At 64.6% G+C, this 57,671-nt stretch carries 42 protein-coding genes, 1 rRNA gene and 1 pseudogene (1 of these 44 running past the window's edge); 31 read left to right on the top strand and 13 right to left on the bottom strand.

Annotated features, from left to right (window positions below; translation table 11 throughout):
* From GNK13_RS17200 to GNK13_RS17160, 9 genes are all read left to right on the top strand, one after another.
* A protein-coding gene (locus GNK13_RS17200) for an LON peptidase substrate-binding domain-containing protein (protein ID WP_164103788.1) crosses the window boundary here: on the top strand, positions 1 to 327 show its 3' portion. Its footprint begins 402 nt before the window's first position; 327 of the gene's 729 nt are visible here — the last part of the coding sequence; the start codon falls outside the window, past its left edge; it ends in the stop codon at positions 325 to 327.
* A 106-nt stretch (positions 328 to 433) separates the two neighbouring features.
* Positions 434 to 1,072: a GTP cyclohydrolase I FolE gene (gene folE / locus GNK13_RS17195; protein WP_164103787.1), complete on the top strand. Its 639-nt coding sequence runs from the start codon at positions 434 to 436 to the stop codon at positions 1,070 to 1,072.
* 314 nt (positions 1,073 to 1,386) lie between these two features.
* Positions 1,387 to 4,872, top strand: a complete 3,486-nt coding sequence (locus tag GNK13_RS17190; protein WP_164103786.1) for an anaerobic glycerol-3-phosphate dehydrogenase subunit C — start codon at positions 1,387 to 1,389, stop codon at positions 4,870 to 4,872.
* 5 nt (positions 4,873 to 4,877) lie between these two features.
* Positions 4,878 to 5,123: a MoaD/ThiS family protein gene (locus GNK13_RS17185; protein WP_164103785.1), complete on the top strand. Its 246-nt coding sequence runs from the start codon at positions 4,878 to 4,880 to the stop codon at positions 5,121 to 5,123.
* 429 nt (positions 5,124 to 5,552) lie between these two features.
* Complete coding sequence (locus tag GNK13_RS17180) at positions 5,553 to 5,987, top strand: molybdenum cofactor biosynthesis protein MoaE (protein WP_164103784.1); 435 nt, start codon at positions 5,553 to 5,555, stop codon at positions 5,985 to 5,987.
* Complete coding sequence (locus tag GNK13_RS17175; RefSeq protein WP_235935297.1) at positions 5,972 to 7,171, top strand: aminotransferase class V-fold PLP-dependent enzyme; 1,200 nt, start codon at positions 5,972 to 5,974, stop codon at positions 7,169 to 7,171. The genes GNK13_RS17180 and GNK13_RS17175 overlap by 16 nt, the downstream gene beginning before the upstream one ends.
* Positions 7,172 to 7,347: 176 nt before the next feature.
* Positions 7,348 to 7,776, top strand: a complete 429-nt coding sequence (locus tag GNK13_RS17170; RefSeq protein ID WP_164103783.1) for a YkgJ family cysteine cluster protein — start codon at positions 7,348 to 7,350, stop codon at positions 7,774 to 7,776.
* A gap of 197 nt (positions 7,777 to 7,973) precedes the next feature.
* Complete coding sequence (locus GNK13_RS17165) at positions 7,974 to 8,351, top strand: HU family DNA-binding protein (protein ID WP_164103782.1); 378 nt, start codon at positions 7,974 to 7,976, stop codon at positions 8,349 to 8,351.
* Between the two features lie 102 nt (positions 8,352 to 8,453).
* Positions 8,454 to 8,672: a hypothetical protein gene (locus GNK13_RS17160; protein ID WP_164103781.1), complete on the top strand. Its 219-nt coding sequence runs from the start codon at positions 8,454 to 8,456 to the stop codon at positions 8,670 to 8,672.
* A gap of 8 nt (positions 8,673 to 8,680) precedes the next feature.
* Here the strand turns inward: GNK13_RS17160 and GNK13_RS17155 are convergent, their stop codons facing one another.
* Positions 8,681 to 10,036: a M20 metallopeptidase family protein gene (locus GNK13_RS17155; RefSeq protein ID WP_164103780.1), complete on the bottom strand. Its 1,356-nt coding sequence runs from the start codon at positions 10,034 to 10,036 to the stop codon at positions 8,681 to 8,683.
* Positions 10,037 to 10,345: 309 nt separating this feature from the next.
* Between GNK13_RS17155 and GNK13_RS17150 the strand changes: the two genes are divergently transcribed.
* Positions 10,346 to 11,545: a DUF6268 family outer membrane beta-barrel protein gene (locus GNK13_RS17150; RefSeq protein WP_164103779.1), complete on the top strand. Its 1,200-nt coding sequence runs from the start codon at positions 10,346 to 10,348 to the stop codon at positions 11,543 to 11,545.
* A 233-nt stretch (positions 11,546 to 11,778) separates the two neighbouring features.
* Here the strand turns inward: GNK13_RS17150 and ligA are convergent, their stop codons facing one another.
* Positions 11,779 to 13,806 carry an NAD-dependent DNA ligase LigA gene (gene ligA, locus GNK13_RS17145; RefSeq protein WP_235935296.1) on the bottom strand — a complete coding sequence of 676 codons (2,028 nt, stop codon included), beginning with the start codon at positions 13,804 to 13,806 and terminating at the stop codon, positions 11,779 to 11,781.
* A gap of 163 nt (positions 13,807 to 13,969) precedes the next feature.
* On the opposite strand from ligA, the gene uvrA reads away from it, so the two are divergent.
* Positions 13,970 to 16,831 (top strand): excinuclease ABC subunit UvrA, encoded by a 2,862-nt coding sequence (gene uvrA, locus GNK13_RS17140; RefSeq protein WP_235935294.1) that lies wholly within the window; start codon positions 13,970 to 13,972, stop codon positions 16,829 to 16,831.
* A 133-nt stretch (positions 16,832 to 16,964) separates the two neighbouring features.
* Here uvrA and GNK13_RS17135 read toward each other — a convergent pair whose 3' ends face one another.
* Together GNK13_RS17135 and GNK13_RS17130 are read right to left on the bottom strand one after the other, a co-directional pair.
* On the bottom strand, positions 16,965 to 18,164 hold the full coding sequence (locus GNK13_RS17135; protein WP_164103777.1) for a S1C family serine protease: 1,200 nt from the start codon (positions 18,162 to 18,164) through the stop codon (positions 16,965 to 16,967).
* Positions 18,165 to 18,297: 133 nt separating this feature from the next.
* Entirely contained in the window at positions 18,298 to 18,903 is a 606-nt protein-coding gene (locus tag GNK13_RS17130; RefSeq protein ID WP_164103776.1) for a hypothetical protein, read from the bottom strand.
* A 173-nt stretch (positions 18,904 to 19,076) separates the two neighbouring features.
* On the opposite strand from GNK13_RS17130, the gene GNK13_RS17125 reads away from it, so the two are divergent.
* From GNK13_RS17125 to GNK13_RS17075, 10 genes are all read left to right on the top strand, one after another.
* Complete coding sequence (locus GNK13_RS17125; RefSeq protein WP_203329114.1) at positions 19,077 to 21,083, top strand: 30S ribosomal protein S1; 2,007 nt, start codon at positions 19,077 to 19,079, stop codon at positions 21,081 to 21,083.
* Positions 21,084 to 21,143: 60 nt separating this feature from the next.
* A complete protein-coding gene (locus tag GNK13_RS17120; RefSeq protein WP_164103775.1) occupies positions 21,144 to 22,148 on the top strand; it encodes an alpha/beta hydrolase in 1,005 nt (334 codons plus the stop codon).
* Between the two features lie 253 nt (positions 22,149 to 22,401).
* Positions 22,402 to 23,376 (top strand): TIGR03009 domain-containing protein, encoded by a 975-nt coding sequence (locus GNK13_RS17115; protein ID WP_164103774.1) that lies wholly within the window; start codon positions 22,402 to 22,404, stop codon positions 23,374 to 23,376.
* A 368-nt stretch (positions 23,377 to 23,744) separates the two neighbouring features.
* Positions 23,745 to 24,071 (top strand): hypothetical protein, encoded by a 327-nt coding sequence (locus GNK13_RS17110; protein ID WP_164103773.1) that lies wholly within the window; start codon positions 23,745 to 23,747, stop codon positions 24,069 to 24,071.
* The gene (locus GNK13_RS17105; RefSeq protein WP_203329113.1) at positions 24,068 to 26,689 is read left to right on the top strand and encodes a hypothetical protein; all 2,622 of its coding nucleotides are present in this window, start codon (positions 24,068 to 24,070) and stop codon (positions 26,687 to 26,689) included. Before GNK13_RS17110 ends, GNK13_RS17105 begins: the two co-directional genes overlap by 4 nt.
* The gene (locus tag GNK13_RS17100; RefSeq protein WP_164103771.1) at positions 26,686 to 27,642 is read left to right on the top strand and encodes an ABC transporter ATP-binding protein; all 957 of its coding nucleotides are present in this window, start codon (positions 26,686 to 26,688) and stop codon (positions 27,640 to 27,642) included. The genes GNK13_RS17105 and GNK13_RS17100 overlap by 4 nt, the downstream gene beginning before the upstream one ends.
* The gene (locus GNK13_RS17095) at positions 27,639 to 29,240 is read left to right on the top strand and encodes an ABC transporter permease (protein ID WP_164103770.1); all 1,602 of its coding nucleotides are present in this window, start codon (positions 27,639 to 27,641) and stop codon (positions 29,238 to 29,240) included. Before GNK13_RS17100 ends, GNK13_RS17095 begins: the two co-directional genes overlap by 4 nt.
* A gap of 86 nt (positions 29,241 to 29,326) precedes the next feature.
* On the top strand, positions 29,327 to 30,169 hold the full coding sequence (locus GNK13_RS21785) for a DUF3467 domain-containing protein (RefSeq protein ID WP_235935292.1): 843 nt from the start codon (positions 29,327 to 29,329) through the stop codon (positions 30,167 to 30,169).
* On the top strand, positions 30,169 to 30,813 hold the full coding sequence (locus tag GNK13_RS17080; protein ID WP_164103769.1) for a Maf family protein: 645 nt from the start codon (positions 30,169 to 30,171) through the stop codon (positions 30,811 to 30,813). Before GNK13_RS21785 ends, GNK13_RS17080 begins: the two co-directional genes overlap by 1 nt.
* Positions 30,814 to 31,195: 382 nt before the next feature.
* Positions 31,196 to 32,176, top strand: a complete 981-nt coding sequence (locus GNK13_RS17075; RefSeq protein WP_164103768.1) for a DUF1573 domain-containing protein — start codon at positions 31,196 to 31,198, stop codon at positions 32,174 to 32,176.
* Positions 32,177 to 32,404: 228 nt separating this feature from the next.
* On the opposite strand, the gene GNK13_RS17070 is transcribed toward GNK13_RS17075, so the two are convergent.
* The 4 genes from GNK13_RS17070 to GNK13_RS17055 form a co-directional block, all read right to left on the bottom strand.
* On the bottom strand, positions 32,405 to 33,451 hold the full coding sequence (locus GNK13_RS17070; RefSeq protein ID WP_164103767.1) for a hypothetical protein: 1,047 nt from the start codon (positions 33,449 to 33,451) through the stop codon (positions 32,405 to 32,407).
* Between the two features lie 3 nt (positions 33,452 to 33,454).
* Positions 33,455 to 34,804 carry a hypothetical protein gene (locus tag GNK13_RS17065; RefSeq protein ID WP_164103766.1) on the bottom strand — a complete coding sequence of 450 codons (1,350 nt, stop codon included), beginning with the start codon at positions 34,802 to 34,804 and terminating at the stop codon, positions 33,455 to 33,457.
* Between the two features lie 70 nt (positions 34,805 to 34,874).
* Positions 34,875 to 36,395 (bottom strand): carboxypeptidase M32, encoded by a 1,521-nt coding sequence (locus tag GNK13_RS17060; RefSeq protein ID WP_164103765.1) that lies wholly within the window; start codon positions 36,393 to 36,395, stop codon positions 34,875 to 34,877.
* A gap of 222 nt (positions 36,396 to 36,617) precedes the next feature.
* A complete protein-coding gene (locus GNK13_RS17055; RefSeq protein ID WP_164103764.1) occupies positions 36,618 to 38,399 on the bottom strand; it encodes an AI-2E family transporter in 1,782 nt (593 codons plus the stop codon).
* Between GNK13_RS17055 and GNK13_RS17050 the strand changes: the two genes are divergently transcribed.
* The 9 genes from GNK13_RS17050 to xseA all read left to right on the top strand — a co-directional run bounded on the left by GNK13_RS17050 (position 38,383) and on the right by xseA (position 50,950).
* Positions 38,383 to 39,573 carry a lysylphosphatidylglycerol synthase transmembrane domain-containing protein gene (locus GNK13_RS17050; RefSeq protein ID WP_164103763.1) on the top strand — a complete coding sequence of 397 codons (1,191 nt, stop codon included), beginning with the start codon at positions 38,383 to 38,385 and terminating at the stop codon, positions 39,571 to 39,573. The genes GNK13_RS17055 and GNK13_RS17050 overlap by 17 nt on opposite strands.
* Before the next feature lie 37 nt (positions 39,574 to 39,610).
* The gene (locus tag GNK13_RS17045) at positions 39,611 to 40,606 is read left to right on the top strand and encodes a glycosyltransferase family 2 protein (RefSeq protein ID WP_164103762.1); all 996 of its coding nucleotides are present in this window, start codon (positions 39,611 to 39,613) and stop codon (positions 40,604 to 40,606) included.
* Entirely contained in the window at positions 40,593 to 42,560 is a 1,968-nt protein-coding gene (locus GNK13_RS17040; RefSeq protein WP_164103761.1) for a hypothetical protein, read from the top strand. Before GNK13_RS17045 ends, GNK13_RS17040 begins: the two co-directional genes overlap by 14 nt.
* A 78-nt stretch (positions 42,561 to 42,638) precedes the next feature.
* The gene (locus GNK13_RS17035) at positions 42,639 to 43,970 is read left to right on the top strand and encodes a hypothetical protein (RefSeq protein WP_164103760.1); all 1,332 of its coding nucleotides are present in this window, start codon (positions 42,639 to 42,641) and stop codon (positions 43,968 to 43,970) included.
* Between the two features lie 218 nt (positions 43,971 to 44,188).
* Positions 44,189 to 47,488: an AsmA-like C-terminal region-containing protein gene (locus tag GNK13_RS17030; RefSeq protein WP_164103759.1), complete on the top strand. Its 3,300-nt coding sequence runs from the start codon at positions 44,189 to 44,191 to the stop codon at positions 47,486 to 47,488.
* Positions 47,489 to 47,499: 11 nt separating this feature from the next.
* Positions 47,500 to 47,826 carry a hypothetical protein gene (locus GNK13_RS17025; RefSeq protein WP_164103758.1) on the top strand — a complete coding sequence of 109 codons (327 nt, stop codon included), beginning with the start codon at positions 47,500 to 47,502 and terminating at the stop codon, positions 47,824 to 47,826.
* 72 nt (positions 47,827 to 47,898) lie between these two features.
* Complete coding sequence (gene dapF, locus GNK13_RS17020; protein WP_235935290.1) at positions 47,899 to 48,759, top strand: diaminopimelate epimerase; 861 nt, start codon at positions 47,899 to 47,901, stop codon at positions 48,757 to 48,759.
* Between the two features lie 60 nt (positions 48,760 to 48,819).
* On the top strand, positions 48,820 to 49,662 hold the full coding sequence (locus tag GNK13_RS17015) for a lysophospholipid acyltransferase family protein (protein WP_164103757.1): 843 nt from the start codon (positions 48,820 to 48,822) through the stop codon (positions 49,660 to 49,662).
* 28 nt (positions 49,663 to 49,690) lie between these two features.
* Positions 49,691 to 50,950, top strand: coding sequence for an exodeoxyribonuclease VII large subunit (gene xseA, locus GNK13_RS17010; RefSeq protein WP_164103756.1), 1,260 nt, complete (start codon positions 49,691 to 49,693; stop codon positions 50,948 to 50,950).
* Between the two features lie 6 nt (positions 50,951 to 50,956).
* Here the strand turns inward: xseA and GNK13_RS17005 are convergent, their stop codons facing one another.
* Entirely contained in the window at positions 50,957 to 51,955 is a 999-nt protein-coding gene (locus GNK13_RS17005) for an NAD-dependent epimerase/dehydratase family protein (RefSeq protein WP_164103755.1), read from the bottom strand.
* 74 nt (positions 51,956 to 52,029) lie between these two features.
* Here GNK13_RS17005 and GNK13_RS17000 point away from each other — a divergent pair.
* Positions 52,030 to 52,941: pseudogene (locus GNK13_RS17000) on the top strand (glycosyltransferase); the annotation flags it as partial.
* Positions 52,942 to 52,992: 51 nt separating this feature from the next.
* Here the strand turns inward: GNK13_RS17000 and GNK13_RS21985 are convergent.
* The 4 genes from GNK13_RS21985 to rrf all read right to left on the bottom strand — a co-directional run bounded on the left by GNK13_RS21985 (position 52,993) and on the right by rrf (position 57,498).
* Positions 52,993 to 54,069: a methyltransferase domain-containing protein gene (locus GNK13_RS21985; RefSeq protein WP_164103753.1), complete on the bottom strand. Its 1,077-nt coding sequence runs from the start codon at positions 54,067 to 54,069 to the stop codon at positions 52,993 to 52,995.
* Positions 54,066 to 55,616 (bottom strand): murein biosynthesis integral membrane protein MurJ, encoded by a 1,551-nt coding sequence (gene murJ, locus GNK13_RS16990; RefSeq protein WP_203545377.1) that lies wholly within the window; start codon positions 55,614 to 55,616, stop codon positions 54,066 to 54,068. Before murJ ends, GNK13_RS21985 begins: the two co-directional genes overlap by 4 nt.
* Before the next feature lie 64 nt (positions 55,617 to 55,680).
* The gene (queG, locus tag GNK13_RS16985) at positions 55,681 to 56,877 is read right to left on the bottom strand and encodes a tRNA epoxyqueuosine(34) reductase QueG (RefSeq protein ID WP_164103751.1); all 1,197 of its coding nucleotides are present in this window, start codon (positions 56,875 to 56,877) and stop codon (positions 55,681 to 55,683) included.
* Between the two features lie 512 nt (positions 56,878 to 57,389).
* Positions 57,390 to 57,498 (bottom strand): 5S ribosomal RNA (rrf, locus tag GNK13_RS16980).
* Positions 57,499 to 57,671: the final 173 nt, after the last annotated feature.

The raw sequence follows: 57,671 nt of genomic DNA, 5'->3' as shown, positions 1-57,671 counted from the left end.
TATCCAGCCGATGGGACTTTGCAGCGGGCTCAACTCAAGCGACAGTTGCTCGACGCCTTTCGCGAGTTGATCCCCAACGTGGCCGAGGTCCAGAAGAATCTGCACGAGTTGATGGCCAGCCAGATGAAGCTCGGTGCGATCACCGACATCATCGGCTTCACCATGCATTTTGAAGTCGCTCAGAAGATTGCCTTGTTGGCCGAGAGCGACGTCGACGGCCGGGCGCGGATGCTGATCAAGCTCCTCGGCGAACGTGTTGTCGAGGGGCAGGAATCGCCGGGTAAGGGCGAAGATGGGGGCTTTCCCCCCGCTTTTAGCCTGAACTGACCCATTTCGCCCGAATTCACTCGGGGGATGGAGAGGGCAGCCCGCTCCGCCCCACGCCCTTTGCTACTTTCTACTGCGCATCGAGAATTTCGAATTGGATTCAGACATGAGTTTTGAGACGGTCGCCACCAGCTCTCGACCGAGCGCCCTGCACGTCGATCCCAACGAGCCGCGGTCGGACGAAGTCGATCTGCCGCGGATCGAAGCCGCGGTGCGGGAGATTCTCGATGCGGTCGGCGAAGACCCGAACCGCGAGGGGCTGCTGGAGACGCCCGCGCGGGTGGCGCGAATGTACGCCGAGATGTTCGCCGGGCTGAAGCACGACGCCGGCCGACACCTCTCCAAAGTGTTCACCGAGAAGTACGACGAGATCGTGCTGGTCCGGGACATCAGCTTCTGCAGCATGTGCGAGCACCATCTGCTCCCGTTCACCGGCACCGCACACATCGGCTACCTGCCGAGCGGCAAAGTCGTCGGGCTGAGCAAACTGGCTCGCGTCGTCGAGGAAATCGCCCGCCGGCCGCAGGTCCAGGAGCGAATGACCGAACAGATCGCCGATTTGATCGAAGAGCGGCTCGAGGCGCGGGGCGTGGCGGTCGTGTGCCAAGCGACCCACAGCTGCATGACGATGCGGGGGGTTCGCAAACCGGGCAGCCTGTGCGTGACCAGCGCGATGCGAGGCGTCTTCCGCGACGATGCTTCCTCCCGCGCCGAGGTGCTGAATTTGATCAATCGCCAAGCGTAGCAATTGTCAGAACACCTGAGCCGTAAGCCGTTAGCCGCGGGTTCAAGCCCGTCGGCAGCGCAACGGAACCCGCGGCTAGCCCGGATTATTCATGCATTTGGATAGTTGTGTTGTAAGTTCTTGTGGTGTTTGAAGTTGCGACAGACCCTCGCGAGACAGTGCGCTAAATCAGCCGCCACGCGCTAGCGTCCGGTTATCACGGCGTTATCGGGAACCGGGGGCTAGCGCCCGGCGGCTGATGAATAATCCGGGCTAGCGCCTTGCGGCTCAGGGAGAAATGAGTGTTGAAGACGTTCTCTGACAGAGCCTGACGTATGGATCTGGACCAAACCCGAGTGCAGGACGACCTGCGCGGCGCCCTCGAGGGCGACGTGCTGTTTGGCGACCTGTACACCCAGATGTACGCGACGGATGCCAGCATCTACCAGATGCGTCCGTTCGGGGTGGTCCGGCCGCGGAGCGTCGAAGACGTCGCGGTGGTTGTCCGCTATGCGGTCGAAAACCAGCTCTCGCTGCACGCCCGCGGGGCTGGCAGCAGTTTGGCTGGCGAAGCGCTCGGCCGGGGGATCGTGCTCGATTTCACCCGCTACATGCGGCGGGTGCGCGTCACCGGCGACCAGAGCGTGCGGGTCCAGCCCGGGGTGGTCCTCGCCGCACTCAATCGCGAGCTGGCAGGCTACGGGCGGATCTACGGACCCGACCCGGCCACGCGGAGCGTCACGTCGATGGGGAGCGTTATCGCTCAGGACGCTTCGGGGAGCCATTTTCTCCGCTACGGTTCGGCTCGAGGGACGGTCGAATCGCTGCAAGTGGTCACCGGGACCGGCGAGATCGTCGAGCTCTCGCGGCACGAGCCCGATGCGCCTGGGATCGGTGGACGTTTGGCGGCCGACGTCCGCCGCGTTGCCGAGCGGTACCGCGAGCACCTGGGGCTGCTCGGCGGTAACGGAGCGATCGGCCGCGGCGGCTACCGGATCGATCTGGCGACGAGCCTGCCGCCGCTGGGGGCTGCAGGTCAGGCGAGCGGGGGACAGGCGAATGGGGGACAGGCGAATGGGGGACAGGCGAATGGGAGGCAGGCGAATGGGGGGGAGTTTGACGGATCGGTCGATTTGGCGCGACTGATCGCCGGCTCCGAGGGGACGCTCGCGCTGGTCACCGAAGCGGCGCTCCGCACCGAGCCGCTTCCCAAGCACCGGGGCGTCGCCCTGCTCTTCTTTCGGCGGCTCGAATCGGCGGCACGCGGGGCGCTGCTGGCGGTCGCTCAAGGGGCCGTGGCGTGCGATCTGATGGACCGCCGCCTGCTGGAGATCGCCCGCGAGACCGATCGCCGCTACGACGACCTGATCCCCCGTGAAACCGAAGCGATGATCCTGGTCGAGATGCAGGGGGAAGGGCTTGCGGAGTTGCGGAGCCGGTTGCGGGCCGTGGTCGCCGAAGCCTGTGAGACGCAGGGGATGGCTTTTGCCGCTCGCACCACGACCGAGCAGGCCGAACGCGATTTCTACTGGAGGCTCTGCCGCCGAGTCATCCCGCGGCTCTATCGCCTCAAGGGCAATTCGCGGCCGCTTCCATTCGTGGAGGATCTTGCGGTCCCCCCGCAGCGGCTGCCCGAATTCTTGGTTGAAGTCCAAGAGGTTCTCAAACGCCAGCATGTCACCTCGACCGTGTTCGCCCACGCCGGTCACGGCCAATTGCACCTCCGCCCGTTCCTGGATCTCGGCGACCCGGAGGATCAAAAGCGGATCGCTCCGCTGGTCGACCAGTTGTTCGAGGTGACGACCAAGTTCGGCGGCTCGGTCTGCGGCGAGCACGGAGCGGGCCTTAGCCGCACTGCCCTGCTCCGCCGACAACTCGGTCCGCTATGGCCAGCCATGGGCGAGATCAAACGAGCTTTCGATCCCTTCGGCGTGCTCAACCCGGGCAAAGTCGTCGCTAGCCGGCTTCCCCGCCCCGACGAGAATCTGCGTTCGGTGCGGGCCACGATCGCCCTCCGCCCCTTTGGCAATTCGCCCCCCCGCGGCAAACCCGCTGCAGCCAAACCCGCTGCGGGTCCCGAATCAGCGAGCCCAAAGCAGACCCCGCCTCCAGCGGCAGCGAGCGAACTTGCTGGCCGAGCCGCGCCACTGCCCCCGGGGGCCCGCCAATCGACCAGTTCCCGCCAGCCGGCCAGTTCCCGCGAATCGGCTGGGGCGGCCGTTCCGGGGCGCCCCGGAACGAGGCATCGCGAGGACCCAAGGGGCGGCGAGGGAGATGGCGGCGGACCGGGCGAAGCGGCTGCGTGGGGCCGGAGCGGCGCGGCGGTGGCGATGGCCGAAGCGGTCGAGGAGGAACAGCGGAGCGAGCGAGCGGCCGCGGTGACCGATTCGCTCGTTCCTGAGGCGGAGTCGAAGTCGACGGCAGCGGTGGGCTCCCGGGAAGCGGTGGGCGCCGAGGAGGTCGTTGGGACATCGGTCGCTGCTGCCGAGCCGGCTGAAGTGGTGCTCCCGTTGCTGCAGGTTTGGGAGTCCGAGGGTGGGCTGGAGCGGGTAACGCGGGAGTGCAACGGCTGTGGACGCTGTCGCTCGACCGCACCCCACGAGCGGATGTGTCCGGTATTCCGGGCGATTCCCGCGGAAGAAGCCTCGCCGCGAGCGAAGGCGAACGTGATGCGGGGGATTTTGACGGGCGAGTTGCCTCCGGAAACGCTCGTCAGCGATGAGATGAAGAAAGTGGCCGACCTGTGTTTTAACTGTCACCAGTGTCGGCTCGAGTGTCCCGCTTCGGTCGACATCCCCAAGATCGTCAGCGAGATCAAAGGCCAGTACGTCGCGACGAACGGGCTGCCGCTGTCGGACCTATGGCTGTGCCGGCTGGACACCGTCGCCTCGATCGCCTCGCACATGCCGAGTCTCGCGAACTGGATCATCCGCAGTCCGGTGATGCGGTTTTTGTTGGAGCGGACCGTGGGGCTTACCCGGGCGCGGCGATTGCCCGAGTTCACGCATCGCAGCTTCATGCGGTATGCGACGCGAAATCGCTTGACTCGCCAGAGCCGCAAGAGTGGCGAGAAGATCGTCTACTTTGTCGACCACTACGCCAATTGGCACGATCCCGAGCTGGGGCGGGCGTTGGTCGAAGTCATGCATCACAACCGGATCGAGGTCTTCGTTCCTCCCCGGCAAGCACCGTCGGGGATGACGCGGATCGCCGCGGGAGATTTGCGCGGCGCTCGGCGGCGGGCTCGCCACAACGTCCGTTTGCTGGCTGACGCGGTGCGAGCCGGTTACACGATCGTCGCGACCGAACCGACCGCCGCCCTGTGCTTGCGGCACGAGTATCTCCATTTGCTCGACAACGAAGACGCGCGACTGGTTGCCGAGAATACCTACGAAGCGTGTCGCTACTTGTGGGACCTCCACTGTCGCAACGGTTTGGCGCTCGACTTCCAGCCCGTGCCGACGGAAATCGCCTACCACCAGCCGTGTCACGTGCGGGCGATCGATCCCGGGCAGCCCGGTCCGCAACTGATGCGGCTGCTGCCGCGGGTCAGCGTTGAAGATGTCGACGAGGGCTGTTCGGGGATGGCCGGCACCTGGGGTTTGCAAAAAAAGAATTATCGCAACAGTCTCCGCATCGGCTGGCCGTTGCTGTCGCGGCTGAGGAAATCCGACGTGATGACCGCGGCTACCGAGTGCAGCACCTGTCAGATGCAGATCGAGCACGGCAGTGGAGTGACCACGATCCATCCGGTGAAGCTGCTCGCCTACGCCTACGGAAAGATGCCCGAGTTGGGGAAACAGTTGGGACTGTCGAGGTAGGATCGATGCAGGTGGTGGTTCAATTGTTCGCTGGGGCTCGGCAAGCGGCTGGCTGCGAAAGTGTCGCGGTCGAAGTCTCCCCGCCGGTCACCGCCCGCCGGGTGCTCGATTCGATTCGTCGTGAGCTGCCCGAGCTGGCTCCCCTGGCCGCTTCCAGCCGACTGGCCGTCGGAGGACGCTACGCAGCCGACGATGCGGCGATCGGGGAGGACAGCGAGATCGTGCTGATCCCGCCGGTCAGTGGGGGGTAGGAGGTGGCAGGTGGGAGCAAGAGGGGCCACGGAAGGACACGGAAAAGCAGGGAAAAGCACGGAAAAGCACGGAAAAGCAGGGAAAAGCAGGGAAAAGCAGGGAAAAGCAGGGTAGGGGAGAACCACGGATATCGCAGTTAGCGCTGATAATCCGTCTTCAACTCCCGAACAGGAGGCAACTGAGTAAACAGAGCCCCCCTCCGTTACCTCTGCTTCCTCCTGTTCCTTCCACCCCCGCAGCTTTCATCCGCGTTCTCCGTGCTATCCGCGGTCTCTCTCCTTTCCGTGCTTTTTCGTGTCATTCCGCGGGCCCCGTTCGCGTTGTTCAAGTTATTCGTGGTTGTTTCCCCGGCCGGGTGCGCACTTCGATATCGCTAGAGTCAGGAAGTTTGAGATTTAAGATTTGCGTGGAGGCGGGGTGGGTTGGGTATGAATGATGGTGTTCGTTGCCGGATTGAGGTGGCTTTGGTCGAGTCGGCGATCGACTGCCAAGCGATGCTCGATCGGATCGGCGATGACGAGTGTGGGGCGCGGATGGTGTTCGTCGGCTGCACGCGGCGGACGACTGGCCAGCGCGTCACCGAGCGGTTGGCCTACGAGGCGTATCGGGCGATGGCCGAGACGGAGCTGCGGGGGCTGGCTGCCGAGGCCGCCGAGCGGTGGCCGCTGCGAGCCGTGGCGATCGAGCACCGCTTGGGCGTGGTCGAGGTAGGGCAAGCGAGCGTGGCGGTGGGTGTCGCGAGCAGCCATCGCGGCCCGGTCATGGAGGCGATCCCGTGGCTGATGGACCGCTTGAAGGAGCGGATCCCGATTTGGAAACAAGAGACTTACGCGGACGGTACGACCGAGTGGATTCATCCCTGAACAAGCCTGCCCGGATTTACCTCGACCATGCCGCCACCGGCTGGCCCAAGAGCGAAGCGGTCTATCGGGCAGTCGAAACCGAGTTGCGGGAGCACGGCGCGGCGGCCGGCCGCGGGGCCTACGGTGAAGCGCTGCACAGCAACGCGGTCGTCGAAGAGGTACGCCGGTTGGCAGCACGGCTGGTCTCCAGTTCCGCGACTGCCGCCCACGCCGCGGTGGCGGGTGAGTCGGTGGTGCTGACGGCCAACGGGACGGCGTCGCTGAACCTGGCGATCCACGGCCTGCTGCGTCCGGGCGACCACGTGGTGACGACTGCGGCCGAGCACAACAGCGTGCTGCGTCCACTGGAGTGGTGGCGGAGCCGGCAGGGAGTCGTCGTCGAGACAGTTCCCTGCGACGCTTCGGGGCGGGTGCGGAGCGAGGATGTGTTGGCGAGGGTCAACGGTCGCACGCGGTTGGTCGCGGTCGTGCATGCTTCGAATGTGACCGGAGCGGTGCAGCCGGTGGAAGAAATCGCCGCGGGGCTGCGGCGAGGTCCGGCGGCCGAAGCGATGTTGCTATGCGACGCGGCTCAAACCGCTGGCTCGCTTCCGATCGGCCTCTCGGAATTGGGAGTCGATCTGTTGGCAATGCCGGGGCACAAGGGGCTCGGCGGACCGCTCGGCACTGGGCTGCTGTGCTTGGGACCACGCGCCGCCGAGCAGATTGAACCGCTGATGCAAGGGGGAACCGGTTCTCAGTCGGATCGGTTGGAGATGCCCACGAAGCTTCCCGAGCGGCTGGAAAGCGGTAATTTGAACGTGCCCGCTTTGGCGGGATTGGCCGCCGGTCTGCGAGAGACGCTCGAGCGGGACCTGGAGGCGACCGCTCGCCAGCAGCGGGACCGAACGGTGGAGTTGGCCAGCCGCTTGGCGGAGTTGCCGGGAATTCGCGTGATCAGCGGAGGCGAGCTGCCGATTCTGAGCTTGGTGCTTTCAGAGTTCGACTGCCGCGAGGCGGCGGCGGTGCTCGACACTGCGTTCGGAATCGAAGTCCGCGCGGGCTTGCATTGTGCTCCGCTGATCCATCGCTATTTGGACACGGCTCCGAGCGGGACGCTTCGGATCAGCTTTGCCCCCACGACCCCCCAAAGCGAACTGGATCAACTGGCCGAAGCGCTCGAAGAAGTCGCCGCGCAGTGCTGAGCCGGGAGTTGGGAGCCGGGAGCCGGGAGCCGGGAGCCGGGAGCCGGGAGATTGGAGCTGGGGGAACCACGAAGGACACGAAGAGCACGAAGAAATTTCAGATCACCGGCCACCGGCCACCGGACACCGGCCACCGGACACCGGACACCTAAACCCTGAACCCTGAAACCTGAGCGATGTTGGAGAAGCAGACGGACGAGCCTTGGTACCGCGATGGGCTGCGGTTTGAGTGCACGCAGTGCGGTGATTGCTGTACTGGGGAGCCGGGCTACGTGTGGGTCGACGAGCAGGAGATTGCGGCCTTGGCGGCGCGGCTGGAGATGGACGTCGATGCGTTTGAGCATCGCTTTGTCCGTGCGGTCGGGCTGCGGAAGACGCTGGTCGAGTATCCCGACGGGGACTGCATCTTCCTCGACCCGGAGACGCGTGGCTGCACGGTGTATGACCTGCGGCCGGTGCAGTGTCGGACGTGGCCGTTTTGGGACAGCACGCTCGAGAATCGCCGGGCGTGGAAGGAGACGTGTGCGGTGTGTCCGGGGAGCGGACGCGGCAAGTTGTACACGTTCGAGGAGATCGAAATTCGCCGCAAGGAACGCGAGGTTTAGCAGGTTGATTGAAGAGTCGGGGCTGGTGGGACGATACCGGTTAGGTCAGCTCCGCGGATCTTTCACGGGCGAACCTCCATCGGAAACGAGCGGATTGGCTTGACGCAACCCCTGGGCCGCCATAGACTTGCCACGCAACTAAGTTGCTTGGCGTAAAGGGTTTAGAGCGTCCGTCAGGCGTCGCGAGGGAGCCGGGAGTGACGAAAAAAGACATCGTTCGCACGATTTCTGAAGAGGTCGGTCTGACTCAACAGCAGACCAAGCGGATCGTTCAGAAGACGTTCGACGCGATCATTGACTCCCTGGTGAACGAGCGTCGGATCGAGCTGCGCAACTTCGGCGTGTTCGAAGTCAAGCAGCGTGCGGCCCGCAAGGCTCGCAATCCACGGACCGGTCACCAGGTGGACGTCCCGGAAAAGTACGTCGTGACGTTCAAGCCTGGCAAGGAGATGGAGGCGCGGGTCAAGAAATTGAGCGACGAAGCTCATGCGGCTCGCGTGGCTCAGCAAGAAGCGGCCGAACGGCTCCGACGGCTGGCCGCTCGCGAAGCGGTTGCCGAGGATGAATCGGCATAGGTCATAAAGTCGTCCTATCTGGACCGCTTTTGCTGGCGAAACCGCCGTCGATGAGCCGAATAACCCGTACAGTCAACTGAGTCGTTCACGGAGGAACGAGCGATGCGTCGCTTTTTGCAACTTGCTGCCCTAGCTGTCTGTCTGAGCTCGACCGTGGGCTGCTTCCTGCCGATCTATTCCGCTCGTCCGGAACGACGTGTCCAGCAATTGCTGTACACGTCCGAAGATTTGCGAGCTTTGGTCGCTGAGTGGGAGCGGTTCTGGTTTCTCGACCAGCCGAGTCACATGACGCCGCTGCGGACGCACGGCGGGATCATTTAGCGGCGGGATCATCTAGAGCCTTGCGGCTGCAGAAGGTCGATCGCGGCGGCGGACATGGTCAAGAACCCGGTCCGCAGCGTGGGATCCAGATCCGGATAGAACAGCGGGGAGTGCAGCGATGGTGCTGGCACGCCGAGTTGCTCGAACCGCTCCAGCCGCTCGGCCGAGACCGAGCCGAGCCGGTACATCAGGATCGGAACTCCAGCCCGGCCGTAACGGCTGAAGTCCTCGCCACCCATCACCGGTTCGGCCACCAGCACGTTCTCCGGTCCGACCGCTCGTCCAAAGACTTCTTTCATCCGCGCCGCCAACGCGGCGTCGTTGTTGAGTGCCGGAGTCCCCTCGCTGATGCGGACTTCTGGCTCCGGAGCGTCATAGGCGACCGCGATGCCTTTGGCTCGCCGCTCGATGGCCGAGAGCACCTGGGCCCGCACTTCGTCGCTGTAGCTGCGGACGGTCAGCTGCAGATGGCAGCTGTCGCCGATCACGTTGTGTTTGGTGCCCCCCTGGATCGCTCCGACGGTGACCACGGCTGGCTGTAGCGGTTTCACTTCACGACTCACGATCGTCTGCAGCGAGAGCACGAGTTCCGCCGCCTGGACGATCGGGTCGATCGTCGTGTGCGGGGCTGCCCCGTGGCCGCCGCGGCCTTTGACGACGATGTCGACGCTATCGACGTTCGCCATCACGAAGTCGGGGGCGAGCGAAACGGTTCCAGCCGGGGTGTTGCTGTTGACGTGCAGGGCGATCGCGTAGTCGGGTTTGGGAAACCGCTCAAAGAGACCCTCCTCGAGCATCGCGCGGGCCCCTGCCCCGCGTTCCTCGGCCGGCTGGCCGATGACCATCAACGTTCCGCTCCAAGTGTCGCGGCTGTGCGCCAAATAGCGAGCGACGGCGACGAGGTTCGTCATGTGCACGTCGTGGCCGCAGGCGTGCATCACACCGGTCGTCCCGCCACTCTCCAACTCGACTCGCTTTTGCGACGCATAGGGAAGCTGCGTTTGTTCGCTGACCGGTAGGGCATCGAGGTCGGTCCGCAGCATCACGGTCGGCCCTTCACCGTTCTTCAGCAGCCCCACCACCCCGTGGCCCCCGACCTTCTCGGTCACCTCGAAGCCCGCTTCCCGCAGCGCCGCGGCCAACCTCGCGGCCGTTTCCTCTTCGGCGAACGACAGCTCCGGGTGGGTGTGGAACCAGCGATACAGTTCGACCAGTTCCGTTTCGTGCTCGGCGAACCAGGCGGCAGGTCCAGCTTTGGCAGTCCCATCGTCGGCCGGTTCCGCCGCTTGCAATTGACGAGGTGACTCGACGAGCGAGAAGGGGAGGGAGACCAGGGCGAGCACCAAAAGGGGGCGAGTCCACATCGGAGTAGCTTTCCACCTGCAGGAGAATCAAACAGAAATCCAGGCCGCGTCAAACTTCGCTCATCTTAACCATACCTGGCACGCCAAAGCGGCCTCATGCGGTCCGGCCTGAGATCCGATCTAAAACAGGAATGTCGCCGGGCGTAAGTGATCAGCAGTGATCAGCCGCCGGGCGCTAGCCCCCGGTTCACGAAAACGCCGTGATAACCGGACGCTAGCGCGTGGCGGCTGATGCGTCCGAAGAGAAACCGGATGCTAGCGCGGTGGCGGTGTCGTCGAGATGCATCCCAGTAGGAAAGAGCAAACCGAATGAAACGACAGCTCACCATCGCGGTCGTTGTGGGATGGGTGGCGACGTGTCTCGGGCAAGCACCGTCGCAGGCGCAAGCACCGTCGCAGGCGCAAGCACCGCGTGCGGCCGCCGACGCTTACTGGGCTTCCGCACCGGACGACGCCCACGGGATCGACGCCCACGGGATCGAGGCTTACGGGATCGAGGCTTACGGAATCGAGGCTTACGGGGCCGACGCTTACGCTTACGAGTCTTCTCCCTCGGATGCGTTCTACGCTGGCACCGGCGGGGGCGAGCCGGAGAGCATGCCTGAGCCGCGAGCGTTTTACGGCGCGGCGGCTGGAGCTCACCTTCACTCGGGCGACCACCCACCGCATGCCCACCACGCTCATCACTGCGGCGGCGGATGCTGCGTGGATGAGACTCCGCTGCAGCGGTTTCGCCAATCGGCTTACCAGGGCGTGTCGCTTTCCGGCGGCGTGATCAGCGATGGAGGGAGCGATGCGCTGACGATCAGCCACTACGACGTGGCGGCGCGGTTCGCGGTGCCGATCGACGGAATGGACAACGTGCTGCTGATCACTCCCGGATTTCGCCAGGAGATGGTCGACGCACCGCCCGGAGTCGATATCCCCGACTCGCTGTACGTGACGGGCGTCAATCTGATGTGGATGAAACGGTTCTCCGAGCGTTGGAAGTCGACCGCCATGGTCGCCCCGACCGTCCGCAGCGATTTTCAAACCAGCGAGGAAGCGGTCCGCATCTTCGGGTTGGGAATGCTGACTTATACCTATGTTCCGGAAGTGTTGGACGTTTCCTTCGGTGCGGTCTATCTCGACCGCGACGACATTCCGTTGCTGCCGGTCTTGGGTTTCACATGGACACCATCGCCGGTATGGAAATTCGACATTAATTTTCCTCGCCCACGAATCTCGCGACGGATCACCAAGTGCGGAGGAGTCAGCGAATCGTGGGTCTACACCGGCGTTGGCCTCGGCGGAAACACTTGGGCGGTCGAGCGGGCTGACGGCAGCGACGATGTGTTGACGCTGCGGGATTACCAATGGATTTTCGGCTGGGAGCATCTCCGCACTGGCGGCCGGGGGATGTTCGTCGAAGGGGGAGCCTCGTTTGGACGCACCCTCGAGTATGAGAATACCAACGAAGAAGTCGATTTCGACGACGCGCTATTCATCCGCGCCGGAGTGACGTTGTAAGAGGGAGGCCCAGTCGAAGTCAGTCGCGTAGTGACGACATAGAATAGCCAGGGTCGTGAGACCCTGGTTGCGGGGCCACCTCCACCATAAAGCGGCTATTTCGCCCCTCCGGGGCTGATGGGGATTGTTATTGCACAAAACCCAGGGCTTGCGCCCTGGGCTATTGTATGTCGTCCCTCCGGGACTGGGGCTGACGCCCCCTTTCGTCAGTGATTGAGACGTTCTGGTGAGCTCTACCCCCCAATCAACTCCTCGAACTCCACTTCGCTGAGCACCTTCACTCCCAACTGCTTGGCTTTTTCGAGTTTGCTGCCGGCTTTTTCTCCGGCGACCAGGTAGTCGGTGCTCTTGGAGATGCTGCTTGAGACGCGGCCGCCGTGTTGTTCGATCAGCTCTTTGATTTCTTCACGCTTATATTTTTCTAGCGTGCCTGTCACCACGAAGGTTTTTCCTTCGAGCGGTTTTGCTTTCGAGCCCGCGGCTGGTGCGGGTTGATCGGTGGTCAGTTTAACGCCGACGTGGCGAAGCCCGTCGATCGTGGCTTGGCCATGTTCGCTATGCATGAATTCATAGACGCTGTTGGCGATGATCGGACCGATCTCATCGACCGCTGCGAGTTCTTCGGGCGTGGCGGCGGCAAGCGCCTCGATCGTGGGGAATTGACGCGTAAGCACACGAGCGACTCGCGGTCCCACGTGGCGAATGGCGATCGCCGTCAAAACGTGCGCCAGCCCGCGGTCTTTGGAATCTCGGATCGCCTCGATGAGTTTGTTGGCTTTCTTTTCTTTGACCAAGTCGATTCGCTCGACCAACTCCTCTGCCTTCAGACGGTAGAGGTCGTCATAGTTGCGGACCATCCCAAGGTCGACCAATTGGTCAATGATCTTTTCGCCGAGCGTGTCGATATCCATTCCCGCGCGGCTGGCGTAGTACTGCAGACGTTGCCGAAGCTGAGCGGGACAGGCGGGGTTGGTGCAGCGGATATAGACGCCCCCTTCATCGCGAACCAGTTGGGAGTCGCACTGGGGACAGCGGGTGGGAAACTCGAATTTCGGCAGCTCCGATTCTCGTCGGTGCTTTTCCACTCGCATGACTTTCGGGATGATCTTTCCCGCTTTTTCGACGACCACCCAATCGCCAATGCGAACATCGAGGCGCTCGATCTCATCGGCGTTGTGCAAGCTGGCGCGGCTGACGGTGGTGTCGGCGATATTCACCGGCTGGAGGTAGGCGACCGGGGTGATCGTGCCCGTCTTACCGACTTGGACATCGATATTTTCTAGCCGCGTGACCGCTTCGTATTTTTCAACCTTATAAGCGATCATCCAGCGAGGGCTTTTGGACCGCGTGCCCAACTGGTCGCGAAGCTCGAACTGGTTAACCTTGAACACCAATCCGTCGACTTCGAAATCCAACTCCGTCATCTCCTCTTCGCTGGCGTCGACCGCTGCCAGGGCTGCGGCGGAGCTGTGGAACAGGCAGACGCCGGGAGTGGCGGGGATCCCAAGGTGGCTGATCTGCGACAAGAATTGCATGTGCGTCTTTGCCGCGAAGCCTTCGGTGTAACCCACGCCATGGCAAAAGAACCGAAGATTTCGCTCGGCGGCAATTCGGGCATCGAGGGTCCGCATCGTCCCGGCGGTGACGTTCCGTGTATTTTTGAAGGGTTCGAGCCCTGCTTCGGCCTGACGGAGATTGAGATCCGCCAGGTCGCTGTTGGTCATGTAGACTTCGCCGCGAACTTCCAAATACCGGGGCGGTTTGCGGGTCAGCAGTCGCAGCGGCACGTCGCGGATTGTGCGGAGGGTGTGCGTGACGTCGTCGCCGACCATCCCATTGCCTCGGGTCAATCCGCGAACCAGTTGGCCGTCCTCGTAAATGAGTGATGCGGCGACACCGTCGATCTTGAACTCCCGAACCCACTCGATTGGCTGGTCTTCGAGCAGCTTGTCGGTCCGCTGGAAATAGGCGGCCAGTTCTTCGCGGCTGTAGGTGTTGTCGATTGACAGCATGGGGATGCGGTGAGCCACCTGCACGAGGTGCGGTACCGGGGCATCGCCGATCCGTTTGGTGGGGCTGTCGGGTGTGATCAGCTCCGGATGTTGAGCCTCGAGCGCTTTGAGCTCGTCGATCAGCCGGTCGTATTCGCGGTCGCTGATCTCGGGAGCCGCTTCCACGTAGTACTTCTGGTCGTGGTGGCGGATCAGGTCGCGAAGTTGCTGGAGTCGTTCGGCAATGGCTTGGGGGGCGGAACTCGGCATCGCGGGGCAAATCAGCGAGGGGGGGAAGAGGATGGCGACGGACGAACCAAACAGTTTGGATAACGGTTCGAGCGGTAACGGGGTCCTACTGTACCGGCGGTCGGTAGGGATATAGTGAACCGTTTGCCAATGGCCCATCCTTCCAATTTGTAGAGCAGCATTCGTGCAGGAGCGACAGAGCCGTGCCATTCGGCTGCGCGGCGTCCGCGTCCATAACCTGAAGGACGTGGACGTCGATATCCCTCGTCATCAGTTGGTGGCTGTGTGCGGAGTTTCGGGGAGCGGCAAGACGAGCCTTGCGCTCGATACGTTGTACGCCGAGGGGCAGCGCCGCTACATCGAGAGCTTTTCGGCCTACACCCGGCAATTCCTGCAGCGGTTGGACAAGCCCGATTGCGACTCGATCGAGGGACTTCCGCCGGCGATCGCGGTCACCCGTAGCGGCGGCCATCGGGGCAATCGGAGCACGGTGGCGACGGCGACCGAGACAGCCGATTACCTGCGGCTTTTGTACGCCAAGACGGCCCAGCTCGTCTGCTACTCGTGCGGTCTTGCGGTTCGCAGTTTCGATCCCCAGTCGACCGCTGTGGGGATCGCGGAGTTACCCCCTGCGTGCCGGCTGATGATCGCCTTTCCGGTCCCCCTGCCGTCGCGGGTCGAGGCCTCAGAAATCCTGCAGTCGCTGCAGCAGCAGGGTTATCTGCGGTTGATCGTGGGGGACGCGACGTTCCACCTTTCGGATGAGGATCGTGGGCGGTTGGCCGAGTCGATCGGGTCGCAGGGAAGCCAGGCCCTGGTCGTGGTCGATCGCGTCACGGCTGGCGACGATCCCGCGCGGATCACCGAGTCGCTCGAGACGGCGTTTGAAGAGGGGGAAGGACGTGCGACGCTGCTCATCGAACCCTTTGATGAGCGGGAGGCACCGCCGAGCGGGTTGCCGATCGCAGTGGACGGAAAAGCGCAGCTGCGGACGATCGACCGACGGGAGTGGATTGAGTGCGGCCTGAGCCGGGCTCGCCGCTGTGAACGGTGTGACATCGAGTACCCCGATCCCGAGCCGCGGTTGTTCAGCTTCAACAATCCGCTCGGCGCATGTCCGGAGTGCGAGGGTTTTGGCGACATCATGGAGATCGACATGGATCTGGTCGTGCCCGACCCCTCTAAGTCGCTCCGCGAGGGCGCGATCGCGCCGTGGAACACGCCGTCGTACAAGCACGAGTTGAACGAGCTGGTGGCGCTGGCTCGCCGCCGCAAGATCCCGCTCGACGTCCCCTACTCGGCGCTCGATGCCGAGTCGCTGCGGATCATCGCCGAAGGTTCGCCGGCGGATAACTTTGGCGGGCTGCGCGGTTTCTTCGCTTGGCTGGAGCGGAAGAAATACAAGATGCACGTCCGCGTCTTTCTCTCGCGGTGGCGAAGCTACCGGCAGTGCCCGACCTGCCAGGGCAAGCGGCTCCGCCCGGAGGCACTGGCCTACCGCGTCGGCGGGAGGACGATCGCGGAGGTCTCGGATCTGCAAGTCGACCACGCGGCGGATGCTTTTGGCAAGCTCCAGCTTCCGGCCCGTGAACAGCAGATCGCCGCGGATCTGTTGACGCAGATCCGCAGCCGACTGTCGTACCTGCAATCGGTCGGGCTCGGCTACCTGCAGCTCAACCGAACGTTGCGGACGCTCTCCGGCGGCGAGAGCCAGCGGGTGGCGCTGACCGGGGCGCTTGGTTCGAACCTGGTCAACATGCTGTACGTGCTCGACGAGCCGACCACCGGGCTGCATCCCTACGACGTGGGGCGGCTGAGCGAATCGATCCTGGCCCTCCGCGATCGGGGCAACACGGTCGTCGCCGTCGAGCACGACGAGGCGATCATGCGCGCATCGGATTCAATCATCGAAGTCGGGCCGGGGGCGGGAACCACCGGCGGCCGAATCGTGTTTCAAGGGACCGTCGCCGAGATGATGGAGTGTTCCGAGAGTTTGACGGGCGACTTTCTCGCCGGTCGCCGCGGCACGCTCTCCTCGAGCGGACACCGCCGCGAGCCGCGGGGTCGGTTGCAGCTGAGCGGGGCCTCGGGAAACAACTTGGCCAACATCGATGTCCAGTTTCCGCTCGGCGTGCTCTGTCTGGTCACCGGCGTCTCGGGGAGCGGCAAAAGTTCGCTCGTCCAACAAACGCTCTACGGGGCGATCTGTCGACGCAAACGGAAACCGGCTGTCAAAACGCTCCCCTACCGCGATGTCATCGGGGACGGCCAAATCGACGACTGCGTGCTGATCGATCAATCGCCGATCAGCCGCAGCCCCCGCAGCAATCCGGTCACCTACATCAAAGCTTTTGACGCGATCCGCAGCGTGTTCGCTGAGACGATCGAAGCCAAGACGCGGGGCATGACCTCCAGCTACTTCAGCTTCAACAACGAGCTGGGCCGCTGCGAGGCTTGCCAAGGCGACGGCGTGCTGTCGATCGACATGCAGTTCTTGGCGGATGTCACGATGCAGTGCCCGGAGTGCAAAGGAACCCGTTACCGCCAGGAGATCCTGCAGATTCGCTATCGCGATCTGACGATCGCCGAGGTGCTGAATCTGACCGTCCGCCAAGCGGCCAGCTTCTTCCGCGGCAACGCTAAATTGCAAGCCAAGCTGCAGCGATTGATCGATGTCGGACTGGGCTACGTCGGGCTGGGACAAAGCGCGACAACGCTCTCCTCCGGGGAAGCCCAGCGGTTGAAGCTGGGCGGTTTCCTCGCCTCGGCGACGCGCCGCCGCACGCTGTTCATCCTCGACGAACCGACCACCGGTTTGCACTTCGCCGACATCGTCCAGCTGATCGATTGCTTCGATGCCTTGATCGCCGATGGCCACTCGTTGATCGTCGTCGAGCACAATCGCCAGCTGATGCAAGCCGCCGACTACATCATCGATCTCGGCCCTGGGGCAGCGGCCGAAGGGGGACGAATCGTGGCCGAAGGAACCCCCGAGCAAGTCGCCCAGGTCGCCGAGTCGCGAACCGGCCAGTGCTTGAGGGCTTAGACGCTACTTTCGCGGAGCGAAAGGCGACTGTAGGGAACGCTACTTTCGCGGAGCGAAAGGCGACTGTAGGGAACGCTACTTTCGCGGAGCGAAAGGCGACTATGTCAGGCTGGAAAGCCTGATGTACGGTTGGCTATTCGACCGGCCGGAGGGTGACTTGGAGCTCGAGCGTTTCACCGTCGCGGATGACTCGTAGCGGCTGAGTCGAGCCAATCGCCTTCCGCTCGATCAACCGCCGCAGCTCGGCCGGTCGGCGGACGCGGGAGCCAGCGAATTCGGTGATCACATCCAGCGGCTCGATTCCCGCTTCGTCGGCCGCCGAGTCGCGGGTGACCTGGTAAGCGACCACGCCTTCGAAGGGCGGAACGTCCAACCGCTGGGAAAAGGCCTGGGTCAGCTCCACCAGGCTGATCCCCATCTTGGCGCGGCGGACTTTGCCATGAGCGAGCAGCTCGTCGGCGATCCACCTCGCTTGGTCGACGGGGATGGCGAAACCAATTCCCTGAAACGATCCGTTGCGGGTGGCGATCGCAGTGCTGATCCCGATCACTTGGCCGTCGATGTTGATCAGCGGTCCGCCGGAGTTGCCCGGGTTGATGACCGCATCGGTCTGCAGCAATTCGGCCCGGCGAATCCCGGGAATCGTGCGGCCTTTGGCGCTGATGATTCCCGCGCTGACGGTTGCTTCGAGCTGAAACGGGCTGCCGATGGCCAGCACCCAGTCGCCGATTTCCATCGCTTCGGAATCCCCGAGCGTCGCGGCGACTAGCGGCGAAGGGCTGTCGATTTTAAGCGTCGCGATATCGCTGTCACTGTCGCCGACGATCTCCCGAGCGACCAACTCGCTGCCGTCGTGCAATTTGACGACGATCCGGCTGGCATTGCGAACGACGTGGTGATTCGTCAGGACGATGCCCGCCGAATCGATGATCACTCCCGAGCCGAGCCCCGTGGCCGGGAGCTGCGCGTCCGCATTCTCCGGCGCCGAGTCCTTTCTCGGAAACAACGGTGAGAGTCCGCCCGGTTCGGCGGCGGATTCATCTGGGTCCGCTTGGCCAAAAGCCACAATCGTCACCACCGCGGGCGTCGCCGCGCGGGCAGCGCTGCGAAAGGCGCGGGCGAGCACCCGGGCGCCCGCGGTCACGTCCTCCGCGGCGAAGCCCCCGGCCGCAGCAGGACTCGCTTCGGCGGCTGTGCTGGTTTCGGCGGCTGCGTCGGCTTCCGCAGCCTTTCCGTCTTCCGCAGCATGAAGTGGCGACGCGACGAGGACCGCGAACAGCGTCGCCACCCGCAAGGTGGCGGCGGGAACTGAGCAGCGAAGCGATCGGAACATCAGTGACTCGGTGGAGAGAAATGTGCGGCCGGGAGTTTCGGAGCCGTTCAACCAATATAGGCCAGCCAAGCCCCAGATTACGACTGCGGCTCTAAGGCTGCGGCTCTACGAGTGGGGCTCTACGACTGCGGCTCTACGAGTGGGGCCACGCGCGGTTCAGGCAGTCCTCGCACACGACTTGCCATTCGAGCCACTGAGCCTGCCTGCACGCCTCGCGTGCGTCGCCGCCGCGACGGACCGCCGCGGCACAAGCATCGACGAACGCCAGCGCATCCCAGGCGGCATCGTCGCTCGCCGCACGGGCCAGCGGATCGGCCGCGACGGCGGCGGCGAGCCGCGGGTAGGCGGGATGATGGCCGGTGCGGCGGAACCAGTACTTGGCGTTGCCAAAGTCCCCTTCGCGGCGATGCATCACGCCATGCCAGAAGCTGCCGTCGGAGGAGTCGAGCGATTGGCTGAGGTGGTGCGAGCGATCGAGGTCGCCGGCCAATAGCCACAGGGCCGCTTCGCAGGCCTTGGCCGCGTCCGCATCGCTCGGCGGCTGGCTGGGCAACCCGCAGCCGGGCTGCTGCAGCTGCTCCAGCAGCGCGGCTGAGTCCCTCCCGGCAGCTGAGTCCCTCCCGGCAGCTGAGTCCCTCCCGGCAGCTGAGGAATCGAGTGGCGGCAGGGCGGCCCCGCGAATCGCCTCGCGGAGCTCCCGAGGCAGGCGATCGAGCGAGGCGGAAGTGGTTTCGGGCATCGGAAGGTTCTCCAAGGAGGGCGTCACGGCGCGGTCGCGGTTGTGCGGCGGGAGAGTGCTGCGGCGGCCGAGGCGAGACTATCTTCGCCGAGTAGGGGTTGATAAACTGCCAGACTGCTGAAAGGCGGCAGCTGGGCCGCCCGTTTCGTTACGCGACCGTTTATAAGAGATTGATGAGTTCCGGCGACCCCCAAGCCTCCGAACCCGCTTCCGACTCCCCCTCCCCCGAAACCGCTCAGCCCGAAACCACCCCGGCTGAGACTCCTCAGGCGGAGGCGGCTCAAGCGGAAACCGCTCAGCCGGGAACTCCACCGCCAGCCGAACAGGCGGCCGAACCGGTCGCCGAACAGGCGGGTGAGTCGCAGCCGGGCGAATCGCAGCCCCAAAGCTCCCAGCCCGAGAGCTCACAGCCCGAGAGCTCACAGCCCCAAAGCTCACAGCCCCAAAGCTCACAGCCCCAAAGCTCCCAGTCCAGCTCGCCCCGCACGCCAGTCGCGCGGGGGGCCGGGCCGCTGGCCGCCCGTGGCCTGGGGATCGCCAAGCCGAGCTCTCCGGCGGTGACCGCCCCAAAGCAGGCGGCGAAGCAGGCCGCGAATTCGGGAGCCAAGGGCAAAGGGGCCAAAGCGGCTGGGAAATCCGACGTCTCGGCCAAGCCGGCTTCGCCCGCTGCGGAAAAACCCGCTGCGGAAAAACCGGCTGCGGAAAAACCGGCTGCGGAAAAACCGGCTGCTGATAAAACCGGCTGCCCCAAACCGGCTGCGGCGAAACCGGCCTCCGCTCGACCCTCTGGTCCGGCTCTCGGGCCGCTCAAGTCCCAACCGCTCAAGTCCCAGCCGAAGACGAAACCATCGGGCGTCGACAAACCGCAGCGGGGCGAAGCGGCCGAAGAAGGTGGCGAAGCGGCCCCGCGGCCTTCGGCTCCGTCGCAGCGGGTCAGCCTACCGAACCTGCGGCAACCGCTCGCCGACGATCTGCAGAGCCTGCTCGAAGCCGAGCTGGCGGCGGCCGACGTCGATGCGATGCTCGGCGGTTCGGCCGGGATGGAACGTCGCGAACAGCTCGAAGAAGGAGAACGGGTCCGCGGCAAAGTCCTCAAAATGGACGAGGACAGCGTCTACGTGGCTCTTGGCGGACCCGATGAAGGGGCGGTCTCGCGGCTGCAATTCGAGGAAGACCCGGAAATCGGCAGCACGATCGAGACGATCGTCCGCGGGTTCAATCGCGAAGACGGGCTGTACAACCTGGTCCTCCCGGGCCAAGCGATGGACGTGAGCGACTGGGAGGATTTGGAAGAGGGGACGATCGTCGAGGCGCACGTGGCGGCGGCGAACACCGGCGGACTCGAAGCGACGGTGGGCAACATCCGCGGCTTCATCCCGATTAGCCAGATCGCCCAGTACCGCGTTGAGGACGCTTCGGAGTTCGTCGGCCAGCGGCTGATGTGCGTCGTGACCGAGTGCAATCCGCGGCGGAAGAATCTGGTGCTTAGCCGCCGTGCGGTGCTCGAGCGTGAGCGGGAAGAGCAGCGCAAGGAACAGCTCGAGAAGATGGAGCCGGGCGATACGCTCGAGGGGACGGTCCGCAGCGTCAAAGATTTTGGCGCGTTCGTCGATCTTGGCGGCGTCGATGGCTTGATCCACGTGACCAAGCTGAGCTGGGATCACATCAAGCACCCGAGCGACGTGCTGGAAGTGGGCCAGAAGGTCAAAGTGAAGGTCGAGAAGGTCGACAAGCAGACCGGCAAAATCGCCCTCTCCTACCGCGATCTGCTGGAAAACCCGTGGGACTCGCTCGAAGCGACGCTCGCGGTCGGCTCGGTCGTCAAAGGCACCGTCTCGCGGATCGCCAACTTCGGCGCGTTCGTGCGGCTCGGGGCGGGGATCGAAGGGCTCGTGCACATCTCGGAGCTGGCCGGCCACCGCGTCTCGAACGTCAGTTCAGTGCTCAAAGAGGGGGAAGAGGTCACGGTCAAAGTGCTCTCAATCGAGCGCGACAGCCAGCGGATCGCGCTGTCGATCAAGCAGGCCCAGTCGAAGGCCGCCGAGGTGGGGGCAAAGTCGCTCGAAGAAGAGGAAGAAGAACCGCCCCGCGAATTGGCGGTCAAACGGCAACACCAAGGTCCGCTCAAGGGTGGCGTCGGCAAAGACTCCGGCGGTGCCCAGTTCGGATTAAAATGGTGATTCCGCTGCCCCCCGCGGGGCCCCTCGGTTTCCAACCTGCCCACGATTAGGAAACGCGAAATGACTTTGTCGCTCTCGTTCCCTGGGTGGTCGCTCGCGACCGCCCTGCTGCTGGTCGCAAGTCTGGGCCATCCCTTGGCGGCTCAGGACCGCGGGGTGAAGCCGAGCGGCGCTGCAAACGCGAACGGCGCTGCGAACGCGAACGGCGCTGCGAAGCCTGCCGGCAGGTCGCAGGCGAAAGCCAAGGGCGAGGAGCTGAAGTTCCGGCTCGAGACGATCACGACCAAAGACGGCGTCCCGCTGATGTGCGGGTTTTTCCCGTCGGATCAGGGCAAGGAAGCGGTGCCGGTGATTCTGCTGCACGAGTGGCAGGGCGCGGCTCCGCAATACGTGCCGCTCGCCCAAGCGCTCAACCAAGCGGGGTGTGCGGTGATCACGGTCGATCTGCGGGGGCACGGGGGAAGCCGGACTTACACCGACCCGCGTGGTCAGAAGCGGCCATTCGGCGACGTCTCGCGAATGGGGCGTCGCGACGTGCAAGCGATGCTCAGCCGCGACCTGGAAGCCGTCAAAGGTTTTCTCAAAGACCTCAACGACCAAGAAAAACTGAACCTGAACGCGCTGACGCTGGTCGGATTCGGCGAAGGAGGCGTGTTGGCCGCCAATTTCGCCGTGATCGACTGGAACTTTCCCGATGTCGGCGTTCACAAGCAGAGCAAGGACGTCAAGGCTCTGGTGCTGGTCTCGCCGGTCCGCGTCCTGCACGGCTTTACGCCCGATTTGGCCACCCGCCACCCGGCCGTTTCTCGTCTCCCGTGGTTGATCGTCGCGGGTGAGCAGAGTTCGCAAGCGGACGAGGCCGAGCGACTGTATCGTCAGCTCGAGCGGATTCGCCGCAGCAATCCGTCGGTCGGTGTGGCCGAAATGAAGTTGCTCGCCACACCGTTCTCCAACGCTCGGCTGGTCCGCGAACAGGGTGAAACAATTCCGCTCGTCGTCGATTTCGTCAAGCAGAACGTGATCGACAAACAAGAGCTGTTCCCCTGGGAACACCGCAGCGAGTGAGGGGGGGCGTTAGATCAGCCGCCACGCCCTAGCCCGGATTACTGATCAGCCGCGGGGCGCTAGCCCCCGGTTTCTGAAAACCCCGGGACAACCGGACGCTAGCGCGTGGCAGCTGATATAAGCTGGACGCGCCTGCGGAGTCGCCCCGCCTGTGCGACCCGACGAATTGCTCTTTTGACCAACGTCCCGAAGTTGCTAACGTTTCGCCGCTGAGGACGATGCGCTTGCTGGTTGCTTACTACTGGATGGATCCATGTTTGCACGGATGTTTTGTCGAACCGCGTTGACGGCGCTGCTGGTCGCGACGCCGACGGTCACCTTGGCCCAATCTCCTACCCAGCAGGGAGCGGCCACCAATCAGGCCGCGAACCAAGCCACGGCCGGTGGCGGACGCCAGCCCGGTGAATTGGCTCCGGCGGTCCAGCCCGGACAGCCCTTCCCTCCCCTGTCGACCGCTGCCCAAGCGCGGCTCGACCAGTTGCTGCAGAAATGGGAGACCGAAAGCCAAGGGACGAAGCTGCTCTCCTGCGACTTCACCCGCTGGCACTACGATCTGGGAGCGGCTCCGGCGGGAATCCACGCCACCTGGGCGCAAGGTGTGATCAAATACGCGGCTCCCGACAAGGGAATGTTTCGTGTCGACACGCTGAAGTTCTACAAAGGCCAAAAAGAAGGCAAAGCGGTCTACGAAGCCGACCCCAAGCAGCTTGGCGAGTACTGGGTCTGCAATGGTGCGGAAGTGCTTGAGTTCGACCGCTCCAAGGAAGAGTGCATCATTCAGGTGCTGCCCGAGGAGATGCGGGGCCAGCAGATATTCGAAAGCCCCCTGCCCTTCGTATTCAATCTCGACGCCAAGAAAATCCATGACCGCTACTGGGTTCGCGAAGTCCAGCCGCCGGCGGGCAAGACCGGCGTGTACCTGATCGAGGCCTGGCCCAAGCGGCAGGAAGATCGCTCGCAGTACCGCTTCGTGCAGATCGTGATCAGCGCCCAGACGTTCATGCCCGACGCGTTGATCATGTACGCTCCGAACTTCGACCCGCAGACTGCACCGATCTGGGATCACTACGAATTCACGTCGGTTTCGCGGAACAGCCTGGTTGCGAACCTGCAGCAGTTCACCGATGGCTTTATCAAGGCTCGTCCGCCGAGCAACTGGAAAGTGATTCGGCAGAAGTTCGGGGCCTTGCAGCAAGCGGCCAACCCCGACGCCAACCCCGTCCGCTGAGGCGGGGGCTCTGAATGTCGCCCTTCTCCGGGAGGGTGTGGTTTAACGGCAAGCCGAAGGCGACTGTGTTTTCAAAAAGCAGTCGCCTGCGGCTTGCCGTTAAACGATTTTTGGAGGCTGAGGCTCTGTCAGAACACCCTGAGCCGACGGCGCTAGCCGCGGGTGAGCCGACGGCGCTAGCCGCGGGTGCTGCAGCGGAAATCCCCGAGGCTGCGAGGCCCGAGGCTAGCGCCTACGGCTCAAAAGGTTGCAATCGCTGGGTCTCTAGCTCGCCCGCGGCTGAGGTTCTCTTCTGCCGCGCCATCGACTCGGCAGCTCGCTAGACTGGGGGAGGTCTATTCTCTGTCGATGTTCGTCGAGCCGACTCCATGCCTACTCCCGCGGTTGAACCGACTCTCCGCAGCCGGCTGCTGCCCCAGCTCTCTTTTCGCTCGGCGATGCTCGCCGTCACCGGCACTGTGTTCCTCGCCTGGCTTGCGCGGCTGGCATGGCAGGGGCAAACTCTCGCCCAGGTGATCTGTTTCACGCTGCTCAGCTTGGCCGGGTTCTATCTCATTTCCATCGCGTTGTTCTTCGCCGCGTGGATCCCGGCCATCCTGATGCGCCGCTACCACGATTCGACGCCCGCCGGGAATCCGTTTGCGGCCGAGCAGTTGCCGCCGCAGATCCTGCCTCCCAAAGGCACACCGCAATGAATCACCCGATTTTAACCCGCTTTCCGAAGGTCGTGACGTTTTTTAGCCCCCTCTCCCCCGGAGAGGAATCGCGGCGACCGCTCGACCTTCACCTTCAAGTTCTTTCGCGATTCTCTTTGGGGGAGAGGGCGGGGGGTGAGGGGGCCGAAGCGGCCGGCAAACGGCTTGCTGGGACCGCCGAGTGCGTCACCTGGAAGCGAACGGAGCGCGACGCGTGGATCGCAAAACCTGCCTGTTCCCGGCCCCCTCACCCTAACCCTCTCCCCCGCGACTTGGCTGCGGAACTTTCGTTCGCAGCCAAGCCGCGGGGGAGAGGGAACTGCCTCTGGCTGGCGATCTGCGTCTGCGGCCTGGCACTGCTCGCAGCCGTGTGTCCGACGCCGGCGGCCGCTGAAGGAGCACGCTGGACGCGGCACCGGTTGCCGATGCCGGGCAATCCTTCGGCTGGCTTCGGATGCGAAGTGCGGATGCTCGACCCCGAGAACTACGGCTATCTGCCGGTGCAATTGACGGCCACAGCGACGACCGGCCAGTTTCCGGCGGACCGCCAGCTGACCGTCGAAGTCGTCCCGATCGACGGCGCGAATTGGCCGCAGCCTCGTACTCGCTACCAATTCCTACTCGAGCTGCCGGAGGGGGAACGCACTGTCACGGTGGAGCAGCATTTGCCCAAATACTTCGTGGGGGCGAATTTCCGGATTCAGCTGTCCGAAGGGGGGCGAGCAATCCAGGGTTACGTGCTGGAGCACCACAGCGGCCGCGGCGATCGATGGCTGAACGTCGCGCTCCTGGAGCGGACCACCCGCTACACGGTCATTCTCGCCGATCCCTCCGTGTCCTCAGCCGAACCATGGGCAAGGGTTCCCGACGTGCGGACCCTCGGCTCGATGGCGTATCCCAGTCCATCGTTTCTGATGGCTTCCGAGGTCGATCGACTGAGCGACGCCGACGCGTTGCTCAACCTGCGAACGGATCTCACCTCGGTGCGGCAAGTGATGCACGCCTCGGAGACGCATACCTCGTGGCTCGGTTATGAGTCGACCGACGTTGTGATCGTCAGTTTTGGGGTTCTAGAGCGGATGCGTGATGAGCATCCTGAGCGGTTCAAGGCGCTGAGTGATTGGGTCGCCTGTGGCGGCGCGGTCTGGACCGCCGGGGTGGAGAGTCGCGAGGCGCTAGCGGAACTGTTTGGGACCACCCCGCTCGCCGCGGGCGATCCGACGACCGCGCACGAAGTTCGAGCGACTCTGTCACGGTTTGCGCTCGATCGAGTGCTGCCGCCGAACGACTGGTTTTTACAGCAGATTCGCCAGCACGATTTGACCACGCTCGAATCGGCTTACATGAATCGCACGCCCGAGGAGCGGTGGAACACATGGTCCACGAACGGGCATCCGGTCGCGCAAACGCTGACCGAGCGAGAACTGGAGCAAGCGATCATTCCCCAGCCGTTGATGGCGGGGATCGTAATCGGCTTTCAAGATCCCGACCCGTTTCCCGGCTCTTTTCAGCTTTGGCACGTCGCCAAGCATTTCACGGCGGCGCGTCAAGTCTGGTCTCTCAAGCACGGGACGATGTTCCTGCAAGGGACGGAACGTTTTTGGGATTGGACCTTGCAAAATGTTGCTCGCCCTCCCGTCTACGCGTTTCTCGGTGTTTTGACCGGATTTGTAATTCTTGTTGGACCAGTCTCCTATTATTGGACTCGCCGCAATCATCGCACCTATTTGATGTTTCTCATCGCGCCGGTGTTAGCAACCGTGGCCACGTTGATGTTGTTTGGCTATGGCGTGCTCGCCGACGGCTTGGGGACTCAGGTCCGCGTGCGGCAGATCACTTGGGCCGAGGGAAGTTCTCCGCGTGCCGCCCGCATGACCCGCGCCACCTACTTCGCTGGGTTTCGCCCCTCCGGCGGGATGGAGTTTTCTCCTGACGCCGCGGTCTATCCCATCATCGACCTGGAGGAAGCGCAGACGAATGGAACCATCGATCCTCCGAACCTGGATCGGGTGGTCACTCTCAGCGACGACCGCCAGCGGCTCGGTGGCGAGTTTCTGCCCGCCCGCCGCCAGAAGCAATTCGTTGCCACCGAGCCAATCGACGACGCTGGCGGAATCGCACTGGTCCAATCGGCCCCGGCAAACCTGGGCCAGCCGCCCAAGTTGCAGAACGATTTCGATGTGGAGGTTTACGAGCTCATCGCGCGCGATTCCGCCGGTGAATATTACACCGCGACGGGACCGATCGCCGCTGGCGGTGTCGGCCAGGTCCGCCGCGTTCCGGCAACTCAAGCCGCGGGGATTCTCCGCCGACTGTACCAGATCGAGACTCCCGAACCTCCACTCGGTTACCAATCGAGTGGAGCGAGGAGCCTGTTTGGGAGGCAGCCGTATTATCACTGGGGTGGCACCTCGCTGCAGAATCATGCTGCCTCGTGGTTGGCTCCGGCGGCGGAGCTGGGGATGTTCGAGGCCAAGCTGGGAGGGATGCTGTTCGACCGCGGCGAGCTCCCTCCCGGCTGGTTCGTGGGGCGTGCCGCGTTGACTGCGGATGCGATTGTCGTCGAGGGAGCGGTGCCCGTCTCCAGCGTGCACTTCATCATGGGAGGGCTGCGATGATTCCGACCGTCGGCGAAGGGGAAGCGGTGATCGAGCTCCGTCGCGTGCACCGCTTTTTCGGCAAGACTCGGGCGGTTGACGACATCTCGTTCGCCGTGGCGCGGGGGAGCGTGTTTGGTTACATCGGTCCCAACGGGGCGGGTAAGACGACCAGCATGCGAATCTTGGCGACGCTCGAATTGCCCAGTTATGGTGATGCGATCGTCGACGGATTTTCCGTGGTCAACGATCCTGAGATGGTGCGAAAGCGTTTGGGATTCATGCCCGACGCTTTTGGAACTTACGCCAACGTTAATTGCGCCGAGTACTTAGATTTTTTCGCGCGCTCTTATGGTCTGGTCGGCCGCGAGCGAACGCAGCGGCTCAAGCGAGTGTTGGAGTTCACCGGAGCGGCGGGAATCGCCGAGAAACCGATCCGCGGCTTGAGCAAGGGGATGAAGCAGCGGATTTGTTTGGGGCGGGCTCTGATGCATGATCCCGCCGTGCTGATCCTGGACGAGCCGGCTGCGGGTCTCGATCCTCGGGCGCGGATCGAACTGCGAAAGATGATCGGTGCCTTAGCCGCTGAGGGCAAGACGATTCTGATCAGCAGTCATATTCTGACCGAGCTGGCGGAGATGTGTGATGCGGTCGGAATCATCGAACAGGGTCGGCTGCTGGCGACCGGTTCGGTCGAGGAGATCCAGCGGCAGCGGCAGCAGCATCGCGAATTGACTCTGCGAGTCATGCATGGGGCGGCCGAGGCGGCTGAGCGGTTAGGGCAGCGCGACGATTGCCTTGAGATCCGGGTCGAAGGGGATTGGGTGCGGACCGCCTTCTCGGGAGATCTCGCCGCTCAGGCCGACGTGCTTCGCGATTTGGTCGAAGCGGGACTCCCGGTCGCGGAGCTGACCGCGCGAACGAAATCGCTGGAAGACGTGTTTCTGCAAGTCACCGAGGGACTCGTGCAATGACAGGCCGAACGATGGAGCGACTCGACCGCTGGACCGAGCGGATGGGCGACTGGCTCAATCCGATCCTGGTCAAGGAGACGCGGCAGACGTTGAAGAGCCGGCAATTCATCGTCACCTTCTCGTTGCTGCTCCTCGCTGCGTGGGGCTGGACCGCGGCGGCGATTGCGATGTCGATGCCGCGGATCTACTACGTGCCATCGGGCCAGCCGATGCTGGTCGGTTACTACTTGGTGCTGGCGGTGCCGATGCTGCTGGTCGTGCCGCTTGCCGCGCATCGTTCGCTGGCCGCGGAGGTGGACGATGGGACGCTCGATTTGCTGAGCGTGACGAACCTCTCCCCGCTGCAAATCATCACCGGCAAGCTGGCCAGCGGCGGTTTGCAGATGATGTTGTACTTCGTCGCGCTGATGCCCTGCGTTGCCTTCTGCTATGTGTTGCGGGGCGTCGATCTGATGACGATCGGGACGTTGCTCGGGGGGACCGCCGAGGTGGCGACGCTCCTGACAGTGGTGGGGCTATTTCTTGCAGCCCTGCCGAGCGGTCGCGGCGGGCAATTCGTGATGATGGTCGTGATGCTGATTCTGATTGGGATCGCGGAGTTCGCGTTTGGCGGGTTTGCGATCGGGATGATCACCCAAGGAGGCGGCGAGGCATCGGGCGAGTGGATTTTTGGGATCGTCGCCTCGCTGCTGTTCACCGCCACGGTTTCGGCGATCTTATTGATCGCCGCCGCGGTGCAACTCGCTCCCCCGAGCGAGAACCGCTCGACGCCGCTCCGGCGGGCGCTGTTGGTCCACCAGACGGCGATGACGGGCTGCTTGGCGTATGCGATGCTGGTCCTCGAGGCGGATTGGCAGGTCATCGTGCCCTGCGTGTACTATGCGGCTGCACTTTGGGCAGTGATCGGGGCGCTGATGGTGGGCGAGTCGGGAGTGTTGACGCCCCGCGTCCGCCGCGACCTGCCGGGCACATTCCTGGGACGCGCCTTGGCGGTCTGGCTGACGCCGGGGCCGGGGACGGGGCTCGTCTTCAGCGTCAGTTGTATGTTGTTATTTTCGCTTGCGGCGATCGGCCTGCTCATTCTCAGCCCGTCGGCTCCCGGCGACGCGATCGATCGGACGTTGCCGCACGCGTTGACGCTCGGCGGCTACCTGATGCTGTTTCTTTCGGTGACGCGGTGGATCATGCAGCTGATTCGGCTGCGGAGCGTGACGCACCCTGGCGTCGCGGTCGCGGTCCTGGGGCTGGTCGCCTCGGTCGCTGCGATCGCCCCCTATTCGGCGGCCCTACACCTGCACGACTACCGCTCGTTTCCGTGGTCGCACTGGCAGCTGACGAATTGGGCGTGGACGATCGTCGAGCTCGAGAGCGGTTTGTCGTCGGACGTTCCCTACCTGGTGTTTGGAAGCGGTGCGACGCTGTTTGCGTTGAACGTGGTTTTGCTCGGCCGCGCGGTGTTGCCGCAGCGGGTGGCGACCCCCGAGCGGGTGTTGGCCGAGCGGGCCGCGGCGGAACGGGCGGCGGCCGAGCGGGCGGCGGCGGAGAAGAGTCTGGCTGAGGGAGCGACTGTCGGTTTCGATTCCGGAGCGATGCGTTAGACTCAAGTGGTCCGCACCCCAGGACGATTCGTCGGTTCCCGGAGCGTGCCCGGTTTGCTACTCGCTGCTGTGAGGATTCCCGAAACATGTATGATGGTCCCACGCCTTCGGAAGATCGCGGCGATCCGGCCGACCGACCCGCCCAGCTCCGAGCGCGTGTTCCGGACCACGTCAGCGACGGCGTGTTCAGCACCGGGGTGATCGTGATGACGGGACCGAGCGAGTTCGTGCTCGATTTTTTGCAAACCGTCGGACGGCCGCATCGCGTGGCGGCTCGCGTGGTCCTGCCCCACCCGGTGATGCCCCAGTTCATCGACGCGCTCCGCAAGAACCTCGATCTCTACCAGCAGCGGTTTGGGCCACCGCCGACGCCGCCAACGGCTGCGAAGCCTGCGGGGGCCGCGGGCGCTTCGGGCACCGCGGACGCTTCGGGCGGTTCGAACGCTTCGGGCGGTTCGAACGCTTTGGGCGGTTCGGGGGCCGCGGCCACTCCGCCACTGGAGCCCTCGCCCTCGCCGCGTCGGCCGACGCCGCAGGAGATCTACGACGACCTGAAGCTGAGCGACACGATGCTCAGCGGCGCCTATGCCAACGGAGTGATGATCGGGCATGGAGCATCGGAATTCAGTCTCGACTTTTTGACGAGCTTCTTTCCCCAGTCGGCCGTCAGCGCGCGGGTTTATCTGGCCGCCGGCCAGATGCCGCGGTTGCTCGAGTCGCTGCAGAGCGCCCAGCAGGGGCTGGTGCGAAGCCGCAGCGGGGACGCCCACGGCCGCGATCCCCGTGGTCCCGACGCGGGCGGCTCCAGTGCGGGCGGCTCCGGCTCCGGCGGCTCCGATGTGCGTGGCTCCGATACCGCTGGCGGCGGGGGAGATGCGCCCGGCTCTGGGCCCGATCCGAATTCTGGCCCCGATCCGGATTTACACTGATGAGTGGTGAAGGTTCTGCGTTCGGTCCGCTGCCGCGGGCTGCGATTCCTGGCGACCGGCCCTTGATCCTGGCCAGCAGTTCGCCGCGGCGGCGGTTGTTGCTCGAGGCAGCCGGTTACGCGTTCACCGTCCAGGCTCCCGCCGATTCGGCCGAGTGCGGGATTTGCAGCCGCGAGACTCCCCCCGAGTTGGTCGCTCGGCTGGCGATGCAGAAAGCCGCGGATGTGGCGCAGCGAGTCGAGGCGGGAATGGTGCTCGGGGCGGACACGGTGGCCGAGTGCGTCGGGCAGGTGCTCGGCAAGCCGGAGAATCGCGAGCACGCCGAGGAGATGCTAAGGCGGCTGAGCGGCCGAGTCCATGCGGTCTACACCGGGGTCTGTCTCTGGAGCCGCCCGGAGAATCGCTGGGTCGTCGACGTCACGCGGACGCGGTTGTTCATGGAGCCGCTCAGCGAGGAGCAGCTGCAGGGCTATCTCGACAGCCGTCGCTGGGAAGGCAAAGCGGGGGCGTTCGGTTATCAGGATGGGGAGGATTGGTTGCGGGTCGAGGAAGGAAGTGAGAGCAACGTGGTGGGATTGCCGATGGAGCGGTTAGCCGAGTTGCTCGAGGATTTCGACAAGCGAGCGCCGCGGCCCGCTACGTAGAGAAGCCCACGAAGTAGAGCGGTTTGCCGCCGATCGTAAGACTCTGTCGGAAAACCCTGAGCCGACGGCGCTAGCCGCGGGTGCTGCAGCGGAAATTTTGCGCGGGCGAAGGCCCGAGCCTAGCGGCTACGGCTCAAAAGACGGAACTCCCCGGGGTCTTCCGGCAGAGCCTAAAGCCCCGGTTTTCGGCTCGAATTGCTCTTGGCCCGTTTTAGCCAGAAGGGGCAGAATAGAGGCCTTCGGCGTCAAGTGGTAAGTGCTTGGCGGTCTATCACTTCAGACGCGAACGGTTGCGGATCCGACGATGAGCCCAGTGTTTGAGGGAAGGCCCGTGTTCAAGGGAAGGCCCGTGTTTGAGGGAAGACCCCTGTTGGGAAGGATGATGGCACTGGGCCTCTTCCTGCTCGCAGCGACCGGTGCAGCGCCTCGAGCCGAGGCGCAGCAGTGGGCGCGAGACATGTTCGAGACCACTTCCCATGATTTTGGGATGGTCGCCAGCGGCTCGAAGACCCACTTCACGTTCGAATTCAAAAACAAGTATCGCGAAGACGTCCACGTGGCGGCGGTCCGCAGCAGCTGTGGGTGCACGACTCCCTCGGTTACCAAGGATCTGCTGAAGACGGGGGAAGTCGGCGGAATTCTTGCAACCTTCAACACGACCAGCTTCAGCGGCCGGAAGCATGCCACGGTAACGGTCGTTTTCGACCGCCCCTACTATGCGGAAGTGCAGCTTCAGGTCAGCGGGAACATTCGCACCGAAGTGATGTTCCACCCGGCCGAGATCGCTTTTGGCGAAGTCTCTGGAGGAGCGGAGCCCGAGCGTGAGGTGAAGGTTACCTTCTCGGGGCGGAAGGAGTGGAGGATCGAGGATGTCCGCAGCCTCTGTCCGCATCTGCGGGTGCGGCTCGAGCAGCCGGTGCGGCGTCCCGGTGCGATCGAGTACACGATGCGGGTCGGGCTCAAGCCTTCGGTCCCGGTCGGCGAATTGCACGAGCGGCTGACGCTGGTGACCAACGACGCCGAGCTTCGGAGCGTGACGGTCGGAGTCACCGGACGGGTCCGGCCGCAGGTCGAAGTCAAACCCGACGCCCTGCACCTCGGCTCGCTGACCGCTGGGAAAATGGCCAGCGAGCGGTTGCTGGTCCGCGCCGACGATGAGTTCGAGATCACCGAAGTCGAGTGCGACGATCCGCGGTTCACGTTCGATCTGCCGAGCGGCGCGAAGAAAGTGCACTTCGTCAAGCTGAACTTCGCGGCCGACGCAAAGTCGACCGGAGCCTTCAAACTGCCGGTCCGGATCAAGACGAGCTTGTCGGGCAACTCGACCGCCGAGTGCGTCGTCACCGGCGAAGTGGTGGAGTAAGAAAGTAGATCTTTTCTGCACGCACCAGCCGCGGAGCGGCGGCATAGAATAGCCCAGGGCGCGAGCCCTGGGACAGCGTCCAATCCAATTCCTTCCCACCGCTCCAGCGAGGCGACACAGTCGCCCCGCTGGAGCGGTGGGAAGGCAGCAGTTGGGGCCTCCGCAACCCAGGGCTCGCGCCCTGGGCTATTTTCTATCGTCCCTCCGGGACTACCTCGGATGTACGCCCTACTCCCGCGGCGGCGAGAGCCAGTTCCAGACGGTGGTCCAGGTGCGTCCGGCGAGGCGACCGGAGAGAAGTTCTTCGGTCCAGGTTTCTCGCTCGGCTTCGTAGTTCCGCCAGACCGCTTCGACGTAGGGGCTGCTGGCCGTGCGGAGCGTCGCGTAGAGTCCTTCGGCGTGGATCGCTGCCAGCCCGTCGATGTAGTGCTGCAGCACATGCTGGTCGAAGAGGTTCCCGGCCACGGTCACGCTCGAAAGCGCCCCGCGAGTCGCCAGCGACAGCCGGTTCATCGCAAACATGGTCATCGTCGCACTCACGTCGAGCAGGCCGACTTCCGCCTCGTTGGCCGTGGCCTCCATTTCGGCCCAGAGGCGATTGATTTCCGATTGGGGCAACAGCTGCGCGGGATCGATGCGACCGAGCGCTTGCCGCGTCTGCTCGATCGTCTGTTGCAGTCCAGCGACGTTGATCGGCGGGCAATCGAGCGACTGGACCGTCTGGCCGCTCGCTTCGGAAAGGGCGGTGACAAAATCGGAGACGTGATCGACCGTGCTCTCCTGGTCGATGATCCCCTGCTTTTTGAGCTCGACCGTCAGCTCTTTGAGCAGATGGCCAGAACCGTAAGCGAGGTCGCTGAAAATCGCTAGCACCGTCACCGGCGAGAGGTGCAGCGTCGACATGCTGGCGATCTCCAGCAATCCGCCTACCGCTTTGCGAGCCAAGAAATCCTCGGCTTGCCCCGCTGGGGCCGACGCGTCCGCCCCACCGGCCGCTGCGTCTCCGGGCTGTGCGGGTTGGGCCACGCCCCCGACGTCGCGGGTCATGAAGTCGAGCGATTGCTGGATGAAGGTCGAGTAGCTCCGCGAGGAGCGAAAGGCGGCGGGAATCAGAAGCGTCGCCGTTTCGCCAGCCAGACCGCCGACGATCGCTGAGAGGCTGCGCAGCGTGCGCTCGGGAACCGAGAGCCCGTACAACAGCGAACCGAAGACGTTGAATCCCTCGGAAGGGACCGACGAATCCTCACCGCCTAGGTCTCGGGACGGGAGCGGCATGGGTCATTTTCGGGGAGCGAGGGAGCGGATGTATCCGGCGTGGAGACGCGGCTCGGAAGCCGTGGACTGCAGCTTCCCCAGAACGAGCACGATCGCTCCTTCGCGAGGCAGTTCAACCTGCTGAGGATCGTCGATGTGCATTCTCAGTGGAGTCGCATCGGACGCCGATTTCTTGAGCAGCAGTTCGTCGCCAGCAGCGGAAAATTGGCCGATCGCCACAGCTCCGGTTTCCGCTTCCCCGTCCGCTTCCGCAATTCGCTGGTTGGTCGCCGCGAGAAGTTGCTTCAGCAGCGGGCGGTCGGCCGCCAGCGAGTCGACCAGCGCGTCGATCCGCTCGCGCTGGTCGCCAAGCTCGCGCCCCGCATCGACCAACTCGCTGCCGAGCCCCGCAAGCGCATCGACCAGCGGCTCGAGGTGAGTTTCCGAAGCGTCCTCGCCGGCCGCCTCGTACTGCTGCCACGACTCGTCGGCCCGAGCGACCGCCTGCTCGAGCGAACTCGCAGCGGGCTCGCCGCGATCCGGCGACGGCTCTGCGTCATTCGGCTCACTCGCCGGTACGGGCTCACTGATCGGCTCCGGCTCCCTTGCCGCATCAGGCTCGCTATTGGGTTCCGGTTCGCTGTCGGGTTCGGGAGCGTTGGCTGGCTCGGGCTCGCGGTTAGCCGGCGAGGCCAGGTCGTCGAAGTCGGGGAGCGGCAAATCGACCGGTGGCTCGAGCCCCTCCTGGCTGGGAGCGGCAGCGGGGGCAGGTTCAGTAGGCTGCCAGCCGCGGGGCGGTTCGCCCGCTTGCCAGCTGCGTTCGGAGGTGTTGGTGCTGAGACGGAAGTCGCTACCGGTCTGCCCCCACAAGCCGCGATTGGGACCGCGGAAGGGCCAGACGCCGAGGTCGGGGAGCCGCCCCAGGTACTGCAGAATCAGGAGCGCGATCACGATTCCGGCGACGCCCCCGGCAGCCATCTTGAGGAGCGACCTGAACGGGGAGCCGGGCCGCGAACGCCGCTGCGGGCTGCGGCGGATCGAGCTATCGCCGAACGAATGGCCGGCAATAGCTCCTTCGCTGTCGTGCGTGGCGACTGGGAAGCCGCCGCTGTCCACATCCGCCGAGCCGAGCGAGGCAGCAAACGCGGAAAAATCGTCCTCACCGGCCGGTTCTCCCCATCGCTCCTCCTCCGCCACACCCGAGACACCTGTGCCGACTTCGGGGCCAACGACTTCCAGCATCGGCGGCAGGGACGCCAGCGCTTCGCGGAGCTCAAAACTCTCCTGGCACCACGGACAGCGGACGGTGGTCGAAGGATCGGCAGCGGGGATCCGAACAGGCTCTGCACAGCGCGGGCAGGCAGCGCTTTGCATGGGGGCGACTCCAATGGAAACGAACGCGAACGGCTGGCAGCAGCAAGTATGCTCGCCACGCTCCTCTTTGTCAGCCAATCCCGTACAACGGCGCGTACCGCTGACGCAGACTTTGGATCAGTGGTCCGCTTTCTGGCGATTTTCCGGTCGCCTTTTCGATCAGCTCCGCCGGGGTAAAGCAGCGTCCGTGGCGATGGATGTTCTGCCGCAGCCACTGGAGCAGCGGAGCGAATTCCCCGCGAGCGAACATCGCGTCGAGGTCCCCCAGCTGGCCAGCGGCCGCCTCGAAGAGCTGGGCTGCGTACAGATTGCCGAGAGTGTAGGTAGGGAAGTAACCGATCAGGCCGGCGCTCCAGTGGACATCCTGCAGCACCCCGTCGGCATCCGAGGGGGGAGTAATTCCGATGGTGGTGGCGTAGGCGGCGTTCCAGGCTTCGGGGAGGTCGCGGGCTTCGAGTTCCCCTTCGAGAAGCCGCTGCTCCAGTTCGAATCGCACGATGATGTGGAGGTTGTACGTGGCTTCGTCCGCTTCGACGCGGATCAGCGAGGGCCGCACGACGTTCACCGCGTGGTGGAAGTCGTCGAGCGAAACATCGTCGACGACCTCTGGAAAAACTTCGCCGAGCCGGGGGTAAAAGTAGCTCCAGAACGCTCGCGAGCGGCCGACCAGGTTTTCCCACATCCGCGACTGCGACTCGTGGATTCCGAGGGAAACGAAAGTTCCTGGCGGCAGGCCGTACCACTCGCCGCGGAGCCCTTGGTCGTAGAGCCCGTGTCCCGCCTCGTGCAATGTTCCGAACAGTCCGCCGGAGAACCAGTTGCGTTCGTAGCGGGTGAGAATTCGGCAGTCGTCCGGACCGAGGCTGGTGCAGAACGGGTGCGAGGTCTCGTCCAACCGGCCGCGTGAAAAATCGAATCCCACGGCTTCGGCTGCCATCCAGCTCAGACGGCGTTGGCCCTCGATCGGGTAGGACCGCTCGAGGATCGAGACCTGCGGCTGGTGGGGCGCTCCGCGAAGTTCGTCGACCAGACGCACCAGCTCGACGCGGAGTTCCGCGAAAACTCGGCTCAGCTCCGCCGCCTTGGCTCCCGGTTCGTACTCGTCGAGCAGCGCGTCGTAGAGTGACTGTCCGGGCCGAGCCAACGCCGCTGCGGCTTCGCGTTTGAGCCGAACGATCTCTTCCAGCGCCGGCAGGAATTTGCCAAAATCATCCGCCCGCCGAGCCTCGTCCCACCGCTGTTGCCCTCGGACGGTCGCTCGCGAGAGGGCTTCGACCAGTTGCTGGGGGAGCCGACAATCGCGGCGGTAGTCTTCCTGCATCCAGCGAATCGTCGCGCCAACGTCGGAGTGCGGGTCGGCCGCCCGCTCCCAATTGGCCAGCGCCGCCAGACGCTCGCCAAGCTGTTCGGTAGTCCGGCGGCGATGGATCATCCCACGGAGCAACGTGACTTGCTCGGCCCGATATTCCCCGGCTTGCGGCGGCATCCCCGTCCGCTCGTCCCACTCCAGCGCGTCGGCGGTCGTCTGCAGCAACGCCGTCTCCCGCGCTTCGGCCACGAGCGCTTCGAATGTTTGCTCAAGATCTGCCATCGGGTTCCTTTCTATCGTTCGTTCTACCGTCACCCTCCCCCCGGGAGGGTCGGGCTCTCAGGCCCGGGGAGGGCCAACGTGACCCAGGGCGTCGCTCTGCGGCGTTGCCGCGGCGCTGTGCCCTGGGCTGGATTGTTTGGGCCCCTGCGGGGCGGGAAGGCTTGGTGTTCTTGTCCTTGCCTTTCGACTCGTGTATCGCCGTGGTCCAGCTACTCCTTGGGACTATCGGCCTTTTCTGCGGGCCTGCCGCGACCGATTTTTGGAGGGGCTGCCGGTCGAGGAGGAGTTGTCCGTCGCGGCTTCATCCACTGGGGAACCTTTGGCTCGGCCGCCCGTGGTCGCCAGCACCATGGCTTCCTCGTCGCTGACCCCGGTTCGCAGCTGGATCAGCTCTTGGTTCAGGATTTCCAACGTGGTTTGGAGGAAGACGACCACCATCGGACCGACCAACACTCCGATCGGACCGAACACTTGGACGCCGCCGAGGACGCTGAGCAGGGCCAGCAACGGATGCAGCTGGGAGCGGCCGTGCAGCACGAACACCTTGATCACATTGTCGATCGCCGAGACGACGAACAGCCCGTAGACAGCCAGGGCTATCGCTGCCGTCCAGCGTTCCTGGACCAGGCCCAGCCACAACACGCACGGCAACCACACGGCGGCCGCTCCCAGAAACGGGATCAGCGCCATGAAGGTCGTGATCAGGAACAGGAGGACGATCGACTCGAGTCCCGCGACGTAGTAGCCGAAGGTTGCCAAGATTCCCTGGGCTAGAGCGCTGAGGACGGTGGCCAGCACCACGGCGCGGCTGGTGCGGTCGAACTCCATCAGCAACTCCTGCTCGTAACGGTCGTCCAGGGGGCTGAGTCGCATCAGGGTGCGAACCATTCCGGGGCCGTCGACCAGGAAGAAGTAGACGGCGAGGATCAGGATGCCCAGACCGATCAACGTCTGGACCAGGAACTCGCCAGTGGCGCTGGTGACGAGCAACAGCCGGGATTGCAGATAGAGCTGACCCTGCTGGATCCAGCGGCTAATGTCCTCGTCGGTCGGGTTGGCCCAAAGCTTCAACTGGGACGAAAGCGTCCCGCCGAGCAGCAGCGTCGTCAGTTCGCGGGTGTGGTCGTCGAGCTGGACCAGCGTCCGTTGGAATCGTTCGACTGGCGAGCGGTAGTCGACCGGGGCCGCGGCTTCGGGAGCGTCGAGAGTTTCGGAAGCGTCTGGATCCTCGAGCTCCACCTCCCCGTCGAGGAAGTGTTCCTCGGTTGCGGTGGTCGGTTCCGGCTCGGGATCGGCCGCGGCACTGGGAGCGGCAGCGGCGCTGGGATCGGCAGCGGCGCTGGGATCGGCAGCGATAGCCGGGGGGGCTCGGCCTGGCGGGAGGAGTCCGCCGCCGGTGGTGGCGGCCTGTTCGGCGGCTTGCTCGGCCGCTTGGTCGGCAGCCAGCACGGCGACGTCGGCCTTGAGCTGGTCGAGGGCGGCGGCGGTCTCGGCGAACGCATGGGCCTGATCATCGCTGAGCGGGGCGAAGTCCTGCTCGAGAGTCCGCAGCTGTTGCTCGAATTCGCGAAACCGGTCCTCCGCCGCCTTGAGTTGTTTGGCGGGAGCGAGGTCGGGGATTTCGCCGAACGACTCGACGACTTGCCGAACGCGGAGAAACGGTGCGATGTTGTCGATCTCCAGCCCCAGTTGCTGTCGCGTTCGCTGGACAGCCAACGCCACGCTGTTGTAATTGACGCGTGAGAGCGAGCGGGTGGCTTGGGCGGCCGCGATGCTGATCGTCAGCAGGGTCGGGAGCAGCACGACCAGCAGGATGGCGCTGGTCGTGGCGAGGGCCGCCGCACGCGGGCGTCCCAGACGCTGGCCCATCCATTCGTGGATCGGGCGAAAGATCACGACGAGCAAGACGGCGAGAAACAAAGGCACGAAGAAGCCCACCATCACGCGGTAGAATAGAATTCCGACCACGACGACGACGATCAACAGCATGATGGTGGATATCATTCGCGACATCCGACAATACCTCTGGGCGGCGAGGAGGGAGCGGACTCCGGGGGAGACGAGCGTGGTGGCGATTGTCGGTGATCGCAGGCGAAATGCCTATAGTGCGTGGCGGGTGATCGTGGCGCTGGTCGTGGCCGTGTTCTTCGTCTTGGCAGCGGTCGATGCGGCCCGCCAGTTGAGCGGCCGGATGATGGAGCTCGACGGAGAGATTCAGGCTCTGCAGCTGCAGCTCGAGAGCGAACCGGCGCTCGACCCGCTCGGCGTGCGGGAGCAGATCGAGGCGCTTTCGGCCCAGCGGCTGACGATTCACAACATCGGCTGGGGGAAGCTGGCTGCCTCGGCGGGCGTTTATACCGTGGCGCTGGTCCTCTGCGCTTGCTTTTGGCATGACTGCTTAGGGGCGTTCGGGGCCCGCATCCCGCTGCACGTCTCGGTGGCCGCTCACGTGCTCGGGCACGTGGGGAAATATGTTCCCGGCAAAGCGATGGTTGTGCTGCTCCGCGTTTCAGCCGTCGGCCGGCACGCGGGGGTGGGGCGAATTCCCGCGGCCTTGGCGGTGTTCATCGAGACGCTCACGCTGATGGCCAGCGGAGCGACGTTGGCGGGGCTCGCGATTCTGATGCTCCCGGCCGAGACTTGGCTGCGGCTTCTGGCCGGCGCTCTGGCGGTGTTGGCGGTGATTCCGACGCTGCCTCCGCTGTTCCGCTTGGTGCTAGCGCGATTGGCCCGGACGCGGTTTGGGCGGGGAGCCGATTTTTCAGCCACTGCGTTTGACTGGTCGCTGATGCTCCGCGGGTGGTTGTGGACCGGGGCGGCGTGGCTGATGTTCGGGCTGGCGTTCTGGTTGATCGTGCTGGCCACTCCCGGCGTGGGCGAGGGAGCGGAGGGATGGAGCGGATATTTGACGGCGGCGGCGACGATCGCACTGGCCATGGTGGCGGGGTTTCTGTCGTTGATTCCCGGCGGTGCGGGCGTTCGCGAGCTGGTGATCATCGCCTTGCTCGCGCCGCTCTCTGGCACTGGACCGGCGCTGGCTGCCGCGGTCCTCGCCCGGTTGGTGTTCCTGCTGACCGAAACAGCCACCTCGGGGATTACGTGGGGCATTCTTCGCTGGACCGAACCGGTCGAATCGGAGGAGGGAATCGACTACAACAGCAGTACGGTGGCTCATTAGCCGCAAAGTCCTGCCCTCCGATCCCCCCCTTGGATCAATGCTGCTCGTTCCCGCCGCCAGTTCTCCAGTTGCCATCGTCATTCCGGTTTTCAACGAGCGGGAATCGCTAGAGGAACTTCGCAAACAGATCGCCGAGGTGGCCGCGGCGCACCAGTTGGATCTGGAAGTGATCTTTGTCGACGACGGATCGACTGACGGATCGTGGGAGATCGAAGCCCGCTTGGCCGCCGAAGTCCCGCGGACCCGAGCGATTCGGTTCCGGAGGAACTTTGGCAAAGCCGCCGCGTTGGCCGCGGGCTTTGATGCGGCGGAGCGGCCGATCGTGATGACGATGGACGCCGATCTGCAGGACGATCCGCAGGAAATTCCGCGGTTCCTCGAGATGCTTGATTCAGGGCTGGATGTGGTCAGCGGCTGGAAACGGGTGCGGCACGATCCGTGGCATAAGACCGGTCCGAGTCGCGTCTTCAACTGGATGGTCGGACGGCTGACCGGGGTGCGGATCCACGATCACAATTGCGGTTTCAAGGCTTACCGGCGAGAGATTTTCGACGAAGTCAAGCTCTATGGAGAGCTGCATCGTTTCGTCCCCGTGCTGGCGGCGGCCCGTGGGTGGCGAGTGGGGGAGATTGCGATCCAGCATCACCCCCGCCGCTTTGGGCATTCGAAGTACGGGGCTCGGCGATTGGTGAAAGGGTTTCTCGATCTGCTGACGATTTACTTTTTGACCGGCTACGCGCAGCGTCCGCTGCACCTGATGGGATCGGTTGGATTGATCAGCTTTCTCGCCGGCGGGCTGGGGCTGGTTTATTTGACCATTCGATGGTGCTTGTCGCGAATCGTCGAAGGTTGGGAGGTCGTGCATTTGCACGAGACAGCGATCTTCTATTACTGCATTCTCGCCTTGCTGTTTGGGGCTCAACTGGTGGTCGCTGGGTTACTAGCCGAAATGCTCGCTGCGGTGGTCCGGCCGCGGTCGGTTCCCTACTCGGTCGCCGAGACGGTCGGCGAGGCATGCGATGCAGTCGGCTGACGCTGATGCGGGCGGAGCCGAGATGGAGCGAAGCGGTGCGACGCAGGGAATCTGCTGGCTGCTGGTCGGTGTGGGACTGGCGATGGTGGCCGCCCGGATCGCGGTGGTGCGTTCCGCGACCGGCGAAGTGCCCTTTCTGGGAGCCAACGATCGCAGCCGCTGGGCGACGGTTTCGGCGTTAGTCGACGACGGCACTTACGCGATCGATCGGCAGCTGGAGATTCGCGACGCGGGCACCGGGCGACGCACGTGGCAGACGATCGATCTGGTCCGCCACCGAGGCCGCGACGGCCGGCAACATTACTACAGCAGCAAGCCGCCGCTACTGCCCACGATGATTGCCGGCGTCTACGCCGCCGTCCGCGGGGCGACCGGTTCGACGCTCGAGGAGCGTCCGTTCTTCGTGGGGCGGTGGGTCTTGGCGCTGGTCAATCTACCGATGCTCGCGGTGCTCTACGGGTGCGTCGTGTCGGTGATCCTCCGCTGCCGCCTTGGAGTAAGCCGTTGCGGAACGGGCCATTTTGGGGGATGGGGAGCAGTCTTCCTGACCGCCGGCACGGTATTCGGGACGCTGGTCACGCCCTTTGCGATCACTCTGAACAACCACCTCCCCGCGGCCATGGCCACCGCCGTAGCCCTCTGGTGCTTTGTCAACCTACACCGGCGGGGGGGGCTGGAAAGGGGTCAGAGCCCTGGAACATTGCCCCGCCAGGGAGGGGGTCCGGAAAAGGCTGTGACCCCTTCGGTGGCCAAAGGGAGGCAGAGCCCTGAAATGTCGCCCCACCAGGGGGGTGTTTCGGGAAGGGCTGTGACCCCTTCCGGGGCGACCCCTTCCGGGGCGGAGAGGGGGCTGAGCTCGTGGGGGACGCTTTGGGAGAGTCTGCTGGGGGCGCGGGGGCTGCCTCGGGCGGGTTGGGGGTGGATGTTTTTGGCCGGTGCGGCGGCCGCGTTCGCCGTAGCCAATGAGTTGCCGGCGCTGTCGATGGCGGCCGTGTGGAGCGTGATGGCGCTCCGCCGCGATTGGATTCGTGGTTTGACAGCATTCGCCCCCGGGGCGTTGTTGGTCGCCGTTGCGTTTTTTGGGACCAATTGGCTCGCGCACGCGACCTGGCGCCCTGCCTATGCCCACCGCACCGTGGGAGCCCCTGTCGCCTCCTTTGAAGCCACCACGGCTGCTTCCCCGTCGAGTGGGCCCCGACCCGCCGACGTTCGCCGCGCTTTGACTGCATTTGCCGAAGGACCTGTCACCGTCGAGCCCTCGCGGACCCCCGACCGGTGGCGAGCCCATTTCCGCGATACCGATCAACTGTGGGCGATCGAACGAGCGGCTGACGTAAACGCCGGAGGAAGGTCGGGGGGAGCGACACGTTTTGTCATCCGCGAGTGGGACGACTGGTATGACTATCCGGGCAGCTACTGGACGGCCGAAAATCTCACGGGCGTCGATCGCGGTGAGCCCTCGCGAGTCGTCTACGCGTTTCACATGCTCGGCGGTCACCACGGAGTGTTTTCGCTGACTCCGCTGTGGCTGCTGTCGCTCGTCGGAAGCGTGCTGTGGCTCGTGCGAGGTGGACGCACTGGCCGAGCTACCGAGGCAGCTGAGTCCGAAGAGGGGGGCGAAGCGGAGCCGGACCCGCTGTTTCGACGCTTGTTGGCTGCCGGAATCGTGGCCGTGACGCTCGTTTGCATGGCGTTTTACGTGGCCCGTCCGCTGATCGACCGCAATTACGGCGGGGTCAGCGTCGCTTTCCGTTGGCTGCTGTGGCTGGTGCCACTCTGGTTGTGGCTGGCAATTCCGGCTGTTGCGGCAATGCAGCGAAGCCGCTGGGGACGGGCGGTCTGCGGGGTCCTGCTGATCGGGAGCACGTTCTCGGTCTTTGCCGCGCTCGAAAATCCCTGGTCCCACCCGTGGATCTATCGCTACCTGGACTATCTGGGCTGGATTGCGGATTGAAGCGGCGGCTAGGATCGACCAGTTGCCCCCGGCAAAATTTGGCCCGCCTCCGAAAAAATCCCGACGCAGATTCCTCCGATGTCGGATCGCCGTTTTTGGATCTCGATTTTCCTGGTGCTCGCCGTAGCCCTGGGGCTCCGCATCGGCGTGGCCTCCTGGTGGCAGACGCGGCTGGACCGACAGGACCGAGCTTTTGGGATGGGCGACTCCGAAGGCTACTGGGTGTTGGCTGGTCAGCTCGCGGCGGGACTGCCCTACCAGTATGGAAGCCCGGACGCGGCGGTTTTTCGAGCACCGGGCTATCCCTTGTTGCTATCGCCGCTGCATGCGCCCGACGATCCTCGGCAGCCGCTGTGGTCGCGCAGCCTGGGGAAGGCGCGGCTGCTCGGCTGCGTGTTGGGAACGTTAGCGGTGGGATTGGTGATCGGTTTGTCGGTGTGGCTCGATGGCCGCGGGACCGCGATCATCGCGGGCACACTTGCGGCGCTCTATCCTGGCGGAGTGACGATGAGCGTGTTGCTGCTCAGCGAAGCGCCGTTCGTTCCGTTGATGTTGCTGGTGCTGGGAGCTCTGGTTGCCCTGTTGCAGAGCGAGCACCATCCCGAGGCGGATCGCCGCCGCGGGCGAGGAATCGTGCTGGCCGGGGCGGCCGGTTGCCTCTCGGGGCTCGCCGTGCTGACGCGTCCCAGCTGGCTACTATTTCTCCCGTTCTATTTCGCGCTTCGTTTGGTGTTGGCCGAGCAGCGCCGCCGAGAATTAGGTTGGGCGATCGTTGCTGGGACGGCGATGGCGGTGACGATGGCGCCCTGGTGGGTCCGCAACTACCGCGTCACCGGCCAGTTCGTTCCGACGACGCTTCAGGTCGGCGCCAGCCTGTATGACGGATGGCATGCGGGAGCGACCGGGGCGAGCGACACGGGAATGGAATTCAGCAGCGAGTTTGCCGCCGAACTCCGTCGCGAAGACGCGGCGGCGGGAGGAGGGCCGCGAGCCAACTTCGAGTACCGCTTGAACCAGCGAATGGCGGCGGCGGCGGTCGCCTGGGCAAGGGAGCATCCCGGCGAGGTGGTGCGGTTGGCGGGAGCGAAGATCGCCCGCACCTGGTGGCCCTGGCCCTCGGCGGCCGAGCTTCCCGGAGGCGCGGTGGTGCGGTGGGCGTTCGCCTTGGGAGCATTGGCGATCGCGGTGCCCGGAGCGATCTACGCCGTCGGGCGGCGGTTCTGGCGGTCTCCGCTCTTTCCGTTGGTCGTGCCGGTGTTGTATTTCACCTTGTTGCACGCCGTGTTCGTCGGCTCGATCCGTTACCGCCAGCCCGCGCTGGTCGCCCTGATCGTCTTGGCGGCACCTCAGTACATGCACTGGTGGCGACGGCTCGCCCCCACGACAGCCACCACCAGTTCCTCCGTTTGAAAGCATCGTTCTGAGGCATGGAAGCCGACGCAACGACGAGACGATCGAACGGGCCGCCACCCACTTCGGGACCGCCCAGCCCGCCGCCCGGCAGTCCCGGGAAGACCGAGGCTGCGAAGGACGCGAAGGCTGCGCGAGAGGCGAAAGCTGCGCGAGACCCGAAAGCTGCGCGAGACACGAAAGGTGCGCGGGGTCCGGGAGCTGCGTCGCGGTGGGGGATGACGCTCGTGGTCATCGTGCTGTTGTTGCTGTGCGGGCGCTTGCTGCTGCCCGATGCGGTGGGCGAGCAGGTCCGGCGCTCGTTCTTAAAGGCGTTGCAGGACCACTACCGCGGCTTGAGTGTGACGATCGCTGGCGGTCGGTATGAACCGAGTGTCGGCGTGATCCTGACGGGAATCGTGATTCGCGACGCCCGGCTTCCGACCGACGCTCGGCCACTGTTGCAGATCGATCGGCTGCTGATCGAAACCGAACTGGGACTCGAGCGACTCGGCGAGGGGGAAGCTCCCCTGCTCGCGCGGCGTGTGATTATCGACGGAGCCGAGCTGAACGCGTGGCCCGAAGCCGGTGGCGGGTGGTCGAGCGAGAAACTCTGGCCGCTGCCGGAGATGGGCCCCGGTTGTCCCTTGGTGATGGCTTCGAACAGCCGCTTTCGTCTGTGCCGCGACTGGCGAGCCGAGACTCCTGCGAGCGAATTGCAGGAGATTTCGGTGGCCGTTCGTCAGCCGGCCGTGGGGGGCGAGGCGGGCAGCCGACAGCTCACGCTCAAAGGGAGTGGCGGGTTTGTCGAATCCTTTGGCGTCTCGGCCGCAATCGCCCCCGATGGTGGAGTGGCAGCCAAAGTCGTGGCCGAGCGGCTGACGCTCGACCGGCTCGTGTTCGCACGCCTACCGCCCGAGCTCCGCCAGCGGCTCGCCCCGGTGCTGGGGCTCTCGGCGATCGTCGATCTCGATCTGCGGATCGGCGGAACCACGGCGGCTCCGCTGCAGCAGTGGGTGACGCGGTGCACGGTTCACAGCGGTCGATTCCAGCACCCCCAACTGCCACACTCGATCGAAGGCATCCGCGGCGTGCTCGCGGCCGATCCCCGCGGCGTGCGAATCGAGCGAGCGAGCTACACGATCGACGGTGCCGAGTGCCACACCAGTGGCGTCGTTCGGGGGCTCTCATGGCCTTCGCCCGTGGCCCTCCGCGTCGACGCCGACCAGCTGATGCTCGATCGCCGCCTCGTGCCGCTGCTGCCGGAGGAAGGGCGTGAGATTTGGGAGCGACTGCAGCCGAACGGTCGCGTCGACGTCCGCGGTCACGTCCAGTTCGATGGCCAGCGGTGGAATTTCGATACCGAGGTCCAGTGCCATTCGCTGGAGCTGGAGATCGAGCAATTCCCCTACCCGCTCCGCGAAGTCAACGGGATCGTCCGCTACCGCAATCGCATCGCCACGACCGAGCGGCTGACGTGCCGCGCCGGCGACGCCCAGCTGATCTGCGCCTTCCAACTGACTCCGCCGGACTCGGGCAGCGAACACTTCATCGAGATCGAAGCGGACAACCCGCTACCGATCGACGAGACATTGCTCTCGGCCCTGACGCCGCGGGGCGAGCCCACCGGCAAACTCGAAACCTTCGTCCGCTCGCTCGCCCCCGGCGGTTCGGTCCAACTGCTCGCCGCCCGCCTGGGACGCGACGCTACCGGCCAACCCACCAAGCGGCTCGATTTGGAGATCCTCGGCGGGCGGCTCCGCTACGAAGGATTCCCCTATCCGTTGTACGAAGTCCGCGGGAGGATCGCGGTCGACGACCGGAGCGTGCGGCTGTCGCACTTCCAAGCTCAAAATGACGGCGGGGCGTCGATTCAGTGCGAGGGAGTTTGGTTGCCGCCCCCTGAACCTAACCCGTCCGCGCCCACGAACCAGTCCGCACAAGCGTACTCGCCCGACGCGACGTACTCGCCCGAAGCGACCTACGCGGGAGGCCGAGCCTCTCGCAGCCCATCCGCGCTGACCGGCAAGCTCGACCTGACTTTCCGCGGCTACGGAATCCCGCTCGACGACGGGCTGCGAACCGCCCTGCCCCTCGCGGCCCGCCAGACCTGGGACACGTTGGCCCCCTCGGGAGTCCTCGAGTACCTGGAAGTCAACTTGGCCGACGGCCCCCAGCCGGGCCCGCCACGGCTGACCGTCGTCGCCCAGCAGTACGGCAATTCGGGCGTGGCCCGCCGCGACGTCAGCGTCACGCCGGTGACGCTGCCGTATCGCTTGAACATTTCCCGCGGCACCGTGCGGCTCGAAGGCGACCGGATCACGATCCGCGATTTGGACGGCTACCACGGTCCATCGCGGTTGTCGGCTGAAGGGCAATGCCACCGCCGCGACGATGGTCGCTGGCAGCTCGACCTCAATTTGCTAACCGGCAGTCGGCTGCGTCCCGATGCAGAGCTGATCGAAGCCCTCCCGGCCGAGATCCGCGGCAGCTTTGCCAAGCTGCAGCTGCGAGAACCGGTCAGCCTTCGCGGCACCACGCAGCTGATCCTTCCTTCGCCGGAGCTGCCGCAGCCCGTCTTCAGCTGGGATGTGCTGTTGCAGCTCGAAGGCAATCGGATCGGCGATGCCGGCCCGGTCCACGATATCCGCGGCGAAATTCTCGTGCGAGGTTCGGCCGGTGCTGAGACAGCGACCGCCGACGGTTCGATCCGAATCGACTCGATGCACGTCTACGACCTGCAGCTGACCGAGATCGAGGGACCGTTCTCGATTCGCGGACCCCGCTTGCAGATGGGCATTCCCACGGTCGAGGACCCTTCGCAGACGATTCCCATCCGAGGGCGAATCTTCGGAGGAGTGCTCGAGATGCGCGGTGAAATGGCGCTCTCGAGCGGTCAGTTCGGCGTCGACATCACCCTCGACCAAGCCGACGTCGCTCAGCTCTTGGCCGACTTGAATCAATCGCACGCTTCGTTGAGCGGCGTTTTTGCCGGCGAGGTGCACCTGGAAGGGATCATGGGAGCGGCCAACCTGCTCCGCGGCGTCGGAACGGCGGAGGTCAGCCACACGAATCTGTACCAGTTGCCGCTGATCGTTCACCTCTTCAACCAATTGCGGCTGACACCGGCCGAGGACGTCGCCTTTACCGATGGAACGACCAGCTTCACGATCGATGGGGATCTGCTGACGTTCAACGAACTGCAACTCTGGGGCGATCTGGTGGCTCTGCAAGGCGGGGGCACGATCAACAGCCGCCACGAGCTGGATCTCACCTTCAACACCCGCGTCAGCCCCCAAAATGTCTGGAGCCGACTGGTGCGACCGCTGAGCAGCCAAAAATATACGCTGTGGACGATCAATGTTCTGGGCCCGCTGGCCGATCCAAAGATTGAGCGAAGGGCCCTCGATGCGGTCGGCGAGACGCTTGAGCGAATGTTCCCGGTGATGGATCGGCAGAGTGAGCAAGGGTCGGCGGAGCTCGGCGAGACGCCTCGCTCGGCAAGCCGTCGAGAACTCCCCTTCGGTGCGAAACGTTAAACTTTGCCACGATGAATATCCTCCCAACCTCCGGAATCGCTTCGCTCGCAGGCACCGCCCGCGCGCAGGCTCATGCAACCGACGCCGAGCGGCGGAGTCCCTCGGCTGAGGCTGCGGTCGATCCCCCGATCCGCGAGGTGGCGGAAATCGAGGCCGGACAGAAATCGCACGACCGCGACGCCGATGGACGGCAGTTGCTCGAGCAGCCAAATGACGAGGCAGCGGACACCCACGACGAGCATGCCCACGACGAAAATATCCGCGACGAGCATGCCCGCGATTCCAGCGGCAAGGATCCGAGCGAGAGCGCGGGAAACCATCTCGACTTTGAAGCCTAGTGCCTAACGCCTAGTGCCTAACGCCTGAAGCCTGAAGCCTGAAGCCTGAAGCCCAACGCCTGAAGCCTAACGATGACAGCACCTGCGATGATCCGGTTCACCAAGATGCACGGCGCCGGCAACGACTACGTGTATGTGAACTGTTTTGACCAACCCGAACCGGCCGATCCAGCCGCCCTGGCGCGTCGGATCTCCGACCGCCGGTTCGGGGTCGGCGGGGACGGGATGATTTTGATCTTGCCGAGCGACACGGCTGCGGCCCGGATGCGGATGTTCAACGCCGATGGCAGCGAAGGCGAGATGTGCGGCAACGGCATTCGCTGCGTCGCCAAGTACGTCTACGACCACGGGATCTGCCAGCAGCCGCGGCTGCGGATCGACACGGGGGCCGGGCCGCTCGAGATCGAGTTGGGGATCGAAGCGGGCAAAGCGGTGACGGCCACGGTCGACATGGGACCGCCCCGGCTGCGACCCGAGGAGGTTCCCACGACGCTGGCTGCGGGGGACAGCATCGTCGATTTGCCCGTCACCGTGGGGGGCGTCGAGTTGGCGGTGACTTGCGTCTCGATGGGCAATCCGCACTGCGTCATCTTCGTCCCCGAAGCGACCGACGATCTCGTGCTCCGCGTCGGCCCGCTGATCGAGAACCACCCGGCGTTTCCCAAGCGGACGAACGTCGAGTTTGTAGAGACGATCGCTCGCGACGAAGTCCGGCAGCGGACTTGGGAACGCGGTTCGGGAGAGACCTGGGCCTGTGGCACGGGGGCTTCGGCTGTGTGTGTTGCCGGAGTTTTGACCGGTCGCACCGAGGCGGAGATCCTCAACCATCTCCGCGGCGGCGACCTCCGCCTGCGTTGGCCCGGCCCCGGCTCGAGCGTGATCATGACCGGACCGGCCACCGAAGTCTTCAGCGGGACGTTTCCGCTGTCGTAACGCGGCGGCTCCCAACCGTCCTGGAGGATGAATTCCACGCACTTGAAATGCGGTATTGCCATGACTCACGCCTCAAAATTTTTCGCCGACCTCGGGGGGCTTTGCTTAGCCACCTTCATCCGCAACTGGATGCGTTCGCTTCGCTACGAGGCGTCGTATTACGCGGTCGAGAACGATCCGTCGCACCCGCGGTTTGCGGGGCCGGCGATCTACATCTTCTGGCATGAATACATTCCCTTCATGTTTTACCTTCGCGGGCACTGCAATATCGCGATGCTGGTCAGCCAGCACCGCGATGCCGAGTTGCTCTCGCGTGCCGCCGGGGTGATGGGGTTCGATCTGGTCCGCGGCTCGTCGCGTCGCGGCGCGGTTGTGGCGCTGCGGAAGCTGATGCGCAAGGGCCGCGGAAAGAACCTGACGCTCACGCCTGACGGTCCCAAAGGGCCTCGTCGCCAGCTCGCTCCGGGTTGCCTGTACCTGTCGGCTAAGCTCGGAATCCCGCTGGTTCCGGTCGGACTCGGCTATGAGAATCCGTGGCGGAGCCGGCGGGCGTGGGACCGCTTCGCCGTTCCCCGCCCCTGGTCGCGAGCCTGTGCCTTGCTCGGCCCGGCGATTCAAATTCCCGATCGGCTCGAGCGCGACGAGATCGAGGATTGGCGGCAGCGCGTTGAAGAAGCGCTGAACCTGTGCACCGAAGCGGCCGAGCGGTGGGCCGAGACCGGGCGGCCGGTGGGACCCCACGCCGCCTATCGTCGAGCGCCCCAAGCGTTACGATTGTTCCATACGCCCGCCCCCCAGCCGCAGCAGTCGCATCAACTGGGTGTCACGGCGGGTCCGGACGAGTCGGCGCGGCCCGCCAGCGACGCCGCACCAGCTTTAAACCGGGTCCGTCTGGCCGCCTGAATTTCGCACTTCATCCCCTCCTCTCGCGATGCCTTCCCCCGATCCCGCCCAAGCGATCTCGGTTTCCGAACTGACGGCGATGATCAAGGGCACGCTGGAGATGAATTTCTCGTCGGTGTGGGTCTCCGGCGAGGTGACCGACATTGCCCGGCCGCGGAGCGGGCACATCTATCTGACGCTCAAGGATGGCCAGAGCCAGATTCGAGGGATCATCTGGCGAAGCGTCGCCGAGCGGCTGCCGTTCGACCTGGATGACGGCCAAGCGGTGATCTGTTTTGGCAGCATCGACGTCTACGCGGCCCGCGGCAGCTACCAGCTGGTGATTCGCAAAGCCGAGCCGCAAGGAATCGGCGCCCTGCAGCTGGCCTTCCGCCAGATGCAGCAGCGGTTGGCCGACGAAGGCTTGTTCGCTCCGGAGCGGAAACGGCCGCTGCCGAATTTTCCCAAGCGAGTTGGTTTCGTCACCAGCCCCACCGGAGCCGCGGTGCGCGATTTTTTGGAGGTCGCGCTGCGTCGTTGGCCGGGGATCGAGGTGATCGTGATTCCGGCCAAAGTCCAGGGAGCCGGCGCGGCGCGGTCGATCTGCGAGGGGATCATCGCCGCCAACGCGTTCACTCCTTCGCTGGACGTGTTGGTCGTCGGCCGCGGCGGCGGCAGCTTGGAAGACTTGTGGTGCTTTAACGAAGAGCTGGTGGTCCGTGCTCTGGCGGCGTCGACCGTGCCCACCGTCTCGGCCGTGGGGCACGAGATCGACGTCACGCTCTCGGACTTGGCGGCTGACGCTCGGGCCCTCACCCCGACCGCCGCGGCGGAGATGGTCGTCCCCGACATCGCCCAGCTGCATCGGATGCTCGACCAGTACGCCGACCGCATGCTGCGGCCGATCCGCAGCCAAATGGAGCTGTACCGCGAGCGGTTGCGGTCGCTCGAGCGGCGCCCGGTCTTCACGCAGCCATTCGATCGCCTTCAGCAACTCGCTCGGCGGTTGGATGAGCTCGATCTACGTAGCCGACGGGCGATCGAAGCGAACTTGCGGCGGTTCCACGATCGGCTGCAACGAGCCTCCGCGACGCTCGCCGCCCTCAGCCCCCTGGCGACGCTCTCGCGAGGCTACTCGGCCACCTATCGCGCGGCCGACCAGGGACTACTGCGGTCGATCCGCGACGTGCAAACCGGCGAGGAACTGGTCACTCAACTCGGCGACGGGCGGGTGCGGAGCACGGTCTCGGCGATCGAAGCGACCGGGGTCGGAAACGGGACGGTTGCCGATGAGGGTGCGGCTTCCTAGCCCCCCTCACTGCCACCGCGGCGGTAAGCGAGCGGGTAATTCGATCGGGGCCGGGCAAGGCGTGGGGCTTGGAATCGGGGCGGTGCGGACCTGCGCCGCCATCCGCTGAAGCCCCTCCCGCAGCTCGACCGATTCGCCGAGAGCTTCGGGAAAAACGCGCGCCGCCTTCTCGTGGTCGGCATGGGCGTGCTGCACCTCGTTCCGCGGTTCGAGCGTTGCAATCTTCCGCTCGACCCCCAGCACCTCGGCGACCGCTGTAGCCAATTCCGCGACACTGGTGGGCTGGTCTCCACCGATGTTGAAGGTCTGGTTTTTGGCGGCCGGTTCGGTTGCCGCTGCGGCGATCGCTTCGGCGACCGGCGTGATGTAGGAGAAGCTCCGCGTCTGGCTGCCATCGCCGAAAATCGGGAACGGTTCGCCCTGCAACCCACACCGCATGAAGATGCCGACGACGTTGCGATAGAGGTCCGCAATGTTCTGCCGCGGACCGTACACGTTGTGCGGCCGGAAAAGAGTGTAGGTAGGGCCGCCGAAGTAATCGTGAGCAGCGCGGATCTGCTGCTCGCAGGCGAGCTTGGCGATGCCGTAGGGGTCGCAGGGATGGCAGGCGTCCGCTTCGCGAAAGGCTCCTCCGCCGGTGGGATGCCCATAGACGGCGATCGAAGAGGTGAACACGAAGTGCCCCGCCGCCGCTCGCTGGCTGGCAGCCAACACGTTGACCGTCCCCAGCACATTGTTCTGGTAGTTGAAGTGAGGGATGTGGTGGCTGAGCCCTTCGGCAGCGTAGGCCGCGAGATGAAAGACCGCATCGGGACGATAGGCTTTGAACAAATCGTCCAGCGGAGCGTTGCAGCTGAGGGGCTCGAAGTCGACCGCCGCGGGGACGTTCTCGCGAAAGCCTCCCGAGAGATCATCGATCCCGAGCACTCGGTAGCCTCGCGCCAGCAGTCGGTCCGCCACATGCGAACCGATGAAACCGGCCACACCTGTTACAATTGCTCGCATCCCCCGGTTCCCTCGTCGCTCGTCCACCTGAACTGCCGCCGACTCGCTCGACTCATCCGTGCCCCCCAAGACGCATGCGTTTTCTGTTCGTCGCTTCTGGCGCCGCCGTCCCCTCGACTCGCTTTCGCGTCTTCCCCTATTTGCCGTTACTTCGGCAGGCCGGGCATCGCTGCGACGTCGCGTGCAGCTTTCCTCAAAAGTATGACTACTTTCCCACGATCGGCTGGCGAGCCAGCCAACTCCTGAAGCGGACGACGCGGCACTGGCATGCGATGCAGGCTCGGCTGCGGCACTACGACGCAATCGTAATCGAACGCGAAGTTTTCGACGACGACAGCTGGAACATTGAGGCGAAGCTGCGACGCTGCACCGGCCGTTTGGTGCTCGACGTCGACGATGGAATTCACTTGCTGCATCCCGAGAAATTCGCCGCGGTCGCACGGATGTGCGACGCGGCGATCGGCGGGAACCGCTACCTCGAAGAAGTCCTCCGGCCGCTGTGTCCCGAGGTGCACGGGATTCCGACGTGCGTGCGATTGTCGGATTACCCACAGCGGCAGCTTCCCCCGACAACTGCGAAACCGACCGTCGGCTGGATTGGGACGACGCACAACGTGGAGTTCCTCGCCGTTTGCGCCGCCGCGCTCCGCCACGCAGCCGCGGAGATTCCCTTTCGATTGCTCGTCATCGCTCCCAGCCCCGAGCATCTCGCCGAGCTCGATCTCAGCGGAGTCGAGGTGGACTACCGCCGTTGGGATCCGAACACCGAGGTAGCGCTGCTGCAAGAGATGGACATCGGCCTGATGCCGCTGCCTGCTGGCCAGCCGTGGATGAAGTACAAGTGCGGTTTGAAGTTGATTCAGTACTTGGCCGTGGGAACGCCGGGAATCGCTTCTCCGATCGGTGTCAATGATGAGATCTTGGCGGGGGATGCAGTGGGGCGGCGCGCGACGACCGAAGCGGAGTGGCGAACCGCACTGGTCGAGCTGCTCAGCGACGCGGAGAAACGGCAGCAACTCGGACGGGCTGGCCGCGAGCTAGTCGCCGCTTCCTACAGCATCGAAGCCAACTGGCGACGCCTCGAAGCGATTCTCTGCGGCCGTTCCAGCGACGGTGTTTCGGGGCCTGACGGCGACCACCGTGATGCGGCCGGCCAAGCCTGAGACCGCTAGCAACCGGGCGGGCAGCAACGATATCCAGTGCAGCCACCGCGGCGTTTCGCCCCGGAAGATCTCCATCAACCGCCGAGGCCACCGGGCTTGCGGAAAATGGGCCATCCCCCAAGCCGCGAGACCGGCATACGAGTCGCGAATCCCCGCCTGGTAAATCACCTGCACCTCGCTGAAGCCCACGCGATGAAGCACGCGGCGGAGCTCGGACGCCGAGAAAACTTGCAGGTGCCGCGGGGGATCGTAGCCCTGCCAGTATCGGCCAAACATCCACCGCTCGAGCGAAGCCGCATTGGGAACGCTCACCGCCAGCACTCCGCCGGGCGTCAGCGTTCGGTGAGCCAGGCTCAGAAACGCGAGCGGATCTGGGACGTGCTCGAGAACCATCCAGGAGGCGATGCAGTCCCGGGACTGCGGCGCCAGCTCCGCTTGGTCGAGCCGCCCGACGAAGACGGGAATGCCGCGCCGCTCCGCCTGAGCGGCTGCCGCCTCCGACGGTTCGATGCCGTCGACGATCCAGCCGAGCGCAGCGGCCCGCTCCAAAAATCCCCCGTGGGCACAGCCGATTTCCAGCATCCGCGATTCCCCCGGCTGCGGAGGCGCAGGGAGAACGGTCGCTCGCTCGTCCCCCAGATAGCGAAGCAGCCGCCGCAGGCCGGTCACCGTCCCCAGAGAGCGTTTCCATCCGGGGCGCCGGGGCGCGAGCTCGCTGCTCGAGGGGCTGGCTCCCAGATGAGGCCCGTAGCTGGCCGGGTAGCAGGCGAGCAGCGACGCGTCGCTTGGACGAGGGTTCAGGAAAACGTGCCCGCACGCTTCGCAGCGGACAAAGCGAAACTCCCCGGGAACCGAGTAGACGTAATCGCGAGCGACGCACAGCGGACGATCCCGATCGCTTCCGCAGATCGGACAGGGAATTGTGATGAGCTCGAGGTCGGCAATCGTCACGGGGCGGTCCCCTCTCGACGCGGCAACAGGTGCAGCACCCGTGGCATGAACTCACTCCGCATCAGCGACTGGGCGGCGACGTAGACCAGCAATCCCACCGCTCCGCCCACCAGAGCTCCTCCCCGGGGTAACAGGCTCACTGGAATCGCTCCGGCGGCCGCGGCGACCAACGAAGCCGCTACCGCTTTGACGAACGCCGGCCAAAGCCCGCCGAAGGCAGCTCGCCCCATCGTCGTGTGGATCAACCACAGAAACACGCTGACGTTGAGCAAGTAATAGAGCGTCGTACCAGCCGCCACTCCGGCGATGCCGAAGGGCCTTGAGAGCGTGAGCTTAAGTACCACGCCGATCGTAAACCCGACGACTGCGATGACCGCGGGGCCGCGCGTGTAGCCGCGAGCGTAGAGCGATTTTGCAGCGATCTCACCAATGCTGGCCGCCGCCAACATCCCCATCAAAATGCTCAGCAGGGCGGCAACGCTGCGGGTCGCTTCGGGACCGAACTCGCCTCGCTCAAAAAGATCCGAAACGATCGAGCGGCCGAAGAGGAGCACGGCCACGATGCAGGGCACCAGCAAAAAAACGAGGAACCGCCACGACAGGGCCAGCAATCCCGCATGCCGCTGCTGCTGGGCTCCCTCACCGTGCGCCACCAGTTGAGGGAAGATCGCCACGCTCAACCCGCTGCTGACGAGCGTCGCCAGCGCCGTCATCAACCGCTGAGCATAGCCCAACTCGGCGATGCTGCCCGGCTCGAGGTGCGAGGCGATCATCCGGTCGACGAGCGGATCGATGCGAGCGTAGATCCCCGCCAACAACAGCGGCAGTACTAGAACGCAGAACCGCCATATTCCCGCGTCGCCCGGCTCCGCTGCGGAGTACCGATGCGACCTCCCGCCGCCCGCGAGCGAGCGGCCGAGCGGCAGCAGGAGCGTCGCAACTGCGACCACCCCTCCAGCGACCGTGCCGTGAGCGATGTCCAGAAGCGTCACCTCGCTCAGCCCGCTGATCCACAGCAGCGGAACGGTGACGCCAAACAGATTCGAGACGGCGGCCAACCGAAAATGTTGCCGCGCATGATGGACCGCCTGCAGCAGCGTGATCGCGACGTTCAGCGGGATCAGCCAGCACAGCCGGATCAGAAAGCCCGCGGCCAGCTCCAGCTCTCCTGGACTGAAGCCACTGAACAGGAACCCGGCCGCACCGAGCGGTCGCCAGGCAATCACCGCCGCTAACAACGTCCCGAGGCTGACAAACAGCCCCACCACCGAAGCGGCGAGCCGCCAGGATGCCGCATCCCGACGGTCCTGGAACAACCGCACCATCTCGGGTATCAGGACCAGCGGCAACGGGGCTGCCAAAACCGCCGAGACAGCGATCGGCACCGCTAGCGCCGCGTTGAACGCATCCACCGCCGGGGACGTTCCAAACCACCACGCGACCAACGTGAGAAGGAGAAACTGGAACACCATCTGAAGAAGGCTGCACGCAGTCAGGAACGCTACATTCCCCAGCGGCAGACGAGCTTCTTTCGTGGGTGCGTCCAAACTCAGTGGCCCAGGTTCCGTGCAAAAAGATGAAGCGTCTCGAATGATACTCTAGCATCCACGCTCATGGCTCTGCCTGGTCCAGCGCCCGCAACGCTCGTTCGTCGCCACCCGCGCCACCCGCACCGCCACGCAACGCTCGCTCGATCTCCGAGCGGACCTCTGCGTCCGCCTCCACCGCCAATCGCTCCCGCAAGATTCCTTTCCCGCCGGCCGCTCCCACTCGACCGATCGCCCATGCGGCGGCGCCCCGCACCAGGGGGTCCGGGTCCAATAGCCCCTTCCGCAGCGCCGGCAACGCTTCCTCGGCTCGCTGGTTACCGAGGACGATCGCCGCGTTCCGCAGGATACCGCTTCGGCGGGAGCGCCATAGCGGGGTTTTGCGGAACCTCGCTCGAAATGCCTCGCCATCCAAATCGAAGAGCTCGAGCAAACTGAGCGACTGCCAAAACGCCTCCCCGCCGGTCCCTTCGTCCGCCGCGGATACCGGCGCCGAGTCTCGCGGCCGATTCCATGGGCAAACCTCTTGGCACACGTCGCAGCCAAAAAACCAGGAACCGACCGCCTCGCGAAGCTGAAGCGGGATCGGCTCCCGACTCTCGATCGTCAGATAGCTGATGCACCGCCGCGCATCGAGCACGCCCGGCTCCGGAAACGCATCGGTTGGGCACGCATCCAAGCAACGCCGGCAGGTCCCGCAGTGGCTACTTTCGTGTGGAAGGTCTACTGGCAGCGCGAGATCGGTCACCAGTGCGGCGAGGAAGAAGTAGCTTCCGGCGAACTTGTCAATCAGCAGCGTGTTCTTGCCCTGCCATCCGAGCCCGGCGAGTCGCCCGAAGTCACGCTCGAGCAGGGGAGCGGTGTCGATCACCCCACGCGTCCGCGACTCCGGATGCGCCTCCTGAAGAATCCGCCGCAGCCGCTTGAGCTTCGGATGGATGACGTCGTGATAGTCGGCACCGCTGCCAAGATAGCGAGCCATCCTGCCCCGCCCCGCCGCCAGTGGCTCGGCCGCCTGCCGCGGATAGGGATAAGTCAACATCACGACGCTCCGCGCCCCCTCGAGCACGCCGCTCGGATGGCGATACGCATCGCGGCGATCGGGGATGTACTGCATCGAGCCGGCGTAACCGGCGGTGATCCAGTCCAACAGCCTCGAGAACCCTCGGGGCTCGACGGCCGCCGCGACCCCACACTGAGAGAACCCTTCGGCCGCAGCGGCCGAGTGGAGTGCTGCAGTCAGATCGGGGGAAACGCTCATGGCAGTTGCTGCGAAGCCACCGGGGACACAGAGGGCACCGAGAGCACCGAGGAAGACCGACGTGAAAAAGTTGAGCTTCGCCAACCATTCCCTCCGCCTCTGTGAGCTCTGTGACCTCTGTGGCTGATCCGGGAAGCGTGTTTATCTACAGCGCGAAGCTCGAGGGCTGAACATCGGCGATATCTGTGTGATCCGCGGTCCAGTGCCATCCCCAGTGGCGAAACGCTCATGGGAGTTGCTGCGAAGCCACCGAGGACACAGAGAGCACCGAGGAAGTCTGAAGTGAAGGAGTTAAGCTTCGCCAACCATTCCCTCCGCCTCTGTGAGCTCTGTGCCCTCTGTGGCTGATCCGCGGGGCGGGCCCACCAGCAGCGCGAAGACCGAGGGCTGAACATCCGCGATATCTGAGTGATCCGCGGTCCGGTGCCGCCCTCTGTGGCGAAACGCTCATGGGAGTGAGCGAGCGGCGCATGAAAAAACCCTCTGGGCCAAAGACCAAGAGGGTTTTTAAAATCCGGCGATACCTACTTTCACGCTGGTATGCACTATCATCGGCTCGGAAAGCTTAACTGCTGTGTTCGGGATGGGAACAGGTGTCACCTTTCCGATATGTTCACCGGAAGGACGGGTGCCGGGGTATTTCGCCCGGCACCAGCCGTGTGTTGTTGGGTAAATCGCGATTCTTATAAGAAGCGGTGACCGAACGCGGAGGCGTCCGTCACGAGTGCAAGATAGTGATGGTCAAACTTTCGCCCGTTAGTACTGGTTAGCTCAACACGTTACCGTGCTTACAC

This window comes from Candidatus Laterigemmans baculatus (assembly GCF_010367455.1).
In the GTDB taxonomy this organism is placed as follows: Bacteria; Planctomycetota; Planctomycetia; order Pirellulales; family Pirellulaceae; genus Laterigemmans; species Laterigemmans baculatus.
Note: the sequence above shows the minus strand (reverse complement) of the source record. Positions and strands in the feature narration are given on the sequence as shown.

Coding starts and splice junctions, on each gene's coding strand:
- GNK13_RS17180 (WP_164103784.1), top strand. CDS start 5,553: ATGAATGATGGTGTTCGTTGCCGGATTGAGGTGGCTTTGGTCGAGTCG.
- GNK13_RS17045 (WP_164103762.1), top strand. CDS start 39,611: ATGCTGCTCGTTCCCGCCGCCAGTTCTCCAGTTGCCATCGTCATTCCG.
- queG (WP_164103751.1), bottom strand. CDS start 56,877: ATGAGCGTTTCCCCCGATCTGACTGCAGCACTCCACTCGGCCGCTGCG.
- GNK13_RS17080 (WP_164103769.1), top strand. CDS start 30,169: ATGAGTGGTGAAGGTTCTGCGTTCGGTCCGCTGCCGCGGGCTGCGATT.
- GNK13_RS17070 (WP_164103767.1), bottom strand. CDS start 33,451: ATGCCGCTCCCGTCCCGAGACCTAGGCGGTGAGGATTCGTCGGTCCCT.
- GNK13_RS17050 (WP_164103763.1), top strand. CDS start 38,383: ATGATGGTGGATATCATTCGCGACATCCGACAATACCTCTGGGCGGCG.
- GNK13_RS17185 (WP_164103785.1), top strand. CDS start 4,878: ATGCAGGTGGTGGTTCAATTGTTCGCTGGGGCTCGGCAAGCGGCTGGC.
- GNK13_RS17055 (WP_164103764.1), bottom strand. CDS start 38,399: ATGATATCCACCATCATGCTGTTGATCGTCGTCGTCGTGGTCGGAATT.
- GNK13_RS17030 (WP_164103759.1), top strand. CDS start 44,189: ATGACGCTCGTGGTCATCGTGCTGTTGTTGCTGTGCGGGCGCTTGCTG.
- ligA (WP_235935296.1), bottom strand. CDS start 13,806: ATGCCGAGTTCCGCCCCCCAAGCCATTGCCGAACGACTCCAGCAACTT.
- GNK13_RS17060 (WP_164103765.1), bottom strand. CDS start 36,395: ATGGCAGATCTTGAGCAAACATTCGAAGCGCTCGTGGCCGAAGCGCGG.
- GNK13_RS17035 (WP_164103760.1), top strand. CDS start 42,639: ATGTCGGATCGCCGTTTTTGGATCTCGATTTTCCTGGTGCTCGCCGTA.
- GNK13_RS17135 (WP_164103777.1), bottom strand. CDS start 18,164: ATGTTCCGATCGCTTCGCTGCTCAGTTCCCGCCGCCACCTTGCGGGTG.
- GNK13_RS17130 (WP_164103776.1), bottom strand. CDS start 18,903: ATGCCCGAAACCACTTCCGCCTCGCTCGATCGCCTGCCTCGGGAGCTC.
- GNK13_RS17110 (WP_164103773.1), top strand. CDS start 23,745: ATGCCTACTCCCGCGGTTGAACCGACTCTCCGCAGCCGGCTGCTGCCC.
- GNK13_RS17095 (WP_164103770.1), top strand. CDS start 27,639: ATGACAGGCCGAACGATGGAGCGACTCGACCGCTGGACCGAGCGGATG.
- GNK13_RS17155 (WP_164103780.1), bottom strand. CDS start 10,036: ATGTGGACTCGCCCCCTTTTGGTGCTCGCCCTGGTCTCCCTCCCCTTC.
- GNK13_RS17075 (WP_164103768.1), top strand. CDS start 31,196: ATGGCACTGGGCCTCTTCCTGCTCGCAGCGACCGGTGCAGCGCCTCGA.
- GNK13_RS17160 (WP_164103781.1), top strand. CDS start 8,454: ATGCGTCGCTTTTTGCAACTTGCTGCCCTAGCTGTCTGTCTGAGCTCG.
- GNK13_RS17015 (WP_164103757.1), top strand. CDS start 48,820: ATGACTCACGCCTCAAAATTTTTCGCCGACCTCGGGGGGCTTTGCTTA.
- GNK13_RS17065 (WP_164103766.1), bottom strand. CDS start 34,804: ATGCAAAGCGCTGCCTGCCCGCGCTGTGCAGAGCCTGTTCGGATCCCC.
- GNK13_RS17115 (WP_164103774.1), top strand. CDS start 22,402: ATGTTTGCACGGATGTTTTGTCGAACCGCGTTGACGGCGCTGCTGGTC.
- GNK13_RS17150 (WP_164103779.1), top strand. CDS start 10,346: ATGAAACGACAGCTCACCATCGCGGTCGTTGTGGGATGGGTGGCGACG.
- GNK13_RS17025 (WP_164103758.1), top strand. CDS start 47,500: ATGAATATCCTCCCAACCTCCGGAATCGCTTCGCTCGCAGGCACCGCC.
- GNK13_RS17170 (WP_164103783.1), top strand. CDS start 7,348: ATGTTGGAGAAGCAGACGGACGAGCCTTGGTACCGCGATGGGCTGCGG.
- GNK13_RS17040 (WP_164103761.1), top strand. CDS start 40,593: ATGCAGTCGGCTGACGCTGATGCGGGCGGAGCCGAGATGGAGCGAAGC.
- GNK13_RS17100 (WP_164103771.1), top strand. CDS start 26,686: ATGATTCCGACCGTCGGCGAAGGGGAAGCGGTGATCGAGCTCCGTCGC.
- dapF (WP_235935290.1), top strand. CDS start 47,899: ATGACAGCACCTGCGATGATCCGGTTCACCAAGATGCACGGCGCCGGC.
- xseA (WP_164103756.1), top strand. CDS start 49,691: ATGCCTTCCCCCGATCCCGCCCAAGCGATCTCGGTTTCCGAACTGACG.
- GNK13_RS17125 (WP_203329114.1), top strand. CDS start 19,077: ATGAGTTCCGGCGACCCCCAAGCCTCCGAACCCGCTTCCGACTCCCCC.
- folE (WP_164103787.1), top strand. CDS start 434: ATGAGTTTTGAGACGGTCGCCACCAGCTCTCGACCGAGCGCCCTGCAC.
- GNK13_RS17105 (WP_203329113.1), top strand. CDS start 24,068: ATGAATCACCCGATTTTAACCCGCTTTCCGAAGGTCGTGACGTTTTTT.
- GNK13_RS17190 (WP_164103786.1), top strand. CDS start 1,387: ATGGATCTGGACCAAACCCGAGTGCAGGACGACCTGCGCGGCGCCCTC.
- GNK13_RS17120 (WP_164103775.1), top strand. CDS start 21,144: ATGACTTTGTCGCTCTCGTTCCCTGGGTGGTCGCTCGCGACCGCCCTG.
- GNK13_RS21785 (WP_235935292.1), top strand. CDS start 29,327: ATGTATGATGGTCCCACGCCTTCGGAAGATCGCGGCGATCCGGCCGAC.
- GNK13_RS17005 (WP_164103755.1), bottom strand. CDS start 51,955: ATGCGAGCAATTGTAACAGGTGTGGCCGGTTTCATCGGTTCGCATGTG.